Here is a 51,894-nt window from a genome sequence, read left to right as displayed (position 1 = left end):
GGACCGTCTACCTGCTGATCAGCAGCTTCAAAGCCCACCTGACCAACACGGCGCAAGATGCCGCCAGTTCGCATCGGATGCGATAGGCGTCGGTTACCCGATACACCAGAAACCCGCCACGGGATGATCTTGCTGGCTACTCGGTCTCCGAGGGCTGGAGGGCCTGGTCCTGGAGACGCTGGCGGAGGTCGGCTCCTTCCGGCGTGAGCGGATCGTCCGGGCGCCGGATGCGGGAGTGGCGGGGACGGGGAATGTCGTCGGCGGGCTGTCAGTTCCGCGGCATCGCGCCCCAGCCTCTTCATCTCGTTCACCGTGAGGATCAGCCGGCAGTGCGGGGCATGGGCCTTGATCTCCCTCGCGGCGGCGAGCGCGGCCTCGAACTGCGGGCGGACCCGCACTCGGGTGCTGATCTTCTCGGCGAAGATTCTGTCTCGGGGGATGCCGTGTCCTGCGAGCGCATCGAGCTGCGACTGGAGTTCCTGGGTGAGGCTGGAGCATCTCGCGTACCCGATGCGGATGTCGGCGCTCGGGGTGTCTGGGTCGACGGGCGCAGGGATGGCGCTCGACATCATCGGCTTCGGACGTGAGGGCGGTCTGAGGGTCCGTCATGGCCCGGGATGCTGTCACAAACCATTCCCAGAACACCGTTTCCGGGAAGGGCCGACTCAGATCGTTCCGCGGGTTTCACGGTCAACTACCGGGCTCGGGTCGCCTGTCTGGCGAACGCGTGAGGCCGCCCGAGATGCCGTCGCATCAGGCCGGGGTGAAAATCGAGGAGGAGAGATGACGCAGACTGGGGCTGCGAGCCGGCTGCAGGACGGACTCCAGGTATGGAGGCCCATCCCCCTGACGGCTACAGAGCGCTGAGCGACATACACGACAGCCGACGACGATCCGAACGCGCACAGCACCGTCGCCCCGAATTCCGGGTGCATCCGTGACGACATGGTGGACGGGTTCCGCTATGTCCACAGGCGTATGGCCGGACGATTTCTTCGCCCGCTTCGGGACCCGCCCCCGAACACTCCCGCCCCTCGGAGGAACCAGAGGAGACATCATGCGCGTTTCCACCGTTCTGACCACGCTTGGCCTGGCGGCCGCCAGCCTCCTGACCGCCGCCCCCACCGCTACAGCCGCCCCACACCCCGACGGCCCCGCCCTCATGCTGATCTCCCAGACCACCGCGAAATGCGTCGGTCTTCCCGACAGCACCGCGCTGAACCGGGGCGTGCCCGGCCTGGCCCTGGTCCGCCTCAACCAGATCCCCGTGCCCGCCTCCCGGGACGCTGTCGGCGACTGCCTCGACAAGGCCGCCAAAGACCCCAACAACCCCGTCAAGGACCTGGCCGACAAGTTCGGAGCCCTCCTGGAACTTACGCCCCAGCTTCCCAAGCCCGAACTCCCCAAGAACCCCTTCGCAGGCTTCCGCGCCGCCGCACCCGGCGACGACGGCCCTCCGCTCGCCCTCCTCGACACCCAGCTCAACAAGCAATGCATCGGCATCCCGATCACGAACGTGCAGAACATCGTCGCGCTGGTCAACATCGGGGTGCAGGACATCCTCAGCTCGGACCAGAACCAGCAGTGTGCCGAGAACAGAACCGAAACCGAGGGGGACCAGCCGCTGTCTCACATCATCGACAAGCTGCCCCTCCTCTCGGATAACGGCGTCAACAACACCTGACCACCCAGCAGCAGCCGCTGGACGGCGCGCTGATGCGTCGCCCTGAAGCAGGGCGGCTGCTACCGAAATCCGCTGTATCGCTGACCCGATCACCCGGGAGCAGATCATGCGAACGGGGCAGGCGTCCCCAGCCGCGCCGTTAGGCTGCCCGTCCAAAGGCCTCGCCGGCCTGGTCTCCGTCGCGGAGCAGGCTGAAGTCGACATCCACGTGCCGGTCGTACGCCTCGGGGTGGATGCCGAGTTCGTGGGTGGAGTACTCGCCGAAGCGGCGGACGTGCTCGGTCAGGTACGCCGAGATGTGGGCCAAGTCCTCTGGGTCGATCTCCCTTGCTCGATGGGGTCGTTGTCAGTGATGACGCCGCCCTGGCCGAAGCCGATCCACTGGAGCGGTCCTTGAGCAGGTGCCCATACAGCAGCACCTCCCAGTAGTTGCCGTGATGGGCGGCGACCTTCTCGATCTGCTCGTACTGCCCCTCGAACCCGCCGAAGCCGTCCACCGCCGCCGCGGGCACCTCCAGGGCGCCGGCCTGCACGCGCAGGGCCTTCGCCATGGTGTGCGGAGCGGGCCCGAGCTCGTCGCCGAGCCGGGCCGTGACGGCGTCAGGCACGGCATCCTGGTCGAGTTCCCCGACTGCCGTCAGGGATCTCGGCGGTCAGCACGGCCGCCTTCTCCCGCGCGGCCTGGACGGGCCCGTCGGCGTCGCGATGTGCTGGAGCACCGTGCGGTAGTTCCCGATCAGCGCCTCGACGATGGCCTGCTGTTGCTCCCGGATGCTCTCCAGCTCCGTCTTGGCCCGCTTGACCTGCAACGCGATCCGCTTGGTGAACATCGTGGTCAGGTCGTCCCGGGCCCGCATCCGCGCCTTGTGCACCAGGCACACCAGCAGCGCGAGCCGCTTCACCAGGTTGTAGTCCCGCGGCCCCGGCGCGTCCGCGGCGTCCGCCTCCTCGGCGAAGTCCGTGATCTTCCCCGAGGCGACGCCAGTCAGTCACACTCCGGCCTCGCCCAGCTCGTCCACCCACCCCAGGTGCTCGGCCTGCAGCTCAAGACCGGCCTCGACCACCTTCTCCAGCGCGATGTTGACCAGGTCCGCCGGACGGTTCTTCGAGACGGCCTCGCACCGCATCACCGCCTCGGCGATCTTCCGGGCCTTCGCCTTGTCATAGATCAGGCCCGTGCGCCGGCGTACGGCGGCCCGCTGCCGCTCCGCCGTACGGTTCGCGGCCTTGGCACCGTGCCCTCCGGCAGGTCCACCGCGCGGCGCACGAAGTCGACCACGATCTCCGGGATCTCTTCCAGCTTCGGGAAGCACCCCATGCGCTGGTACGACTTCAGCGCGAGCAGCTGGGACAGGAGGTGCTCATCGCAGTCGGCACGTGCGGCAGCCCACTCGACCTCGTCACGGCTCGGCGCGAAGAACAGATGCAGCTCATGCGCGGTGATCAGCCGCTTGAACCGCGGATACGCGGCCCTCTCGATCGAGGTCACAACCCACCCCGCCCCGGACGAAACCCGACGTCACCGCCAACGACACTGGGCCGTACGGGTGACGGGCAAGGCCCCAGCCAACCAAGATCATCCCGTGGCGGGTTTCTGGCGTATCTGGATCATGCCCCATGAGGCCTCGCTCCGTGATTCCGCCGGACTCCGCCGCGGCAGTACGCGCATCGCGTACAAGCCGTGTCCGGCCGGGTGAACTCCGTTCACCGCATCCGGCGGACCCGGCACCGGCCCGTCGGCACCGGCCCGCCGTCATGGGTGTTCGAACTGCTCAACAACGCACCCACGGGCCCCTGAGAAGCAGGCCCGACGAGCACGAACCGCCGCTGTACCGGTCGATCCGGAGATCTACTTCTGCCGCGTTCCCCGCCTCTGAGACACGGGCCCGCTGTACGACCCGACCGCCGAGGACGAGACCAGGACCGTCGTCGCGGACACCGAAGGCGCGGGCCGGATACGGCCACTACCTGCCCGCGGCCCGCGATGCGCATCGACGCGGTGGAAGCGCCGGAGGCCCCGGCCGAGCCGGCGCCCGCCGGGGAGATCCGGCGTCGACTGCTGCGCCGCCGCAGCCGCGCCGAGCACCGGCTGCGGACCCTCCCCGACGCCGGCATCGCGTAACTGTCGAAGGTCGTGGCCGACCACGGGTTGCCGTGGCGCACCGTCGTCGGTGCCGCGGCAGCCGCCGACCATGGCAAAGGCAAGGCGCCGCACGGCGCGTTCGCGGTCCGCGGCGCCGCGACCCCGCGCGCGTGGAGAAGCACTCCACCGACGCCCTGGGCCGCGGCCAGGCTCAGCGGCACCACCTCCTCCTTCGGCTACTCCGCCACCCCCGAAACTCGGCGAGGAACTCCCGCGCTGCGTCGGTACGGCAAAGAAGGCGAACGGCACGCAGGCCGCCGCTGGAGCCCCGCGGAGTCGGGCCGCGACTTTCCGCAGTCGGGTCACGAGTGGGATGTGGGGCCCATGTGCCTGGGCGAACGGAGATGAAACGTTTCTTCTGAGGGCGCGCCGCGCTCTTCCGGGGAAACCCCGTTCGCCCACAGGAGGACCCACCATGAGGAACAAGATCATCGCCTCGGCCGTCGCATGCGCCGCAGTCGCCACCGCGGTCGTGGCCAGGCAGGGAAAGCCCCAGGCGGCCCGCGCGTCCGGCACCCCGCAGCCGAGCGGCAAGGGCCGGGCCTGCCCCAGCTGCTGCAAGCCGGGAGCATGCCACAAGGCGGCACCCTGACCGCCCCGCGAGCTGTCGCCCGCTGCCGCGTCCCGCGCGGCAGCGGGCGCTGTCACGTTCGCGCCGTACCGTACGTCGCTCCGATGGACCGGGGCAGAACGGCGCACACCCGGGTGCCGCGCCGCATGCGGTCGATCGTGCAGTGGCCGCCGATCTCCGCGGCCCGCTCGATCATGGAGGGCAGTCCCATGCCACGGTGACGCGGGCCGGCATCGACGCCGATTCCGTCGTCCTGGACGACGAGGGTGAGCCGGTCGTCGTCGACCAGGACCCGCAACTGCGCGCGTGCGGCCCGGGCATGGCGTACGACGTTGTTGAGCGCCTCGGCGGCGATCCGGTAGGCCGCGACCTCGACGGCCGCCGGGAGAGGTGGCAGGGGGGAGGGAGTCAGGTCCATGTCGATCCGGGTCCGGTTCGCGCCGAAGGCGCAGGCCAGCTGGCCCAGGGCGCCGGTGAGTCCCAGTTCGGCCAGCGGCGCGGGGCCGAGGCGTTCGGTGATCCGCCTGACCTCCCTGATCGCCATGCCGAGGTCGTCGCGGACGGCGTGCAACGCCGCCCGGACCGGGTCCTCGGCGGTCAGCCGCGTGGTCGTGTTCTCGACGCGCAGCCGGAGCCCGGCCAGGGTCGGGCCGAGCCCGTCGTGGATGTCGCGCCGCAGATGCCGCCGCTCCTCCTCCCGCGCCGTGAGGATCTGCTCCCTGCTGGTACGCAGCTCCTCCTGCAGACGCAGGGAGGCGAGCGCCGGGGCCGCCTGGTTGGCCAGTGACGAGAGGACGCCGGTGTCCCGGGCATCGAGTGTCGTCTCCCCTTCCCGTACACCGACCGAGATCCGGCCGATGGCGACGCCCTGGTGCAGCAGGTCGAAGTGGCGGGGTTCGGGTCCCAGCCGGCCCTCCCGGGCGAGCAGGTGCGGACCCGCTTGCGTGTGGACGACCAGGGCCGCGCCCGGAAGACGCAGGCTCTCCACGATGGTGGCGCACAGGGTGGCCGGGATCTCCTCGGGAGTGACCGCGCGGCTGATGCGGGTGGCGAGGGTGTGCAGGACTTGGTAGGGGTGCGCCCGGTCGCCGTAGAAGAGGCGGTCCACCAGGCCGGTCGCCCAGGCCATGGTGCGGCGTAGTCCGGCGCCGAGCAGGAAGGCCACGGCCACCAGGACCAAGGCGTCGACGGTCTCGCCGAACGCCAGTCCGGTGACCAGCACGGCGGTCGCGGCGACAAAGCCGGCCGTGAGCAGCGTTCCGACCATGAGCCCGGCGAGCATCCGCCGTGCCGAGCGGCTGATGCGCCAGGAGCCGGTGCGCATCACGAAATGGGCGAAGGACGCCGTCCACAGGGCCGAGCCGAGGACGTACAGGCCGAAGGCGGGCCAGTAGTGGCCGCCATGCAGATAGCGGAAGGCCGACTGGCCGGCCGCCATCACGACGTAACCCGCGGCCAGCAGGAGGATCGGGCGCCGCCGACGCGGCTCGCCGGAGCGCAGGCGTGCCAGCAGCACGGCGACGCCCACGCCGATGAGCAGGTAGTAGGTCACCTCCCAGGCAGTCGCCAGGGAGGCGTCCAGCAGGGCCGCCGTCTCCCCCCACCAGCCGCCGCTGAGGGGATTGGGCAGGCCGAACCGTCCGGGGGCCGCCGCGACGACGAACACCTGCGGCACCATCCACAGGGCGACGGCGGCCACGTAGAGCCGCCACCACCGGCTGGTCAGCCGGCCGTCGGGGAACCACAGCGTCAGCGTGTACCAGACCGTCCCGTAGACCAGATTGCCCAGCATTTCCACCACGGTGACCAGGACGCGCACCGCGGGTCCCGGCTGCTCCACCAGGACGGGGGCGGCCGCCGCGCTCGGCAGGATCGCGCAGACACCGAAGGCCAGCAGCATCCATCCCGCCGGGCTGCCCGGCCGGTGCGCGTGCAGCAGGACGCCTCCGGCGGCGGCCGCCAGCCCGTAGGGGAGGACCGACAGCCCCGGTGCGCTCAGCGCCACCCCGGGAGCGCCCAGGCGCGCCAGGAGGTAGCAGATCCACAGAGCGGTGATGGCGACGGTGCCCGCGGCGCACAGTGTCGCGGCGGCCAACTGCCGCTCCGCAGGCGTTCGCCGCACGGCGCCGACCACCACATAGTCGCTGCCTGAAGTCATGTGATCACCTATAGTAATCGCCGTGGCAGAGGAGAGCGCTCTTGGCGCCGACGCGGACACGATCACCGTCCTGCTGGTCGACGACCACCCGATGTTCCTGGAGGGGCTGCGCGGCGTCTTTCTGCCCCAGGACGGTTTCCGGGTCGTCGGGGTGGCGGGCGGCGCCGACGAGGCCGTCGCGCTGAGCGTCAGCGCCGCTCCCCAGGTGGTCGTCCTCGACCTGGGGCTGCCCGACGGGTCCGGCATCGAGGTCACCAGGCGCCTGCTCGTCGACCGTCCCGACGTCAAGGTGCTGGTGCTGAGCATGTCGGACGACGACGACAACGTCCTGGCGGCGATGCGGGCCGGCGCCCACGGCTATCTGGTCAAGGGCGCGGACCGCGAGGAGATCCTGACGGCGATGCGCACCGTCGCGCGCGGCGGTGCGGTCTTCGGCCCCCGGGTCGCCCTGCGGTTGCGTACGTACTTCGACTCGCTCGCGGCCGCGCCGGGAAGGTCCGCGTTCCCGGAACTGACTCCGCGGGAGCTGGAGATCCTCGATCTGCTGGCCGGCGGGCTGAACTACCGTCAGATCGCCCGCCGGCTGACCATCTCCGACAAGACGGTCCGCAACCACGTCGCGAACATCTTCGCCAAGCTGCAGGTCAACGACCGGGCACAGGCCATCGTCCGCGCCCGCAACGCGGGGCTGGGCGCGGACGCCCCGCCGTCGCCCAGCGGCCAGGACTGAGCACCTACACCCTCGATACGCTCGGTACGCCGATCGCGGTCGGCACACTCTTCTCACGGCGACCTCCTCATGGGACGTCCCCCGCAGGCCAGTCTCGCGCGCCCACGCGCCCGGCCGCGTGGGCCACACAGCTGATCCGCGTCCCGCTCCCGCGCAGAGCCGCGTGCCCCATCCGCCGCCCGGCCCCGTCCCGGCTCCGGTGCGTACGGGAAGAGGCAGCACGGCTCAGGCGCCCGGGACGGCCGGGCCGCCACGGTGGTGACATGCCGATCGCCCTGGCGACGGCGTAACAGTCACAGCGTCACCACGCACAGGAGGTATCACCGTGACCGCCCACACAGTTCACCCACAGCGCCGCCCCACACTGCTCCAGACGGCACCGGCTCCCGACGGCGGCACGCAGTGGCTCGACCGGGTCGACGCGATCGCACCCGTGGTGCGCGAGCACCGGGAGCAGGCCGAACGGGACCGCGTCACCCCGACGCCCGTCATCGACGCACTGCGGGCCAACGGCCTGCACCGCATGTGGGTCGGCCGCCGCTTCGGCGGCGGAAACGTCAGCCTGACCACCGGCTCCGCCGTCCTGCGGCGGCTCGCCCGGCTGGACGCCTCCGTGGCCTGGCAGATGGGCGTACAGGGGGCCATCGGCCGACTGTCCGACTACCTCTCCGAAGCGGCGGCCCACACCGTCTTCGCCGAACACAGCGGACTGGTCGTGGGCAGCGTCCGCCCCGCGGGCCGGGCCCGCCAAGTGCCGGGCGGCTACCGGCTGACCGGCACCTGGCCGTTCGCCAGCGGCTCCGCGCACGCCGACTGGCTGGTGTGCGCCGCACAGGTGCCGGACGGGGCGCCGCGCATGCTCTTCGTGCCCCGGTCGGCGGTCCGCCCGCAGGACACCTGGCACTCGCTGGGCCTGCGCGGCACCGGCAGCAACCACTTCGACGTCGACGACGCCTTCGTACCGGAGGAGTTCACCGTCGACGGAGCGGCGATGCTGCGCCCGCCGCCGAGCCGCGCCTCACGGGCGTACGCCATCGGCTACTACGACTTCGGGCCCTTCACGTCCGCCTCCACGGTCCTGGGCATCGCACAGGACGCGGTGGAGACGTTCCGCGAGCTGCTGTCGGACTCCGCCACCGCTCCCACCGGGACTGTCCACGCCGGCTACGCGCGAGCCCAGATGCGGGTGCGCCGCACGGCTCTGCTGCTCGCCGACGCGGCCCGACGCGTATCGGCCCATGGTCAGGACGGCGGTGAACCGCTCAGCGCCCTGGTCAAGTTGACCGCGGCGACCGTCGCCGAGGACGCCACCGCCGCCGTGGACACCCTCTACGACCTCGCCGGCGCACGCGCCGTGTACACCAGCGGCCGGCTCGAACGGTGCTTCCGCGACATCCACACGGCTGTCAAGCACATCACCTTGTCGTCGGCGCACTTCGAGACCGTGGGCCAGTACCTGCTCGGTGACGGCCCGGTTCTGCACCACTGAAATCCCACCGACACCACTGAAATCCCACTGAACGGAAGAGGCATCACCATGCCGAACATGAAAGCGCTCCAACTCATCGCCCCCCGCAAGACCGTCCTCGCCGAGGTACCCGTCCCCGCGACGCCGCCCGACGGCCTGCTGCTGAAGACACGGTGCGTGTCCATCTGCTCCACGGACATCTCCTTCTTCGAGGGGCACCTCTATCCCTCGGAGTATCCGATCATCCTGGGCCACGAGTACCTCGGAGAAGTCGTCGACATCGGGCCGGAGTTCCGCAGCGCCGTGGACATCTCCATCGGTGACCGGATCGTCTACTGGGGCCAGACCGACTTCGGCGGGTTCGCCGAGTACCGGTCCCTGCGGCCCGTGTTCTCCGGTGAGGACAAAGAGGACCTCTTCTGGGCCGACCGGGACTTCTTCGACGACCGCCGCGCGGCCGCCGTGAAGGTCCCGGACTCCCTCGGCGACCTGGAGGCGTCGTTCATCGAGCCCACCACGGGCGCGCTGCGCTCCATGCTGACCCATCCGCCGAAGGTCGGCGACCGGGTGCTCATCCTCGGCACCGGGCCCATCGGCATCATCGCCGGCAGCGTCATCAAGCGCCTGTTCGCGCCGCACAGCGTGGTGTCGGTCGACGCCAACCAGCGGCGCAACGCGCAGGCCGAGGCGCACTTCTCCGAACGCGCCCATCTCCCCGAGGAGCTGAGCCGCGTACCGGACAACTCCTTCGACTACGTCTTCGACGCCCTGCCCACGGTCAAGGCGACGGACCGCGAGAAGGACCCGCGCAGGCTGGCGATGCGGAAGCTCAAGCCACAGGGGCGGTACGTCCTGTACGGGGCGTCGCAGGAGATGCAGCAGTTCGACACCTGGCTGATGCTGGCCAAGGGCCTCAACATCAGCTCGGCCCCGTTCGACGTCAGCAGCTTCCCCATGCACCGCACGGCCAACGTGATCGTCGCCGCAGCCCACATGCTGGCGACCGGCATCGTGGACGGCAAGGGGCTCCTGTCCACGGTGTGCCCCTTCGACGACTACGACCAACTCGTCGACATCCTGGCCAACTACCGGGCCACGACCGATCTGAAGACCATCGTGGACTTCCGGCCGCCTCTCCTGCTGGAGGCGGGCCCCGGCCGGTCCGGGGAGGACATCCGCGCACAGGAGGACGGCCGATGACCGGCGACCTGGACCGCACGGCCTTCACCCACGCCATGGCACGGGTCCCCGCCCCCGTCACGGTCACCACGACCGTCGACGGGGCGGGGCGGCCATGGGGCTTCACGGCGAGTTCCTTCTCGTCGCTGTCCCTGGAACCGCCCCTCGTCCTGGTCTGCGTCGGCCGTACGGCCAGTGTGTACGGCGCCTTCGCCTCGGCACGCCACTTCCTCGTCAACGTGCTGGCCGCGGACCAGGCCGAGGTGGCCGCCCGGTTCGCCGCGCGGGGCACCGACCGCTTCGCGGCAGGGGACATGGAACCCTGCGAGAGGGGACTGCCGGGGCTGCCCGACGCGGCGGTCCGGGTGGCATGCCGGCTCCACGAGATCGTCGACGGAGGCGACCACGGCATCCTGATCGGCCGGGTCGAGGCCACGTACGTCGGACCGCGACCGCCCCTGCTGTACTGCGACCGCTCCTTCTGCCGCCCGGCGCCCCTGCGTGGCCGTCAGATGGCCATTCCGTAGACGATGGTGAAGAGCGTCCCCAGGGACCCGATGATGAAGACGCCCGTCAGACCGGCGACGATCAGCCCCTTGCCCTGTTCCGCGCTGAACGTGTCGCGGAGCGCCGTGGCACCGATCCGTTGCTTGGCCGCGCCCCAGATGGCGATGGCCAGGCAGAGCAACAGGGCCAGGGCCATGACGACCTGCACCATGGTCTTGGCCTCGGTGCCCAGCGCGCCAAAGGGGCCCCAGTCGGGGGCGACGCCCCCGATGATGGTGGTGATGTCGCCCTTCTCCGCTGCGAGTTGCATGCTGCGCCTCCCGGTTCAGTCCTGGTGTGAACACCGTAGCGAGACGGCCACGGTCTGTACGAAGGAGCGGACCAACGGGTTCGTGTCACCCGCGCTCCCGCGGGACATGATCGCCGGCGGCCGACTTCGCCCCGCGCCCGGAAAGTGAGCATGATGATGGTTGATGCTCAGAGGGATGGAAGGGCGTATGGATCTGACAGCGGTGCGCCATGTGGTGGATGGGCGCGGTCGGCTGCCCTGGCTGCCGGGGGACGCGTGGCTGGCGGGCGGTACGGCACTGTTCGGTGAGCCTCAGCCCACCGTGCGGCGACTGCGGGATCTGGCGCCGTGCGGATGGCGGCCGATCACCGTGACCGGGACCGGCGTCGAGGTGGCGGCCACCTGCACCATCGCCGAGCTGCTGTCGTTCGCCGAGGCGCGGGGCGGGCCCTGGCCGACGGGCCGGGCACTCATCGCCGACTGCTGCCGGGCGTTCTCGTCGTCCTTCAAGGTGTGGAACACCGCCACGGTCGGCGGCAACCTCTGTACCGCCTTGCCTGTCGGCCCCATGATCTCCCTGGCTGTGGCGCTGCGCGGGGAGTGCCGGATCGTGGACCTCGACGGATGTGCGCGGACCGTGGCCGCCGAGCGGTTCGTCACCGGGCCCGGGAGCACGGTGCTGCTGCCCGGCGAGGTGCTGCGCTCCATCATGCTGCCCGCCACCGCACTGGCCCAACGCTGCACGGCGCGCAGGGTGAGCACCCATACGTGGGGCAGGTCGGCCGCCCTGGTGATCGGCACCGACGAACGGCAGACCGGGCGGTGGGCCGTCACCGTCACCGCCGCCACGACACGGCCTGTCCCCCTCTCCTTCGCCCGCAGGCCGTCCGCCCACGCACTGCGGCACACCCTGCGGGAGGCGCTCACCGCAGACCTCCTGCTCGAAGATGTGCACGGACCGGCGGACTGGCGCCGGCACCTGGTCGAACTCCTGGCGGAAGAGGTCAGGTGCGAGCCGGGGGAGGGGCGGTAGGCGGTATGGCGTTCTCGGTACGGATCAACGACAGCGAAAGCCAGGAGCCGCCACGGCCGGGGCAGTGCCTGCGCACCTACCTGCGGGAGCGCGGCTGGACGGGGGTGAAGAAGGGCTGCGACACGGGCGACTGCGGAGCGTGCACCGTTCACGTGGACGGGCTGGCTGTGCACAGCTGCCTGTATCCGGCGCACCGCGCCGACGGACGCACCGTCACGACCGTGGAGGGCCTGGGCGCCGACGGGCGACCGCATCCCGTACAGGAGGCATTCGCCCGGTCGCGGGCCTTCCAGTGCGGCTTCTGCACCGCGGGGTTCGTCATGACCGCGGGCGCCTTGACCTCCCAGCAGCTCGCCGACCTGCCGCAGTCCCTGAAGGGCAATCTGTGCCGGTGCACCGGGTACCGGCCCATCGGCGAGGCGGTTGAGGCGGCGCGGCATGCAAACGGTGAGGGATGCGAGTCGTCCGGCGTCCCGGATCAAGGGGACACGGTCGCCCACGGCATCGTCACCGGCACCGCACGCTTCACTCTCGACCACCCCGAGCCGGCCGGCCTGCTGCACATCGCCCTGGTGCGGTCCCCCCATCGGCACGCCCGTGTCCTGGGCGTCGATGCCACCGCCGCTCGCGCCGCGCCGGGCGTGCACGCCGTCCTCACCCACCACGACGCTCCGCAGGGTCGCTTCTCCACGGCCCTGCACGAAGACACCGGCGACGACCCCGCCGACACGCGCGTCCTGGACGACGTCGTACGGCACGTCGGGCAGCGCGTCGCCGTCGTCGTCGCCGACAGCCCCGGCGCCGCCGCCCGCGCCCGCGACCTCGTCCGCGTCACCTACCAGGTCCTGCCCGCTGTGACCGACCCCGATCAGGCACTGGCCCCTCAAGCGGTACGCGTGTGCGAGGACGGCAACATCGCCGGGGAGTTCCACCACACCACCGGAGACACCGAGCGGGGCCTGGCCGAGGCGGACATCGTCCACGAGGGCACCTTCCGCACGCAGCGGGTCCAGCACACCGCCATGGAGTGCCACGCCAGCCGGGTGTGGGCCGAAGCCGACGGCCGCCTGCACCTGCACTGCGCCACCCAGGCCCCGCATCTGGTCCGCCGCAGGCTGTGCCAGGTGTTCGGACTCGACCCGGACCGCCTGCGCGTCACCGCCGGCCGTCTGGGCGGTTCCTTCGGCCGGAGTCAGGATCTGCAGACCGAGGACGTCGCCCTGCTCGCCGCCCTGCACACCGGGCGGCCCGTACAACTGGAGAACACCCGCACCGACGAGCTGACCGCCACCACCACCCGCCACCCCTTTCAGGTCCGCGTCACCCTCGGCGCACGCCGCGACGGCACCCTCACCGCTGTGAAACTGCGCGCCGTCGCCGACACCGGCGCCTACGGAAACCACGGCCCCTCCGTCCTCAACGTCGCCTGCACGGAGACTCTGGCCCTCTACCGCTGCCCGAACCTGACCGTCGAGGGCTACTGCGTGCGCACCCACAACGTCCCCGCGGGCGCCTTCCGCGGATACGGCGGCGGCCAGCTCGCCTTCGCCCTGGAATCCGCCCTCGACGACCTCGCCCGCCGCCTTGGCCTCGACCCCCTCACCCTCCGTGAACGCGCCTACCGCCGCCCCGGCCAACAGGCCCCGTTTCCAGGCGCCGGCGGGCACCGCCCCGTCATGGACGAGGGCCTCGGCCGCTGCCTGGACCTGATCGGCCGAGCCCGTGCCCAGCGCCTGCGCACGCACCCCGTACGCGGCGGACAGCGCCACCTCGTGGGCGAAGGCCTGGCCGTGGCCACCCTCTACACCGTCCCCGCCGACCAGCACATCGCCCAGGCGACTGTCACCCTGCGCCCGGACGGCCACTACGACGTGGCCACCGCCGTCCCCGACTTCGGCAGCGGCACCAGCACCGTGCTGCGCCGCATCGCCGCCCGCGCCCTCTCCACCAGCTGCGACCACGTGCGTCTCAGCGAGGCCGACACAGATCGGACCGGCCACCACAGCGGCGGCTTCGGTTCCACCGGCCTCACCCTCACGGGCCGCGCCGTCGCCCGCGCCTGCCACACCCTCGCCGCACTCCGCACCGACGCCCGGACGGCCGACACCCCGCTCCGCGCCTCCGCCACCTGTCTCGCGGAGGACATCGTCCCGTCGCTGGCGTTCAGCGCCCAGTGGTTCCGCGTAGAGGTCGACACCGCGACCGGACTGGTGCGCGTCCTCGACAGCGTGCACGCGGCGGACGCCGGTACGGTGATGGACGCCGCGCAGTGCCGCGGCCAGGTCGAGGGAGCCGTCGTCCAAGGCGTGGGCACCACACTGCGAGAAGACCTGCCCACCGACTCCGCAGGCCATGTCACCACCCCTGGCCTGCGCGCCTACACCATCCCTCACTTCGGCGAAGTGCCGCCCACAGACGTCCACTTCGTCGAGTACGCGGACGGGGACGGCGCGGTGGACCCGAAACCGATGAGCGAGCTGCCCTTCAACGCTGTGGCCCCGGCGCTGGCCAACGCCGTACGCGATGCCACCGGCGTCCGCTTCGCCTCCTTGCCCCTGCGCCCGGACCGCGTCTGGAGAGGCTGCGGGTCCGGGCCCCCTACACGTTCCTGAGCGCGGAGCCGATCAGTGCCGTCACCGAATCCACATGCTCCGGAGCGGGCGGGCTGTCCGCCGCGAGGACAAGGGTGGCGTGCGGGGGGACAGGGATATGGAGGCGGGCGGGTGTGGGGGCTGGAGGGGTGAGGTGCAGGTGGGCTGTCGTACAGCCGAGGACGGGCGCCGCGTGTTCGGCGACCGACCGGACGACGGCTGCCGGTGTGGTGGCCGTGGCCAGCGCCACGACGAGCGTGTGCAGGCCGTCGAGCCTGGCGTGCGCCTCGGCGAGGGACGTGGTGAGCGCGATGCGGTCCTCGGTGGCACGGAAGCGGAGTGTGCGCTCGCGCTCCAGGGCGTTGACGCGTTCCTTCATAGTGAGGAAGCGGTCGCAGGGGTCGATGCGGGCCGCACGCAGATGGACGGTCGGGGTGGGCAGCCACTGGGCGCGGGCGCCGAAGCAGCGGCAGCGCACCCGTGTGCCGTCGAAGCCGTGCAGTGTGAGGCCCGCCGGCGTCGGATGGCTGGTGCGCAGCCACTGCCGGACGCGCAGGGCGACATCATCGGCGGACTCGGAGACATGGCCGCTCAGCGGCGTACCGTCCTCGACACCCGGCAGCAGCCGAACCGCCGCCGGGTTCGCGGCCAGCACCCGGGTGTCGGCGGCGACGAGCAGCACGGGCTCTGTGAGCAGACCGGTGATCTTCCGGAAGAGGGTCAGCGCCTCGACGCGGATCACAGCAGATCGCCGTAGTACTCACGCCCGGTTCCGCGTTCCGGTTCCGACGGCGGGCGCAGATGGACGACGACGCGACAGCCCACGTCCCAGCGGGCGATGGTCTTCTCCAGCTCCACGCGGGCATAGCCGAGGTTCTCGGCGGCGATGGTCCCGAAGATGTTCGACGTCATCATGCACATCGAGGGGCGGCCCACGACCTTCTCACCGAACGGGCACACCCGGTTGCCCAGAACGATGCGTTGTTCGTTCTCCTCGATGACGAAGAACTGACCGCCGAGCCGCGTCTTCAGGTCGACCATGGTCCGCGCCACCTGCGCACGGTCGAGACGGTCCACCGAAAGTGCTTTGGTGTACTGGCTGTTGATGTCACCGCCGATGGTCTGGCTGACGAGGCTGACGTACCCCGCCGCCTCCTCCAGGCCGACCACGTCCTCCAGGACACGCGCCAGTTCACGGATCAGACTGCGCATGAACACATCGCGGTCGAGGGCGATGGGTGCTTCGGATGGTTCCACTGGAAGGCCCCCTCGAGGCGCACCGCACGACATACGGCACTTGCCTTGCGTCACGACATGATTGCGTACCGTGACAGTCCCTGTCGACCGGTTTCGGCCAACATCCGCACCGCCCCGCTCGGCCCACGCGTCCTGCGCTTGAGGGACCCCCGTCCCGCGAGCACCGCCGCGCCCGTCCACAGCGCCGTCACGCCGAGTCCCGCCAGTCGGCGCTGTCCGCCTCGGAGTCGCCGTTGGCCGCGACGGCGAAGCCGGTGGTCAGGAGGAAGACCGCCGGTAGCGACCAGGCGGTGCCGCGCAGGGTCCTGATCTTGATCCGCTCGGAGCGGAGTACGGCTATCAGCGGGCCGATGGCGTCGATCTCGGCGCCGTCGATGAGGATGCGCCCGTCGTCCGAGTCGACCGGGGTGTGGCCGTGGTGCCGCAGAACCTCGCGCAGCCGTGCGGGCTCCGTCGTGCGGACGCGGACGCGGACCCGCGGCTTGACGCGGGCCGCGATGAAGTCCTTCGTGGGTGTGTCCGCCGGCAGCCTGCCCTTGCCCAGGACGGAGACCAGCACGGTGCGGTTCTCCCGCGCGAGGCGGCGCATCAGCTCACGGATCCAGATGATGCCCTCGGGGTCGAGGCCGTTCGACGGCTCGTCGAGCAGCAGCACCTGGGGATCGCCCAGCAGCGGCGGCGATGCCGAGGCGCTGGCGCATGCCGAGGGAAAGGACCTCGTCCACCCGCCCGTCGGGGACGCGGTTGCTCGCGGCGAGAGCCAGGAGGTGGCCGCGGGCGGTGCGGGAACCGTGCGGCGCCTGCGCGTCGAGGAGGGCGCCCACATGCCGCAGCGGCTCGTCGAGCCGTGCCCGCCCGAGTTCGGGCACGGCGTCGATCGGCGGCCGTCCGTTCGCATCCCGCCGGGGCCGCCCAGATGCTCGCGGCCCACGAGGACGTAGCCCTCGGGACACGACCAGGTGTGGTCCGACTCCTCCACCGGCCGTGACCACCGGGCGTCCACGACTACCGCCTGCGCCTGAGACGCGTTCGGCAGCGCCCTTCTCCTCAACTCTCTTCGCCCGGCACATGTAAGGGAGTTCACTCCGGTTGTCCGGATCCGGTGGCTGGACTCCGGAGGACCGGCTTGGACAATGACTCTCTGAGCGACGGTGGGCCGGGGGTGGGAGCTGTGCCACGGGGAGAGCGTCCGCTGGAGGACGACGGTGGCGAGCTGACCGCATTCGCGGCGGGTCTACGGCAGTTGCGGGAGAAGGCGGGCAGCCCGCCGTACCGCCAGCTGGCGCGTGACGCCCACTACTCGTCGACGACGCTGGCCGACGCGGCGGGCGGCCGCAGGCTGCCGAGTCTGCCGGTCACACTCGCCTATGTGCGGGCCTGCGGCGGGGACGTGGCCTCGTGGGAGGCGCGGTGGCACGCGCTCGGCGCCCGGCTCGCGGCCGCCGCCACGGCAACGGCCGACGAGGCGGCTCCCGGCGCCGGGAGCCGGGAGCCGCGTGGGCCCTACGTGGGGCTCGCCGCGTTCCAGCAGGAGGACGCCGCCTGGTTCTTCGGGCGGGAGCAGCTGACCGACGACCTGGTACGCCGGGTCCGCGACCGGCGCTTCCTCGCCGTGTTCGGCGCCTCGGGGGCGGGGAAGTCCTCGCTGCTGCGCGCCGGTCTGCTGCCGCGCGTCCACGACGGCTCCCACGCCGAGTGGGCCACCGTCCTGTTCGCGCCCGGGGCCCACCCCCTGGAGGAGTGCGCCGCACGGCTGGCCGCCGTCAGCGGCGGCTCCGCCACCGCCCTGCGCCGGGATCTCGCGACGGACCCGCGGGCCCTGCACCTGACCGTGCTCAAGGCCCTGGCGGACCGGCCGCCCGATGCGGAACTCCTGATCGTGGTGGACCAGTTCGAGGAGGTGTTCACCCTCTGCGCCGACGCCACGGAGCGCACCCTCTTCATCACCGCACTGCTCACCGCCGCCCAGGCCGCCAACAGCCGCACCCGCGTCGTGCTGGGCGTGCGGGCCGATTTCTACGCGCGCTGCGCGCAACACCCCGACCTCGTCGAGGCGCTGCGCGACGCCCAATTGCTCGTCGGGCCGATGACCACCGACGAGCTGCGCCGGGCGATCAGCCGGCCCGCCGCCCGCGCCGCCTGCACCGTCGAGGGAGCGCTCCTCGCCCGCGTGATCGCCGACGCCACCGGCAGGACCACCGTGCTGCCCCTGGTCTCCCACGCGCTGCGCGAGACCTGGTGCCGCCGCCGCGGCAGCACCCTCACCCTGTCCGGGTACGAGGCCGCGGGAGGCATCCGGCACGCCCTGGCCCAGACCGCCGAGGCGGTCCACGCCGGGCTCGCCGACGGGCAGCGGCACCTGGCCCGCGCCGTCCTGCTGCGCCTCGTCGCGATCGGCGAGGGCACGGACGCCACCAGACGCAGACTGGCCCGCGCCGACCTGGACTGGCTGAGTGAGGACCGGGCCGGCATCGAGACGGTCCTGGACGCGCTGGCCCGCGCCCGGCTGATCACCTTGGACACCGACACCGTCGAACTCACCCACGAGGCACTGCTGCACGCCTGGCCGCGGCTGCGCGACTGGATCGACGAGGACCGGGCGGGGCTGCTGCTGCACCAGCGGCTGAGCGAGGCGGCCACCGCCTGGGACCGTGAGGGCCGTGACCCCGGGGCGCTGTACCGCGGCACGCGGCTGGCGGCGGCCGAGGAGTCCTTCGCCGCTCCCGACAGCACGCTGACCGCGCTGGAACGTGACTTCCTGACAGCGAGCACCGCGGCCCGGGACCGTGAGCGACGCGCCGCGGTCCGCGCCACGCGGCGCCTGCGCCGGCTCACCATCACCTTGTCCGTGCTGCTCGTCATCGCCCTCGTGTCGGGTCTGATCGCCTGGGACCAGTACCGCACCAGCGAGAGCCATCGGCGCGAGGCCGTCGCCGAACAGCGCAGCACGCTGTCCCGGCAGCTCGCCGCCCAGGCGTCCATTCTCCTCGCCGACGAGTCCGACCTGGCCTCGCTCCTGGCCGTCTACGCCTACCGGATCCGCCCCACCGCCGAGGCCACCACCAGCCTCCTGGCCGCTGCCTCGCGCCCCCTCCAGCAGCGGCTCACCGGCCATGAGGGGGACGTGGAGTCGGTGGCCATCAGCCCGGACGGCCGCACGGTGGCGAGTGGCGGACACGACGGCACGGTACGGCTGTGGAACGCGGCGGCCGGCAAGGCACGCACCACACTCCACGGACACAAGGGCGCTGTGACCTCGGTGGCGCTGAGCCCTGATGGCAGTACGGTGGCGAGCGGCGGCCGCGACGGAACCGTACGCCTGTGGGACACGACCACCGGCAAGCAGCAGGACGTACTGACGAACCACCAAGGCGCCGTCGACGCCGTCGCGTACAGCCCGGACGGGCGCACAGTCGCCGGCGGCGGGGACGACGGCACGGTACGGCTGTGGAACGCGGCGACCGGCAAGCAACGGAACGCCCTGACGGCACAACAGGGCAACGTGCGCGCGGTGGCGTTCAGCCCGAACGGACGCACGGTGGCGAGTGGCGGACACGACGGCACGGTACGGCTGTGGAACGCGGCCACCGGCAGGGCGCTCACCACACTCGACGGACACGAGGGCGCCGTGAACGCGGTGGCGTTCGGTCCGGACGGGCGCACCGTCGCCAGCGGTGGACGCGACGGCACGGTGCGGCTGTGGACTCCGGCGACCGGCAAGGAGCGCATCGCGCTGACCGAGCACGGCCGCGACGCCGAGTCGGTGGGGTTCAGTCCGGACGGACGCACGGTGGTCAGCGGCGGCCGCGACGGCACGGTACGGCTGTGGGACGCGGCGAACGGGTCGCGGCGTGCCGTGCTGAGCGGGCAGGGCGGCGCCGTGTGGTCCGTGGCGTTCAGCCAGGACGGTGGCACGGTGGTCAGCGGCGGCCGCGACGGAGCCGTACGGCTGTGGGCCGTGGCCACCGGCAAGGCGCGCATCACGGCGACCGGGACCGGGGCTGCCGTGAATTCGGTGGGGTTCAGTCCGGACGGCCGCACGGTCGCCAGTGGTGGAGACGATGGGACGGTACGGCTGCGGGTCTCGGCGACCGGCAGGGTGCGCAGCACACTCGACGGGCACAAAGGGGCCGTGCGGTCGGTCGCGTTCAGTCCGGACGGTCGTACGGTCGTCAGTGGTGGCCGTGACGGAACCGTCCGGCTGTGGGACGCGACCAGCGGCGAGCAACGGGCCGTGCTGAGGGGCCATCAGGACAGGGTGGGCTCGGTGGCGTTCAGTCCGGACGGCCGTACGGTCGTCAGTGGCGGACGGGACGGAACCGTACGGCTGTGGGACCCGGCCAGCGGCAAGCAGCGGAATGTGCTGACGGGACATCGAGGTCCGGTGGGATCGGTCGCGTTCGGCCCGGACGGCCGTACGGTCGCCAGTGGTGGACGCGACGGCACTCTGCGCCTGTGGGACACGGCCACGGGCAAGGCCCGGAGCGTCCGCGGAGTCAAGTCGCCCATCCGGGCGGTGTCGTTCGCACCGGACGGGAACAGCGTCGCCGGTGGCAGCGACGACGGCACGGTGCGGCTGTGGGACACGGACACCGGGCGGTCCCGGGCCGGGCTGACCGGAGTCCGGGGCAGCGCACAGACAGTGGCCTTCAGCCCCGACGGCCGCACGGTGGTCAGCGGCGGCCGCGACGGGACGGTACGGCTGTGGGGTACGTCCACAGGCCTGCAGAAGGTCGTGTTGCCCGGACAGGCGGGACCGGTGCGGTCGGTGGCGTTCAGCCCTGACGGCCGCACCGTCGCCAGCGGCGGCGACGACGGCGCGCTGCGGCTGTGGAACGTGCTCCTCAGCGCCGACGAAGCGCTCAGCAGGATATGCCGCTCCCTGCGCAGGGACCTCAGCGCCCGCGAACGCGCCAGGTATCTGCACGATCCGTACCAGCAGTCGCCTCCCCGGGCCTGCGCGCGGTGAAGCCGCGGCTCGCGGATCGCTGTCCGGCGTCGCTGTCCGGAGCTTGTTGTCCGGAGCTTGTTGTCCGGCGCGGAGCCACCGGCGCCGGACAACCGCGCACGGGTAGAAGCGAGATGTCGGCCACTTGGCGGCCGTGTCCGGGAACAGCCGGGAACAAGGAGTCAGCTGCGATCATGACGTCTCTGACCAGCACGTCCAGCACGACCGCGTCCCCGGCGGTGGAAGCGCCCCGGCGTCGTGGGAAGTTCTGGCGCTCCCCGCCCGACCAGCCGCCCTGGGCCAGGCCCGGGCTCCTGGGCATCGCCGCCCTCGCCGCCCTGCTCTACGCCTGGAACATCACCAGCAGCGGGCTCGCCCCGTACTACTCCCTGGCCGCCCGCAGCATGTCCGAGAGCTGGAAGGCGTTCCTGTTCACCACCGTCGATCCGGCGGCGACCCTCACCATGGACAAGATCGGCGGCTTTCTGTGGCCGCAGGCCCTGTCGGCGCGGGTCTTCGGCTTCCACGACTGGGCGCTGACGCTGCCGCAGTGCATTATGGGCGTGATCTCCGTCCTGGTGATGTACCGGGTGGTGCGCCGCTGGCAGGGGCCCGCCGCCGGACTGCTCGCCGCGGGTCTCCTGACGGTCACGCCCGTCGCGGCCTCGATGTTCGGCCACGCGATGATGGACGGCTCGCTCACCATGTGCCTCGTGCTGGCCGCCGACCAGTACCAGAAGGCGGTCGGCACCGCGCGGCTGAGGCCGCTGCTGCTGAGCGCCCTCTGGATCGGCATCGGCTTCCAGATGAAGATGATGGAGGCCTGGATCGTCGTCCCCGCCTTCGTCGTCGGCTATCTCGTGGCGGCTCAGGTACCGCTGAGGCGGCGCCTCGGACAGCTGGCCGTGGCGGGCGTGGTGCTCTTGTCGGTGTCGCTGTCGTGGGTGGCCCTGCTGACCTTCACTCCGGCGGACGACCGCCCCTATGTGGACGGTTCGACCAACAACAGCGCCGCCGCCATGGTCTTCGGCTACAACGGCTTCAACCGCCTGCACGCCGGACTGATCGACGGCGGAGCGTCCGCGTCCGACGACGGAGGCGGTAACAAGGACGGTGCACGGAGCGCGCCGACGGCCCCGCCCGCGAGCAGCGGGCCGGGGCAGCCCGGGAGCGGCAAGGAGAAGGGGGGCGCCGAGAAGAAGGATGGCGCCGGACGGCAGCCTTCGACGGCCCAACCGTCCGGCGCGCCTCCCGGTGGAACCGACGGCGCACCGTCCGAAGACCGGCAGGAGGGCCGGAAGGGACAGGACAGCGGTACGCCCGGCGGCACCTGGGCGCCCCCGAAGCCCCCTTCCGAGGCCTCTCTGTGGCTCAAGCTCCTGCGCGACCCTCTCGCACCACAGATCGGCTGGCTGTATCCCCTCGCCGTGATCGCCCTGGCCATGGGGCTGTCGACGCACCGCAGGGCCGCCCGCACCCATCCGACCCGCGCGGGCTTTCTGATGTGGGGCACCTGGCTGATCACGTCGGCCTGTGTGCTGAGCGCCATCGGCAACCTCTTCCACACCGCCTACCTGTCCGTACTCGCGCCCCCGCTCGCCGCGCTGTCCGCCGCCGGGACCGTCGCCCTGTGGCGCGCGCACCGAGCCGCGCCCGGTGGCCGACGGGCCTGGGTGCTGCCCGCCGTCATCGCCGCGGAAGTCGGCTGGACGGTCCACCTGGCCTCCGACTACACGGACTTCGCACCCTGGCTCATCCCCGTGGTCGTCGTGGCCACGCTCGTCGCCGTCCTAGCCCTCGGTGGCCTCCTGCGCGGCAGCGGCGCCCGCCGGGCCGGGCTCGCCGGACTGCTCGCCGGATGCGTGGCCATGTTCGCCGCGCCGACGGCGTGGTCCTTGTCCGTGCTGAACGAGCGTTACGCGGGATCGGCGTTCGACGCGTCGGCCGGCCCGCGCCCCGAGGGCGCCGGGACGGGGGCAGGGACGGGCAGGGTCATCGGCGGTGGGAGCGGCACGGGCGGCGGAGAGGGCGGCGGGGCGGGCACGGTCAACGTGACCCAGGACCCACGCACCTCACTGACGCCCACGGAGAGCAAGCTCCTCGCCTACGTCCAGAAGCACAACGGCGCCGCGAAATACACCATGTCCACCGAGACGACCATGGCCGCGGCCCCGTACATCTACGCCGAAGTCGTGCCCCTCCTCCCCGTCGCCAGCATGCATGGCGACGCCCTCACCCTCACCGAGTACCAGGAACTCGTCGCCAAGGAAGACGTCAGCTTCGCGCTGGTCACCGAGGAGGGCGCGAAGAAGTCGAAGATCAGCGCCTGGGTGAGGTCGGCCTGCGCCGAAGTCGGCCCCGGAACGTACGGGGCTGCTGCCGGTGCCGACAGCGACCGCGGTGGCGGCGACTCACCGACGCTCTACCACTGCGCCGCGGCCGACGCGGCCAAGACCTGACAGCTTCGCCCTCCCGACGCGGGCGAGACCCGCGTGCGGGCGCGGGACTGAAGCATCGTTATTCGGCGGCGCGCCGCGAAGAATTGTTTCCTCAAGCGCGTCGCCGTACTGCGCCATTCGATCGGCTGCGGTGTGGATTCGGAAGAGCGTACGAGAGGTAATTGGCATGTGCGATATCGCGGCACGGTAGGCGGATGGCGCAAACCACGTGGTTTCGCCGTTCACTTCGCCCGGGTCCCCATCACCCAGGGCCGCTTATTGAATAGAGCGCGGGCCCAGTGGGAAATGTCTCCCTCTCGTTCGATAATCAGTATGTCCAGGGGGACGTGATGTCTGTAAAGACTGTTACGTGGTTGTCCAGTGAGCTGTCGTTCCACATTCTCGGGCCGCTGGGGGTGCGGTCGACGGACGGTCCGCTGCCGCTGGGGCCGGCACGGCAACGGGCGGTGCTCTGCGCTCTGTTGCTGGCGCCAGGGCAGGTGGTGAACGCGGAGCGGCTCGCCGAGGCCGTCTGGCCCACGGGGCCGCCGGGCAACGTCCTCGCCAGCCTGCACAGCTATGTATCGCGGCTGCGCCGCCAACTGGAACCGGACTGCCCGCCACGGGGACGCGACCGGATCCTGCGTAGAGAACCGCACGGATACCTTCTCGACGTCGCACGGCAACGGGTCGACATCTGCCGCTTCGAAAACCTGCTGCGCGACGGGCGCCAGCATCTGCGCGAGGGTCGCTTCGCGGAGGCCAGCAGGTTGCTGGAGGACTCCCTGGAACTGTGGCGCGGCGCGCCCTACGCGGAACTGGGTGACTACGAACCGGCCGTGCGCGAGGCGGCGCGCCTTGAGGAACTGCGCCTCATGACATGGGAGGCCCTGTGGGAGGCCGAGCTGTCCTGGGGCCGGGACGACGGCACCGCCGTGGCCGAACTGGCGGCGCTGAGCGCGAAGTACCCCAACCGGGAGCGCCTGGGCTGGCTGCTGATGGTCGCCCTGTGCGAGGTGGGCCGGCAGGCGGAGGCGGTGCGCGTCTACCACCGCATCCGCAGGGCGCTGGCCCAGGAACTGGGCGTGGACCCGGGCCGGGAACTCCGGGTGTTGTTCACCCGGATCCTCCGTGACGAGTACGTCGGGCGGATGTGCCTGCGGCGCTGACCGCCGCCCGGCGGGCGGCAGGACGGGCCGGCGTCAGTTGATGCGCCGGTCCTGGCCGACCCAGTACGGCTCCCGCAACTGACCCTTCTGAACCTTGCCGTTGCCGGTCCGGGGCAGCGCGTCCGGGAACTCCACGGACGTGGGCGCCTTGTACCGGGCCAGCCGCTGCTTGCAGTACGAGATCAGCTCGTCGCCCGTGACCGGGACCCCCTTGACGGGCACGACCAGCGCCTTGACGGTCTCGCCCCACCGCTCGTCCGGCACGCCGATGACGGCCGCCTCGGCGACCGACGGATGGCTCAGGAGGCAGGCCTCGACCTCCACCGAGGACACGCTCTCACCGCCGCTGACGATGACGTCCTTCAACCGGTCGAACAGGACGAGATGCCCCTCGTCGTCGAACGAGCCCACATCGCCGGTGTGGAACCAGCCCTCGCCGAGGGCCGAAGCGTCGGCCTCCGCGTCCTGCCAGTAGCCGTCGAGCACCATGTTCGAACGGGCGAGGACCTCCCCCCGCGCCCCGGTGCGCAACCGTACGCCCAGCGCGGGCGCCCCCGCCCTCGTCAGACCGCCGCTCCCCGAGGCGCCCGGCGGGCGCTGGTTGAAGGTGAGGAGTGTCGTCTCCGTCAGGCCGTACACCTGGTGGAACGTCCAGCCCAGCTCGTTCTCCACCTGGCAGACGAGGCGCTCGCTGACGGGTGCGCCCGCGCACACCACGCGCACGCTGCCCCGGCCGGGAATCTCGCCCGGCCAGCGCCGTGCCGCTCGGAGCACGGCATCCCACACGGCCGGAGCGCCGAACGCGAGGGTCACACCGTGCTCCTGGACCCGCCGCAGGATCTCGGTGCCGTCGATCCGGCGCAGCAGCACCTGCTTGGCGCCGAGCCCGGCGAGGAGGAACGGCACCCCCCAGCCGTTGCAGTGGAACGTGGGCAGCGTATGCAGATAGACGTCCTGCTCCCAGATCCGCGCGTGCACGCCGAACGTCATCGCGTTGAGCCACACATTGCGGTGGGTCAGGGCGACGCCCTTCGGGCGGGCGGACGTTCCCGACGTGTAATTGAGTGTCGCGACGGCATTCTCGTCGGGCCGTGACCAGGGACGAGGCGAGACGTCGTACCGCATCACCCGGGTGTCGGTCTCCTCGCCGAGCACGAACCGCTTGGGCCCCTCGACCGAGCCGAGCGCGGCCTCCACATCGGGATCGACGAACACGACCGAGGCATCGCACTGCCGCAGGATGTACCCCGTCTCCTCAGGGGTGAGCCGGTGGTTCACGGGAACGCAGATCCGGCCGCTCGCCGGTATCGCGTAGAGCAACTCCAGGAGGCGGGCCGAGTTGGGGCTGACGACGGCGACCCGCTCGCCCGCGCCGATGCCCAGCGCGTCCAGGCCGGCCTGCCAGGCCCGTATGCGCCGCAGCAGCCCGCCATAGGTGGTCGTCGCCACCGGGCCGGACGGCTGGTCCGGCTCGTCGACGAGCGCCGTGCGACCGGCGGCGGCCGTCCCGGCGCGGTCGAGGAAGTCGGCCATGGTGAGCGGTACGAGCATGATGCGTCCTTAGCAAGGGAGTCTCAGGGGAGTCTCACGGCGGACCGCCCGGGACGGGACGGGGCGCGGCGGCTCCATCGTGGCAGCCCTCCCCCGCGACCAGAAGGCTTCCTCAGCCGCGCCCAAGCCACGTACAAGAAGCCGCCAAGAGCAGCCGGTGACGATGCAACGGCACTGCGGACCACGAGGCCGGGAGGGCTGATGCGCGAGGAACCGGGCGTGGTGACCACCTGGGCGGCCAGGGGGTGGACCGAGGAGGACGGCATCGGCACCGCCACGCTGCGCCGCCTCGTGGCGGCCTGGCCCCGGCGGGCCGCGGTGACGACGAGCCCCGACGCTCTCGACGAGTCCGGCACGTACGACCCCCGACTGCCGGACTACCCACTCCAGATCGTGCCGTTCGCGACGCACCCCCGCTTCCTCGCGGCAACCCCGGAGCAGCGCGGACAGGTTCTGACGGGTCTGTGGATCGGCTACAACGAACGCGTCATCGCCACCGAACACCTCATCGCCGAGCCCGCCTTCGACCTCGTCATGCGCGGCGTCTTCCCCGGCAGCGACCACCCGTTGGTGCGGCAGGCAGTACAGCAGTCCATCGTGGACGAGAGCTTCCACACGTACATGCACATGCTCGCCCTCTCCCGCACCCGGCAACTGCGCGGTGTGCGCAACCGCCCCGAGCAGCCCCCGCTCATCACCTACCGGCGGCTGCGCGAGGTGCTCGCCGAAATACCGGAGGAGTGGGAGCGCGACGTCGCCGTCCTGGTGTGGGGGGCCGTGGCCGAGACCTGCATCAACTCCCTGCTGGCCCTGCTGGCCGGGGACGACTCGATCCAGCCCCTGCACTCGCTGATCACCACGCTGCATCTGCGGGACGAGACGGCGCACGGCTCGATCGTCATCGAGGTCGTCCGGGAGCTCTACGCCAGGATGGACGCCGGACAGCGCCGCGCCCTGGTGCGCTGCCTCCCCCTCGCCCTGGAGGCGTTCGCCGAGCAGGACCTCTCCACGCTGCGCCTCGAACTGGACACCGCGGGCGTCACGGGCGCCGCCGAGATCGTGGACGACCTGCGGGCGAGCGCCTCCGGCCGGCGGCTCGTCCGGGACTTCTCCGGCGCCCAGCGGATGGTCGAGCAGCTGGAACTGGCCGACGCCATCGACTTTGAGTTCCCCGAGCGGCCGGCTTGGTCGGCCAGCGTGGGACGGCGTCGATGAGGCCGCCGCCCGTCGTACTCGACGTTCGCGGCCGCCGCACCTCTCCAGGAAGGAAGCAAGGATGGAGTCGAACGAGGGACGCGACCGACCCCTGCGGCAGCGCCTCGCCGCCGCGCGGGCGGCGGAACGGCGCCGTCTGCTCCTCGACCTGATCCGGACGCAGGCCGCCGCCGTCCTGGACCGCGACGGGCAGGTGCCGCTCGACCCCGGCCGGGCGTTCGGCGCCCAAGGGATCCGGGGACGGGCCGCGGCACGGCTGCGGGAGCGGCTGAGCGAGGCGACGGGCAGCGACCTGTCCACCACCGTCCTCTTCGACCACCCGACCCCCAGTGCCCTCACCGACCACCTGTGCTCCCTGCTGCCCGGCGAGCACACAACCCACGCATCCGAGGCGCGGGCCGGCGCGCCCGCCGGGCGGCGGGCCGCGGCGGACGAGCCGATCGCGATCGTCGGCATGGGCTGCCGACTGCCCGGCGAGGTGTCCTCACCGGAGGACCTGTGGCGCCTGGTCCGCTCGGAGACGGACGCGATCTCCGAGTTCCCGGCCGACCGCGGTTGGAGCGTCGAGTACGACCCCGACCCCGACCACGTGGGCACGACCTGCACCCGGCACGCCGGATTCCTCTACGACGCGCCCGACTTCGACGCCGGGTTCTTCGCGATCAGCCCGGGCGAGGCCGTCACCATCGACCCGCAGCACCGACTGCTCCTGGAGACGTCGTGGGAGGCCGTCGAACGCGCCCGGATCGACCCGACCTCGCTGCGCTCCACCCGCACCGGCGTCTTCGTCGGCATCATGTACAGCGAGTACGGTGCCCGCATCCGGCACGTCCCGCCGAGCGCCGAGGGCTATCGCGTCGTGGGCAGCATGCCCAGCGTGGCCTCCGGACGCCTCGCCTACACCCTCGGCCTTGAGGGACCGGCGGTCACCGTGGACACCGCCTGCTCCTCCTCCCTCGTGGCCGTGCACCTCGCCGCCCAGTCGCTGCGCCAGGGGGAGTGCACGCTCGCCCTGGCCGGCGGTGTCACCGTGATGGCCACGCCCTGGGGCTACATCGAATTCAGCCGCCAGCGCGGGCTCGCACCCGACGGGCGGTGCCGGTCGTTCTCGGCCGACGCGGCCGGCAGCAGCTGGTCCGAGGGCGCGGGCGTACTGCTCCTCGAACGGCTGTCCGACGCGCGGCGCAACGGCCACCGCGTGCTGGCAGTGATACGGGGATCGGCGGTCAACCAGGACGGCGCGTCGAACGGCCTGACGGCGCCGAACGGCCCGGCCCAGCAGCGGGTGATCCGCCAGTCACTCGCCCACGCGGGCCTGTCCCCGGCGGACGTGGACTGTGTGGACGCCCACGGCGCCGGAACGCAGCTGGGCGACCCGATCGAGGCACAGGCGCTCCTCGCCACCTATGGACAGGACCGGCCGGCCGACCGGCCGCTGTGGCTCGGCTCGTTGAAGTCCAACATCGGGCACACCCAGGCCGCGGCCGGAGTGGCGGGCCTGATCAAGATGGTGATGGCCATGCGCCACGCCGAGCTGCCGCGAAGCCTGCACATCGCCGAGCCGACGCCGCACGTCGACTGGTCCTCCGGTGCGGTGCGGCTCCTGACGGAGGCCAGGCCCTGGCCGCCCGTCGACCGTCCGCGCCGGACGGCGGTCTCCTCCTTCGGCGTCGGAGGCACGAACGCCCACATCATCCTGGAGCAGGCGCCCCAGGAACCCGAAAGGCAGCGGGAGGCCCCGGCAGCACCCGAGGGAGCCGTCGACATGGAGGGCCGCGGAGACCACCCCCTGCCCTGGCTGGTCTCGGGCGCCGGAGAAGCGGGCCTGCGGGCCCAGGCTCGGCGGGTGGCGGACTTCCTGAAGTCGCCACCGCGAGCGCCGGACGTGGACGTGGCGTACTCCCTGGCGCGTTCACGGGCGGCCCTCACGGACCGCGCCGTCGTGGTGGCCGCGGACCGGACCGCGGCCATGGAGCGCCTCGCCGCGCTCGCGGACGGCGACCACGGTCCGCACGTGGCCCTGGGGTCGGCCACGGCACGGGACCGCGTCACGTTCGTGTTCCCCGGCCAGGGATCCCAGTGGCCGGGCATGGCGGCCGAACTGATGCGCACCTCGCCGGTGTTCAGGGAGTCGATCGAGGCCTGCGCCGACCACCTCGCCCCGCACGTCGACTGGTCCCTCACCAAGGTGCTGCGGGGCGAGTCCGGCACGCCGGCCCTGGACCGCGTCGACGTCGTGCAACCGGCGCTGTTCGCGGTGCTGGTCTCCCTCGCGGCACTGTGGCGGTCCTTCGGCGTGGAGCCGGCCGCGGTCGTCGGTCACTCGCAGGGCGAGATAGCGGCGGCCCACGTCGCGGGCGCGCTCTCCCTGGACGACGCGGCCCGCATCGTGGCCCTGCGCAGCCGGGCCCTGCGGGTCCTGGCCGGGCGGGGCGGGATGGTGTCGGTCGCCGCCCCCGTGGAGCAGGCGCGCCGGGGCCTCGCGCCGTGGGGCGGTGCCGTGTCCGTCGCCGCGGTCAACGGACCGCGCTCCGTGGTGATCTCCGGGGAACCGGCGGCCCTGGACGAGGCACTGGCGGCCTTCGAGGCGGACGGCGTGCGCGCTCGGCGGATCCCGGTGGACTACGCGTCGCACTCCGCGCAGATCGAGGAGATCCGCGAGACCCTGCTGACGGTGCTGTCCGGCGTCCGCCCGCGCGCCGCGGCCGTGCCCTTCTACTCGACGGTGTCCGGCGAGCCGATCGACACGGCGGCCCTGGACGGCGCGTACTGGGTGCGCAACCTCCGTGAGACCGTCCAGTTCCACCGCACGGTGGAGAAACTGCTCGCCGACGGCCACACCACGTACATCGAGATGAGCCCGCACCCCATGCTCACCCTCGCCATCCAGGAGACCGCCGACGCCACGGGCACCGCCAACACCGCGCATGCCGCCCACGCCGCGGGCGCCGAACGAGCCGGTGACGTCCTGACCGTCGATTCCCTGCGGCGCAACGAAGGCGACCTGGCGCGGTTCCTGACCGCGGTCGCCGAGGCGTACGTCCATGGCGTCGCCGTCCACTGGCCCGCGGCGTTCAGCCACGCCGCCACCTGTCTGACGGACATCCCGACCTACGCATTCCAGCGGACCCGCCACTGGCTGGAGGACGCGGCGCCGCCGGAGGCGGACGTGACCACGGCCGGCCTGGACGGCGTCGACCACCCTCTGCTGGGCGCAGCCGTCCCCCTCGCGGACGGCACCGGGGGCATGCTCTTCACCGGAACCCTGTCCGCCCGGACCCACCCCTGGCTCGCCGATCACGCCGTCGCGGACATCCTGGTCGTACCGGGTACGGCGCTGGTGGAAATGGCGCTGGAGGCGGGTGCGCGGGCGGGCTGCGACGGTCTCGAAGAGCTGGTCCTCCAAGCCCCGCTGATCCTGCCCGAGGAGGGCACCGTCCGCCTCCAGCTCGCCGTCGGCGGACCGGACGACGCCGGGCGGCGGAGCGTCACCCTGCACTCCCGGGCGGGCGACGCCGCCGCCGACGCCGCCTGGACCCGGCACGCGCAAGGCGCCCTGGCACGCGGCGACCATCAGCCGCCAGAACCCCCGCGGCAGTGGCCTCCGCACGACGCGGCGGAGACCAACCTCGACAACTGCTACCGGGAGCTGGCAAGGGCCGGACTCCACTACGGTGCCGCGTTCCAAGGGCTGAAGCGCTGCTGGCACCGTGGAGACGACCTCTACGCCGAGGTCGAACTCCCCGAGGGCGCAGGTGGCGCCGACCGCTACGGGCTGCACCCCGCCCTGTTCGACGCCGCCCTGCACGCCGCGGCACTCGCGCCCACGCCTGGTGCCTCGCCTGGCGAGGCCGTGCCCCGGCTGCCGTTCTCCTGGAGCGGTGTGGCCGTACACGCCACGGGCGCCACCCGGCTGCGGGCCCACATCCGGATCACCGGGCCCGGAGCGCTGTCGGTCACCGCCACGGACCCCGCGGGACGGCCGGTGGTGACGGTCGAGAACCTCGGGCTGCGCCCGATGAACACGGAGTCCCTGCGCCGGACCGCCGCCATGGCCGACGCCTCACTGCTCCATCTGGAGTGGCAGCCCGCGCAACCCGCACCGTTGCCGCACGACCCGGTGCCGACGCGCTGGGCCTGGATCGGGTCCGGGACCGCCGAGGCGGACGGCGCACTGAAGGCGCGAGGCATCGAGTGCGCACACCACTCCGACCCGGCGGCGCTGCGGGCGTACTTGGACACGGGGGGCGGCGCGCCCGAGGCCGTCGTACTTGCCCTGCTGTCGGGGCCATCGGAACTGTCGGGGTACTCGGGCCACTCCCCGGCCCCGGAACCCCGTGCCACCGAGCCGGGCACCGGCACTGCCCCGACCGCCCCCCTCGACCCGGCCACCGTCGCGCACCAGGCCACCCACACTGTCCTGGCCGCCCTCCAGGACTGGCTGGTCGACGAGCGCCTGGCGGGCTCGCGTCTTGTCGTCCTCACTCGGGATGCCGTCGCGGCGGGCCCCGGTTCGCGGCCTGATCCCGCCCTCGCCGCGGTCTGGGGCCTCGTCGCCTCGGCGCAGTCGGAGTACCCGGGCCGCATCCGCCTCGTGGACATCGACGGCCTCGCCTCGTCCCGCTCCGCGCTCGCCGACGCGGTGGCCGGTGAAGCGGCCCGGGTCGCGGTGCGTGACGGGGCTCTTCTGGTCCCGCGGATGACGCGGATGACGCGGGTGGCGACGTCGGCGCCGAGCGGTGGTGCGGGCTGGCGGCCGGACGGCACGGTCCTGGTGACCGGTGGGCTCGGCACCCTCGGGCGGTTGGTGGTACGGCACGTCGTGGAGTCGTACGGGATCCGGCACGTCGTCGTCGTGGCGCGCACGGGCGACTCGGGAGCGGACGCGGCCGAGTTCGTGAAGGAACTGCGCGCCGACGGCGCCGACATCCACGTCGTGGCGGGCGACGCGGGGGACCGGGGCGTACTGGCGGACGCGCTGGAGTCGGTTCCGGCCGAGCACCCCCTCACTGCCGTGGTGCACATGGCCGGCGTACTGGACGACGGCGTCCTGGCGGCACAGACCCCGGAACGTCTCGACCAGGTGCTGCACCCCAAGGCGGACGCGGCATGGCATCTGCACGAGTTGACGGCCGGCTCGGACGTGGCGTTCGTCGCGTTCTCGTCGGTGTCGAGCGTCCTCGGCCCCGCCGGACAGGCCGGTTACGCGGCGGCCAACGCCTTCGTGGACGCCCTGATGGCCTGGCGCCGGGCCGCTGGCCTGCCGGGAGTGTCGCTGGGCTGGGGGCTGTGGGGCGCCCGGTCCGGCCTGACGGAGAGGCTGGCGGCGGCGGACGTGCGACGGATGGCCCGCTCGGGAGTCAAGGCGCTCTCAAGCGATCAGGGGCTCGCCCTGTTCGACGTCGCCTGTGCCACCGATGAACCGGTCGTCTTCCCCCTGCGCCTGGACACCGGCGCCCTGGGCGACGGCGCCGACGTGCCGTACCTCCTGCGCGGACTCACCCGCACCCCGGTCCGCCGGTCCGCCGTCGCCACCGCCGACACCGGCGACGGACAGGACGGCGAGAGCCTGGCCACCCGCCTCGCGCCTCTCCCGGAGAGCGAACGGGACGACATCCTGCTGACCTTCGTACGTACGCACGTCGCGGCCGTCCTCGGCCACGACGACCCGCGGACCGTCCACGAGCGGCGGCCCTTCGCCGACATCGGGTTCGACTCGCTGCGCGCCCTGCAACTGCGCAACCGCCTCGGTGACGCCACCGGCCTGCGCCTGTCGCCCACGCTGGTCTTCGACTACCCCACACCCGTCGCGCTCGGCCGGCACCTGCGGACCCTGCTGCTTCCGGACGCGCCGCCCCCGAAGGCGGGAACGACGGCAGCCGGGCAGGCCGCCGAGGACGCCTCGGGGGGCTCACCGCCGCCCGGTCCGCACCAGGGCCACCAAGGCCACCGGGGCCATCAGGACGACGCGGCCACGGAGCAGCTGCGCCCGGCCTCCCGGGAGGAGGTCTTCGAGTACATCGACAACCTGCTCGGCGAGTAGGCAAGGCGGGCCCGACCTGCGACGACCACCCTCGGAGCCGCTCGATGCGTGCGCTGCTGATGGACAACTACGACTCCTACACCTACAACCTGTACCAGCTCCTCGCCAGGGTGTACGGCAAGGAGCCGACCGTCCTGCTCAACGACGACCCGGCATGGACGGAGCAGGACCCGGCGGCGTTCGACTGCGTGGTCATCTCGCCTGGCCCGGGACGCCCCCAGCGCCCGGCCGACCTCGGCTTCTGCCCGGGCATCCTGGACCGCTGGCAGGACGTGCCGGTCCTCGGAGTGTGCCTCGGCCACCAGGCGATCGCCCACCACTACGGCGGGCAGGTGGCGGCCGGAGTGCCCCGGCACGGCCACCTCACGCGGGTCCGGCACGGCGGCGAGGACCTGTTCGACGGCCTGCCCCAGAACTTCACCGCGGTGCGCTACCACTCGCTGCGGGTCACCGAACCCCTGCCGCGGGCCCTGCCCGCCACCGCCTGGGCGGAGGACGGGACCGTCATGGCGCTGCGGCACGACGCCCTGCCCCGGTGGGGCCTGCAGTTCCACCCGGAGTCCGTCGCGAGCGAGCGGGGAGCCCAACTGCTGCGCAACTTCGCCGAGTTGGTGGGCGGCCACTACGCCTCTCCGCCACCGGAGTACGCGCGCTGGGCCCGGCCGCCCGAGGGCGCCCCCGTGCCACGACTGAGCCTGGCCGTCGAGATCATCGACCGGGCGGTGGACACCCCGGCCCTCTTCACCACGCTGTTCTCGAAGAGCGAGCACGCCTTCTGGCTCGACAGCAGCGCCCCGGGCGTCGGCGGGGCCCGGTTCTCCTTCCTCGGCGACGACTCCGGCCCCCTCGCCGAGACCCTGACGTACCGGACCGGGGAGAGCACGGTGACGGTCCGCGACGCCACCGGCGAACGGACCGAGGACGGCAGCGTCTTCCAGGTGCTCCAGGACCGGCTCCGCACCCGCGCCGTCCCGGCCGGGGACCTTCCCTTCGACTTGAACGGCGGATACGTCGGCTACTTCGGGTACGAGCTCAAGGCCGAGTGCGGGAGCGCGAACGTCCACCGGGCCGAGACACCGGACGCCGTATGGATGTTCGCCGATCGGCTCATCGCGGTGGACCACCAGGAGGAGCGGACCTATGTCCTGGCGCTGAGCGGCCCCGGGGCGGAAGAGACCGCGGACGCCCGCGCCTGGGTGGCACGGACTGCGCTGCGCGCCCACTCCCTGCCGCCCCTCGCGCCCGAACGCGCCGCAGGCCCGGAAGCAGCGGCCCCGGTGGACGGGCCGGTACTGGCCCGCGCCCGCGCCGAGTACGCCGACGACATCGAGGAATGCCTCGAACAGCTGCGCAGCGGGGAGAGCTACGAGATCTGCCTGACCAACCGCATACGACTTCCGGCCATGGCCGACCCCCTCGGCTACCACCTGGTGCTCCGGCACCTCAACCCCGCCCCGTACGGCGCCTTCCTGCGGCTCGGCCCGGTCGCCGTCATCTGCTCGTCCCCCGAGCGGTTCCTGCGCATCGACCGCGACGGGACCGTCGAGAGCAAACCGATCAAGGGAACGGCACCACGCGGGGTCGACCCGGCCCACGACGAGGAACTCCGCCGGTCCCTCACCGCGTCGGCCAAGACCCGCGCCGAGAACCTCATGATCGTCGACCTGCTCCGCAACGACCTGGGCCGCGTGTGCGAGGTGGGATCCGTCGACGTACCCGCGTACATGGTGACCGAGTCGTACGCGACGGTGCACCAGCTCGTCACGACGGTCCGCGGCCGACTGCGACGCGAGGTGGACCCGGTCTCCTGCGTACGAGCGTGCTTTCCCGGCGGCTCGATGACGGGCGCGCCGAAGCTGCGGACGATGGCCATCATCGACCGCCTGGAGCGGGAGGCCAGGGGCATCTACTCGGGCGCCATCGGCTACTTCGGACTCTGCGGCGGCGCCGACCTCAACATCGTGATCCGCACGGCGGTGACCTCGGGCACGGGCACAGTGATCGGTGCCGGCGGCGCGATCGTCCTCGCATCGGACCCCGCCGACGAGTTCGACGAAGTACTCCTCAAGGGACGCGCGCTCATGCGGGCCCACGCCCTGCACACCGCGGAGCAAGAGCGGAGCGAGAGGTGACCGTCCGGATCCGGCATGGCCACGGTCCAAGGCCGTTCCAAGAAGGCGCCAAGACCCGCTGAGCACAATGCCGTAGGGCAGGCAGCGCACCAGCCTTTTCCGAGGGAAGGACCGAGTATGTCGACCGTCGCAGAGTCCGGGACGTCGTGGCAGGACCTGCCGTTCCTGGACATCACCGTGCCGGACTTCGCATGGGACTCTCCCGAGGTGGCCGAGGCCAGAGAGCGCTCCTGGGCCGCCGGCACCCCTCTGGGACTCCTGGTGCTGCGCTACGCCGAGGCACACAGCCTCTCCCGCGACGCACGCCTCGTCTCGGGCTTCCGCGAGGTCGTCGACATGGTCGGGCCCACCGACGGACCGGTGCGCGACTTCATGCGCGACTTCATGCAGAGCCTGGAGGGCCCCGACCACCGCCGCCTGCGCGGCCTGGTGACCCACGCCTTCACGGCGCGCCGCATCGCCGAGCTGCGTCCGTTCATCCGCGCCACCGCGGAGCGCCTCGCCGACGAGCTGGCGGCCGGAGGGGAGCGCGACTTCGTGGAGGCGTTCGCCGACCCGCTGCCCGCGGCCGTGGTCTGCGAACTGCTCGGCTTTCCCCCGGCGGACCACGCCCTCATCGGCCGCTGGTGCAAGAACACCAACCTGGTCCTCGCCCTCGGCCCCGACCAGAGCAGGGTCCGGGAGGTCGAGGAAGGCCTGACAGGGATGTTCGGCTACTTCGAGACGGCGATCCAGGAGCGCAAGGCGCACCCCGGCGACGACCTGTTCTCCGACATCCTGCGCGCCCAGCAGAAGGACGGCGCCCTGGACGACCGCGAGCTGCGCACTCTGATCGCGACCCTGCTGGTGGCCGGATACCAGACCACGAGCCACCAACTCGGCCACGGCATGGTCGCCTTCGCCACGCACCCCGAGCAGTGGCCGCTGCTGAGGGAGCGGCAGGAACTGGTCGCCCGGGCGGTGGAGGAGGTGCTGCGCTGGTGCCCCACGACGACGGTGGTGGCCACCAAGTCGGCGGCCGAGGACTTCACCGTCAACGGCCTCCCCATCCTGGCCGGGACCCCCGTGTGGCTCTGCGCGCACACGGCGCAGCGCGACCCCCTAGTGTTCAAGGGGGGCGAGGTGTTCGACATCACCGTACGGCGGGAGGCCTCGCCGCTGGCCTTCGGCGGCGGTGCCCACTACTGCCTGGGCGCGGCGCTGGCCCGCGTCGAACTCGCCGAGGCCTTCGACGTGCTCGCCGCCCGCCTCGGCCCGCCCGAGATCGCGGGACCGATCACCTGGCGGCCCTCGACCGGCGTCTCCGGACCGGACGCCCTGCCGCTGCGGTTCGGCGCCCTTCCCGGCACATGACCCCGCCCGGCCTACTCGCCGTCATCGGCAGGCTCCACGAAGTCCCACACCTTCGGGGGAAGGACGGCACGTTCGACATGACCCACGACACCCACGACACGCAGGACAGCCAAGGCACCCACGGCACTCGCGCCACCCACGACGACAAGACGCTGGACTACCTCAAGCGCCTCGCCGCCGAGCTGGGCAGGACCCGCGAGCGCCTCCGGCTCGCCGAGGCGGCGAGCCGGGAGCCCGTCGCACTGGTGTCGATGGCCTGCCGCTTCCCCGGAGGCGTCACTTCGCCCGAGGAACTGTGGCGCCTCGTCGCCTCGGGGGAGGACGGGGTCCGCGGGCTCCCCGAGGACCGGGGCTGGGACGTCGAGGGCCTCTACCACCCGGATCCCGACCAGGTGGGCGGCTGCTACGCGCGGGCGGGCGGATTCCTCCCCGACATCATGTCGTTCGACGCGGCGCTGTTCGGGATCAGTCCGCGTGAGGCCCTGGTGATGGACCCGCAGCAGCGACTGCTCCTGGAGGTGTCCTGGGAGACGTTCGAGCGGGCGGGCCTCGCACCCGCCGCGGTGCGCGGCAGCCGGACCGGCGTCTTCACCGGGATGATGGGACAGGACTACACGGCGCGGCTGCCCGGCACGCTGCCGGAGTACGAGGGCCGGTTGGAGACCGGACGCGCGGCGAGCGTCGCGTCCGGACGCGTGGCCTACACCTTCGGTCTCGAAGGCCCCGCGGTCACGCTCGACACGGCCTGTTCCTCGTCCCTGGTGGCACTCCACCTCGCCGTGCAGGCCCTGCGGAACCGCGAGTGCGACCTCGCCCTGGCCGGCGGGGCCACCCTCATGTCAAGCCCGGCGACGCTCCTGGAGTTCAGCAGGCAGCGCGTGCTCTCGCCCGACGGCCGGTGCAAGGCGTTCGCGGGACGGGCCGACGGCACGGGGCTCGCCGAGGGCGTGGGAGTCGTCCTGCTGGAGCGCCTCTCGGACGCGCGGCGGCACGGCCACCCCGTACTGGCCCTCGTCAGCGGCAGCGCGGTCAACCAGGACGGCGCGTCGAACGGTCTGACCGCACCCAACGGCCCCTCGCAGCAGCGCGTCATCCGCGCGGCCCTCGCCGACGCCGGACTCACGGGAGCCGACGTCGACGCGGTCGAGGCGCACGGTACGGGGACGCGCCTCGGCGACCCCATCGAGGCACAGGCGCTCCTCGCGACGTACGGACAGGAACGCGGCACGAACCGGCCGCTGTGGCTGGGGTCGTTGAAGTCGAACATCGGCCATACGCAGGCCGCCGCAGGGATCGCCGGCGTCATGAAGACGGTCATGGCACTGCGGCACGGGCTGCTGCCACAGACCTTGCACGTCGACACCCCCACACCGCACGTCGACTGGTCCGCGGACACCGTGAAACTCCTGACCACGTCCCGGCCCTGGCCGGACACGGGGCGCCCGCGGCGGGCGGGCGTGTCCTCGTTCGGCATCAGCGGTACGAACGCGCACATCATCCTCGAAGCCGTCGACGAGCTCCCCGACACCGATGAGGAAGCCCTGCCGGAAGCATCCTCGGCCGGCGGCGCGGCGGACCCCGCGCCCGACCCGGTCCCGTGGGTGCTGTCCGCAGGGAGCCCCGAGGCGCTGCGCGCGCAGGCGGCCCGGCTGCGGGAGCACGTGGCGGCCAGGCCCGGCCTGCGCGCGGCCGACGTCGCCCACGCGCTGGCGACCACGCGCGCGCCGCTGACGCACCGGGCCGTCGCGGTGGGCCGTCACTCCGAAGAACTGCTGCGCGCGGTCACGGCGTTGGCCGAGGGCCGGCCGAGCGCGGGCCTCGTCGAGGGCGTGGCGCGCGACCCGGGAAGGACGGTCTTCGTCTTCCCCGGCCAGGGCTCCCAGTGGGCCGGAATGGCCGTGGGACTCTGGAACTCGTCGACCGTCTTCCGCGAGCGGATGCAGGACTGCGCGGCGGCCCTGGACCCGTACGTCGACTGGTCGCTGCGCGACGTGGCGCTCGGCCTCGCCGACGACTTCGATGCCGACGCCGACGCCGACAAGGACCGTGCCGACCGGGTCGATGTCGTCCAGCCGGTGCTGTGGGCCGTGCTGGTGTCGCTTGCGGAACTGTGGCGTTCGTACGGAATCGAACCCGCCGCCGTGGTCGGGCACTCGCAGGGTGAGATCGCCGCGGCCTGCGTCGCGGGCGCCCTGTCCCTCGACGACGGCGCCCGCGTCGTGGCGCTGCGGTCCCGGCTGATCGCCGAGCACTTGGCCGGGGCGGGCGGCATGGTCTCCGTGACGGCCCCGGTGGCCGAGGCCCGCGCCCGCCTGGAGGACTTCGCCGGGCGGCTCTCGCTGGCCGCCGTGAACGGTCCCTCCTCCGTCGTCCTCTCGGGGGACCCGCAGGCGCTCGACGAGCTGATGAGCGTGTGCGAGCGCGAGGGGGTACGCACCAGGCGCGTCGCGGTGGACTACGCATCCCACTCACCGCAGGTGGAACCGTTGCGCACGGAACTGCTCGCCCAACTGACGGGAATCAGCCCCCGCGCGGGCACGCTGCCGCTGTACTCGACGGTCACGGGCAACGTCGTGGCGGGCGAGGAACTGACCGCCGAGTACTGGTACCGCAACCTGCGGCGAACGGTCCGGCTCTCGGACGCCGTGGAGCGTCTCGCCGGCGCCGGACACGGCACGTTCGTGGAGTGCGGCCCGCGCCCCGTGCTCTCCCTCGGCCTGACGGAGACACTCGGCCGCCTGGGCGGGGACGCGCTGGTGACGGGCACGCTGCACCGGGACGACGGCGGCCTCGACCGGTTCCTCCTCTCCCTGGGCGAGGTGCACGCGGGCGGCCGGTCCCCCGACTGGAACAGAGTCTTCGCCGCAACCGACATCCGCCGCCCCGTGGCGCTGCCCACGTACGCGTTCGACCGGCAGCGTTACTGGCTCGACGCCACCCCGCCGGCCGGTGACGTCGGTTCGGTCGGGCTGAGCCCGCTCGACCACCCCTGGTGGGGCGCGGTCACCGACCTCCCCGACTCCGGCGGCGTCCTCCTCACCGGGCGGCTGTCCCGCGACACCCACCCCTGGCTCGGCGACCACGCGGTCGACGACGTGGTCCTGCTGCCGGGAACGGCCTTCCTGGAACTGGCCGTCCGCGCCGCCGAGCAGGTGGGCTGCGACGGGGTGGCGGAGCTGACCCTGGAGGCGCCCCTGATCCTGCCCTCGCGCGGCGGCGTCCAGCTGCGCGCAGTAGTCGACACCGCCGACGCGGTGGGGGACCGCCCGATCACGTTCCACGCGCGCTCCGAGGACACGCCGGACGTGCCGGACACGGCGGACGCGTCGGACCCGCCGTGGACCAGGCTGGCCTGCGGATCACTCACCGGTACCGCCGCCCGGCACGGCGACGCCGCGCTGGGCACATGGCCCCCGCCCGAAGCCGAACCCCTGCCTCTGGAGGGGCTGTACGAGGACCTGGCGACGCTGTCCCTGCGGTACGGCCCCGCTTTCCGGGGCCTGCGGGCCGCCTGGCGGCAGGGGGACGACATCTTCGCCGAGGTCGCGCTCCCGGGAGGCGGCGACACCGACGGCTTCGCGCTCCACCCGGTCCTGCTGGACGCCGCGATGCACGCGGCGGCCGTCGGCCACGTCGCGGTACGCGCGGAGGGGGACACGGCCCCGGGCCCTCGCCTCCCCTTTTCGTGGACCGGTGTGCGGTTGCACGCGGTCGGCGCGACGAGGCTGAGGGTGCGGATCAGTCCGGTGGGCCCCAACGCTGTTTCCTTGGAGGCAGCGGACCCGACCGGCGCGCCCGTCGTATCCGTGGAGTCGCTCGCCCTGCGGCCCCCGGCAGCCGACGGCCTTGCGCCCACCCGTCCGGAGCCGATGGACTCCCTGTACGTTGTCGACTGGACGCCGACGCCCTGCAGGGCATTCCGCAAGCCGGAATGGTGGGCGGTCCTCGACGGCGCGGAGTCGATAGCTCCGGCGCTCGAAGCCACCGGCGCCCAGGTGCGTCGGGCAGCGGATCCGGCGGCGGTGACCGCATCGCAGGATGTACCGGACGCGGTCCTCGTGGCACTCCCGACGCCTGCATCCGGCACGGACGAGCTACCCGCGGCCACCCGGGACGCAGTCGCCGCGGCACTGGCGCTGATCCAGGATTGGCTCGGCGACGAACGGACCATGCCCGCCCGCCTCGTGGTGGTGACCGAGGGCGCCGTGGCGGTGCGCGACGACGAGACGGCGAATCCGGCCCTGGCCGCGGTGTGGGGCCTACTGCGCTCGGCACAGACGGAGAACCCGGACCGGCTCGTCCTGGTGGACTGGGACGGCAGGAAATCGTCGGCCGAAGCGCTGGCAACCGCCGTCGCCGGCGACGAGCCACAGGTGGCGCTACGGGCCGGAGAGATCCTGGTCCCTCGGCTCCAGCGGGTGTTGGCCGGTGGTGGGCGTCATGCTGCGGAGGCTGCGGAGGGCCCGGGTGACTCGGCTGTCTTCGGCTCCGGCGACCCCCTTGGCTCCGCCGACCCGGCCGACCCCGCCGACCCCGACCGCTTCCCCGGCGACGGTACGGTCCTGGTATCCGGCGCGTCGGGCGTACTCGGCCGAGCCGTGACTCGTCACCTCGTCGAGGCGTACGGAGCACGGCACCTGCTGCTGGTGAGCCGTCGCGGGGCGGACGCCCCGGTGGCCGTCGGACTCGCCGCGGAGCTGGCGGACCTGGGCGCGTCGGTGCGCTGGGCGGCCTGTGACGTGGGGGACCGCGCGGCCCTGGCCGAGGTCATCGCGCAGATCCCGGCGGAGCACGCGCTGCGCGCCGTCGTGCACGCGGGCGGCGTGCTGGACGACGGCATCGTCCCGTCGCTGTCACCGGAGCGGATCGACACGGTGTTCCGGCCGAAGGCCGACGCCGTGGTCAACCTGCATGCGCTCACCCGGGACATGGACCTCTCCGCGTTCATCGTGTTCTCCTCGGGAGCGGGCACGTTCGGCACCGCGGGCCAGGGCGGCTACGCCGCGGCGAACGCGTTCCTCGACGCGTTCGTCGGCGTCCGGCGCTCACTGGGACTGCCCGCGCTCTCCCTGGCCTGGGGACTGTGGGCCGAGGCCAGCGCGATGACCGGCCGGATGTCCGACACGGACCGCGACCGGATGAGTCGCACCGGAGTGACGGGGCTGACCGCGCGGCAGGGCCTCGCCCTGTTCGACGCGGCTCTCACCTCGGAGCTGCCCGTCGTCGTCCCCGCCCGCCTGGACCTCGCCGCCGTACGAGCGAGGGCCGCCGCCGACGGCGTACCGGCGCTGCTGCGCGCACTGGTGCGACCACCGGCGCGGCGCGCGGCCCAAGGCGCCGACGGGGACACCACCCTGGCACGCCAGCTCGCCGACATCGCCCCGAAGGACCGGACCGCGCGCGTCCTCGACGAGGTGCGGGCCCAGGCCGCGGCCGTCCTCGGCCATGCCGGTGCGACGGCGGTCGAAGCCGGGCGCGCGTTCAAGGAGCTGGGGTTCGACTCGCTCACCGCGGTCGAGTTGCGCAACCGCCTGACGCGGGTGACCGGCCTCCGGCTGACCGCCACCCTCGTCTTCGACCATCCGACGCCGAAGGAACTCGCCGAGTACATCCACGCCCGTCTGACCGGCCGGGACCGGCGCAAGCCGCCGCCGGCACCCCGTACGGCCAGGGCCGACGAGCCGATCGCCGTCGTCGGCATGGCCTGCCGTTTCCCGGGCGGCGTCGGCTCGCCGGAGGACTTGTGGGGCCTGGTCGACCGGGGCGCAGACGCCATCTCCGCCTTCCCCACCGACCGCGGCTGGTCCCTCGGCCCCGGCGCCTTCGCGGCGGAAGGCGAAGGCGGATTCCTGCACGACGCCGCGCGGTTCGACCCCGAGTTCTTCGGCATCAGCCCGCGCGAGGCAGTGGCGATGGACCCCCAGCAGCGGCTCCTCCTGGAGGTCTCCTGGGAGGCACTGGAGCGCGCCGGCCTCGACCCGGCGGCCCTGAGGGGCAGCCGCACCGGCGTGTTCGCCGGGCTGATGTACCACGACTACACCACCCGGCTCGGGACCATCACGGACGACGCCGCCGGGTACCTCGGCACGGGCGGCTCCGGCAGCGTCGCCACCGGTCGCATCGCCTACACCTTCGGATTCGAGGGCCCGGCCGTCACGGTGGACACCGCCTGTTCGTCATCCCTGGTGGCCCTGCATCTGGCCGCACAGGCGCTGCGCGGCGGGGACTGCGACCTCGCGCTCGCGGGCGGGGTCACCGTGATGTGCTCGCCGAACGCCTTCACCGAGTTCCGCAGGCAGGGCGCGCTGGCCGCCGACGCCCGCTGCAAGCCGTTCGCGGCCGCCGCGGACGGCACGGTGTGGGGCGAGGGCGCCGGTGTGCTCCTCGTCGAGCGCCTGTCGGACGCCGTACGCGAGGGGCACCGCGTCCTCGCCGTCGTACGGGGCTCCGCGGTCAACCAGGACGGGGCGAGCAACGGCCTGACCGCCCCGAACGGACCCTCCCAGGAACGTGTGATCACCCAGGCGCTGGCCGGGGCCCGGCTCACGCCGTCCGACGTGGACGCCGTCGAGGCACACGGCACGGGCACCACCCTCGGAGACCCGATCGAGGCGCAGGCACTCCTCGCGACCTACGGCAGCCGGCGCCCGGCGGACCGGCCGCTGTGGCTGGGCTCCGTCAAGTCGAACCTGGGTCACCCGCAGGCGGCGGCGGGCGTCGCGGGCGTCATCAAGATGGTCATGGCGCTGCGCCGGGGCGTCCTGCCGCGAACGCTGCACGTGGACGCGCCGTCGCCGCACATCGACTGGTCGTCCGGCGCGGTGGAGCTGCTGACCGAGGCACGCCCGTGGCCCGACACGGGGCGGCCCCGGCGGGCCGCGGTCTCGTCGTTCGGCATCAGCGGCACCAACGCGCACGTCATCCTGGAACAGGCCCCCGCCGCGCCGGACACCGATGATCCGACGGTGTCCGGAACACCGGAACCCGCACCCCACGGAGCCGAGGCCCAAGCAACGAACACACCAGTGCCGTTCGTGCTCTCGGCCAGGAGCGAGCCCGCGCTACGGGCCCGCGCGGCGGAGCTACGGCAGCACCTCGCCGCCGACCCGGCACTTGACACCGTCGACGTCGCCCACTCGCTGCTGACGACCCGGGCCGAGCTGGAGCACCGGGCCGTGGTCCTGGGCGCCGGCCGCGACCAACTGCTGTCCGCGCTGGCCGCCGTGGCAGAGGGGCGTCAGAGCCCCGCCGCCGTCGGGGGAGTGGCGGCCGGTGATCCGGGCAAGACGGTCTTCGTGTTCCCCGGCCAGGGGGCCCAGTGGCCGGGAATGGCCGCCCAGTTGTGGGACGCGGCACCCGTGTTCCGGGCCCGCCTGACCGAGTGCGCCGACGCGCTCGCGCCGTACACCGACTGGTCCGTGGTGGACGTCATCCGGGACAGGACCACAGGAGCAGCAGCAGAGAAACGGGTAAAGGCAGGAGCAGGCGTCGACCCGGACCGGGTGGACGTGGTGCAGCCCGCGCTGTGGGCGATGATGGTGGCGCTGGCCGAGCTATGGCGCTCGTACGGCGTCGAACCCGCCGCCGTGGTGGGGCACTCGCAGGGCGAGATCGCCGCGGCCTGTGTCGCGGGCGGTCTCTCCCTGGACGACGGCGCGCGCGTGGTCGCGCTGCGCAGCCGGGCCCTGACGGCGATCGCGGGACACGGCGGAATGGTCTCGCTGGCGACGACGCAGGCCAAGGCCGAGGAACTGGTGGCGGCCTGGGACGGGCGGATCTCCCTCGCGGCGGTCAACGCGCCCGCGTCGGTGGTGGTGTCGGGCGACACGGCCGCGCTGGACGGACTGCTCGCCCACTGCGAGCGCACCGGACTCCGGGCACGCCGGATCCCGGTCGACTACGCCTCGCACTCACCCCACGTGGAAGCGGTACGTGCACGGATCGCCCACGACCTCACCGACATCCGCCCGAGGCAGGGCCTCATCCCCTTCATGTCGACGCTGACGGGCGCCTTCCAGGACACCGCCGGGCTCGACGCCGACTACTGGTACCGCAACCTCCGGGAACCCGTCCGGTTCGAGCCGGCCGTACGGGAACTGATCGCCCAGGGTTTCGGCGCCTTCGTCGAGACCAGCCCCCACCCCATGCTCACCATGGGCCTGCGGGAAGTCCTGGAGGAGCACCCCGCGAGGCCGGGTGTGGCCGTGGCGTCCCTGCGCCGCGACCGGGGCGGACCGGAACGCTTCCTGACCTCGGTCACCGAGGCGTACGTCCATGGAGTCGCCGTCGACTGGTCCAAGGCCTGGACGGGCCGTGCGCCACGCGTCGTGGACCTGCCGACCTACCCCTTCCAGCGGCGCAGGTTCTGGCTCGACACACCCGCCGGCGGTGGCGCCGGTGATGTGACCGCCGCGGGCCTCGGCCGCCCGGACCACCCGCTCCTCGGCGCCCGCGTCGAACTCGCCGACTCCACGGAGACCCTCCTCACCGCACGCTGGTCCCTGGACACCCACCCGTGGCTCGCCGACCACGCCGTGGGGGACACCGTGGTGGTCCCGGGCACCGCGTTCCTGGAACTGGCGGCCCTGGCAGGCGCCGAGACCGGCTGCCCGCACGTGCGCGAGCTGATCCAGGACATGCCCCTGATCCTCGCCGGAGGCGGCGCGCTGCGGCTCCAGGTCCGGATCGCACCCGCCGACGAGGAAGGCACCCGGTCCCTCGGCGTATACGCACGCTCCGAGGACGCGCCCCCGCAGGCCTCTTGGTCGTGCCACGCCCGCGGCGTGCTCACCGAGGCACAGCCCTCGGCACCACCCGCCCTCGACGGCGCCTGGCCACCTCCGGGATCCGTACCCCTCGACCTGACCGACTTCTACGGACGACTCGACGAGAACGGCCTCTCCTACGGCCCCGCGTTCGAGGGCCTGCACACCGCGTGGCGCCTGGAGGACGACATCCTCGCCGAGGCGGCGCTGCCGGACGAGATGGAGGCCGAGGCGGGCCGCTACCTGGCCCATCCCGCGCTTCTCGACGCGGCGCTCCACGCCTGTCTGCTCCGCGCCCGCAACGACGGCCCCGACCACCACCAGGCCGCCATGCCGTTCGCCTGGAACGACGTCGCCTTCCACGGGCCGTGCGGCCCGGCGGTGCGCGTCCGGGTCTCCGCGGGGACGTCGCAGGACGTGTCGGTGGTGGTGGCGGACGTCGACGGCGCTCCCACGGTGTCCGTACGTTCGCTCGTGGCACGCCCGGTCTCCCCCCGGCAACTGCGGGCCGCCGGTGACCACCGGGACTCGCTGTTCCGGCTCACATGGACGGCCGCGCCCGCCGTGTCCGCCGTGTCCGCCGCGCCCGTTGAGCGGCCGGGTGCGTGGGCGGTGCTTGGGGCCTACGACCTGGGCCTGCCCCCGGACGTGCGGCGCTTCCCCGACCTGTCCGCGTTCCGCGCGGCGATCGCTTCCGGTACGCCGGAACCCGACGCCGTCCTCGTGGCACTCGGCACGGATCCGTACGACGGCCACACGGCCCCGTACGACGGCCGCGACGAGGCCGCGCGCGCCCGGGAGGTGACCTGCTGTGCCCTTGGCCTGCTGCAAGGCTGGCTCGCCGAGGAACGGGGCGGCGCGGCGCGGCTCGTCGTCGTGACGCGCGGCGCCCTCGCCACGTCGGACGACGAACCGCCCGGCGACCCATCTGCCGCGGCGGTCTGGGGCCTGGTGCGTTCGGCCCAGGCGGAGAACCCGGGCCGGTTCGTGCTGGCCGACCTCGACGGTCACCCCGACTCCGTCGCCGCGCTCGCCGACGCCCTGGCCGCCGACGAGCCCCAACTGGCGGTGCGCGAGGGCCGGATCATGCTGCCTCGCCTGGAACGCGCGCCCGTGACCCCGGCGGTCCCCTACGACAACGACACCAACGACACCAACAACACCGCCCCGGCATGGGAGCCCGACGGCACCGTGCTGGTGACCGGTGCCTCCGGAACCCTGGGGCGTGCCGTCGCCCGGCACCTGGTCACCGCGCACGATGTACGCCGTCTGCTGCTCGTGGGCCGGAGCGGCGGCGAGAGCGGCGAAGCGTCGCTCCTCACCGCCGAACTGACCGCGCACGGCGCCGACGTGACATGGGCGGCATGCGACGTCGGCGACCGCGACGCGGTGGCCGCGCTGCTGAAGTCGGTGCCCGCCGCACACCCCCTCACCGCCGTGGTGCACGCGGCCGGTGTCCTGGACGACGGCCTGGTCCCCGCGCTGTCACCGCAGCAAGTCGACCGGGTGTTCAGGCCCAAGGTGGACGGAGCGTGCCACCTGGACGAGTTGACCCGGACCGCGCCTCTGGCGTCGTTCGTGGTGTTCTCCTCGGCGGCGGCCACCCTGGGCAGCGCCGGGCAGGGCAACTACGCGGCGGCCAACGCGTTCCTGGACACGCTGGTACGGCGGCGGCGCCGGGCCGGGCTGCCCGCACTGTCGCTGGCCTGGGGGCTGTGGACGGAGATCAGCGACATGACGGCCGCACTCGACCGGGCCGGCCAGCTCGGCCGGGCCCGGATGGCACGCGCCGGCATCCAGGGCCTGTCGACCGAGGACGGCCTGGCCCTCTTCGACGCCGCCCGCACCGTGGCCGAGCCGCTGGTGCTGCCGATGCGGCTCGACCTGTCCGCGCTCCGCACGCGGCCGGACACGCTGCCCTCAGTGCTGCGCGGCCTGGTGCGCGCCCCGGCGCGACGGAGCGGCTTCACGGACACGGGGGCGGAGGCGCTGCGCCGACGCCTGGCCGCCCTGCCTCCCGCCGAGCGGAACCGGCAACTGCTGGACCTGCTCCACACGGAGACCGCCTCCGTCCTCGGCTACGCGAGCGCGGAGGCGGCTGGACGGGACATAGGACGGGACCGGCCGTTCAAGGACCTCGGCTTCGACTCGCTGACGGCCGTGGAACTCCGCAACCGGCTCACCGGCGCCACCGGCCTCCGGCTGCCCCCCACGCTCGTCTTCGACCACCCCACCCCCACGGCCCTCGCCGGACACCTGTCCGCACAGCTCACGCCCCGGGACGAGCGGACGGACGCACAGCGCGACGCAGGGCGCGATACGGAGCGCAGGGTGCGCGACGCCCTGGCCGCCATCCCGCTGCCCCGGCTGCGCGACGCCGGTCTGCTCGACACCCTCCTGGACCTCGCGGGCGGCCCCACCGGGACCGTGCCACCACCGGACGAGGACGGCTCCGGACCGGCGCTCGCCCCGATCGACCGGATGGACGCCGAGGGGCTTCTCGCCATGGCGCTGAACGGCAGCTCACCCGATGCCGGTCCGCCCGGCGGCAGAGGCCAGGAGGACCCGGACAGCACAGCGCACGCGACGACGGAGGACCACGATGCCGGCAGGTGACGAGAGGTTCGTCGAGGCACTGCGGGCCTCGCTGAAGGAGGTCGAGTCGCTGCGCGCCCGGACGCGCGAGCTGACGGCCGCGGCCCACGAGCCCGTGGCGATCGTGGCGATGGGCTGCCGCTTCCCCGGAGGCGTCCACTCCGCGGAGGACCTGTGGGAACTGGTGGCCGCCGGAACCGACGCGGTCTCGGCTTTCCCGACCGACCGCGGCTGGGACACCGAAACACTCTTCGACCCGGACCCCGACCGGCCGGGCCACACCTACGCCGTCGAAGGGGCCTTCCTCGACGACGCCGCCGAGTTCGACGCGGACCTGTTCGGGATCAGCCCGCGCGAGGCGGCTGCGATGGACCCTCAGCAGCGGCTGCTCCTGGAGACCGCGTGGGAGACGTTCGAACGTGCCGGGGTCGATCCCGGCAGCCTGGAGGGCCAACCCGTCGGGGCGTTCGTCGGATCGGTCCTGATGACCAGCGGCGGCGGGGGCGGGACCAGCGAGGGCACCGAGGGGCACCACCTCACCGGGGGCGCCGCCAGTGTGCTGTCGGGCCGTCTCGCCTATACGTTCGGTCTGGAAGGCCCGGCGATGACCGTCGACACGGCGTGCTCGGCGTCCCTGACGGCGGTGCACCTGGCCGTGCAGGCGCTGCGCCGGCGCGAGTGCACCATGGCACTCGCCGGTGGCGCCGCGGTGATGACGACCCCGGGCATGTTCGTGGAGTTCAGCCGTCAGCGCGGGCTCGCGGCGGACGGGCGGTGCAAGGCGTTCGCGGCCGCGGCGGACGGTACGGGGTGGGGGGAGGGTGTGGGGCTCGTACTGTTGGAGTGTTTGTCGCAGGCGCGACGCAACGGGCATCCGGTGCTTGCCGTGGTGCGTGGTTCGGCGGTGAATCAGGATGGTGCGTCGAATGGTCTGACGGCTCCGAATGGTCCGTCGCAGCAGCGGGTGATCCGGCAGGCACTGGCGTCGGCCCGGCTGTCGGCGGACCTGGTGGACGCGGTGGAGGCGCACGGGACCGGCACGACGCTCGGAGACCCCATCGAGGCGCAGGCACTGCTCGCGACGTACGGCCAACAGCGCCCGGCCGACCGCCCGTTGTGGCTGGGCTCGATCAAAACGAACCTGGGACACACCCAGGGCGCGGCGGGCATCGCCGGTCTGATCAAGACGGTCATGGCGATGCGTCACGGCGTACTCCCGAGAACCCTGCACGTCGACGAGCCCACGCCGCACGTGGACTGGTCCTCCGGAGCGGTCCGCCTGCTGACCGAGGGCCGCGACTGGCCGCGCACCGGCCGCCCGCGCCGCGCCGGGATCTCCTCCTTCGGCATCAGCGGCACCAACGCCCATGTGATCCTGGAACAGGCCCCCCACCACGATGGCGCGTCGCACGCCGCACCGCCCGACGACGACGCCGAGCAGGATCCGCCTGGGACAGACAACCCGCGCGCACCCCTACCCCTACCCCTGCCTCTGGTGGTCTCAGGGCGGGGCGAGCAGGCCCTTCGGGATCAGGCGCAGCGTCTGGCCGACCGTGTCCGCTCCCGACCCGACGCACGTTTGGCGGACATCGGCTGGTCCCTGGCCACCTCCCGGGCGACCCTCGACACGCGCGCCGTGGTGTGGGCCCGTGACCGGGACGACATGCTGGCGGGCCTGACGGCCCTGGCCGGGAACCGCCCCACCCCGGGCCTGACGCGAGGGGCCACCGCCGAGGGCGGACAGGCGTTCCTCTTCTCCGGCCAGGGGAGCCAGCGCGCGGGCATGGGACGCGAGCTGGCCGCCGCCTTCCCGGTGTACGCCGAGGCGCTCGATGCGGTCGCGGCCCGCCTGGACCCGCATCTCGACCGGCCCCTGCGGGACATCCTGTACGCCGCCGAGGCCACGCCCACGGCCGCACTCCTGGAGCAGACCTCGTACACCCAGACGGCACTGTTCGCGTACGAGGTCGCGCTGTTCCGGCTGCTCACGCACTGGGGGCTCACCCCCGACCTGCTGCTCGGCCACTCCGTCGGCGAACTGGCGGCCGCGCACGTCTCCGGAGTCCTGTCCCTGGAGGACGCCTGCACGCTCGTCGCCGCGCGCGGCCGCCTCATGCAGGGCGTGTCCGGCAGCGGCGCCATGGTCGCGGTGCAGGCGACGGAGGCGGAGATCCTGCCCGAGGTGACGGCACGCGCCGACCAGATGGCCGTCGCCGCCGTCAACGGCCCCTCCTCGGTCGTCGTGTCCGGCGCCGAGAGCGCGGTGCTCGATCTCGCCGAACGCTGGCGCGGCAAGGGACGCAAGACGCGACGGCTCCGCGTGAGCCACGCCTTCCACTCCCCGCAGATGGCCGGAATCCTCGACGCGTTCAGCCAGATCGCGGGGAAGCTCGCCTTCCACCCGCCGAACATCCCGATCGTCTCGGACGTCACCGGGGACATCGCCACCGCCGACGACCTGTGTTCACCGGAGTACTGGGTGCGGCACGCCCACGCGACCGTGCGCTTCCGCGACGGCATGCGCCGGCTCGTCGCCGCGGGGGTGCGTACGTTCGTGGAGGTCGGGCCGTCCGGGACGCTGACGGCGATGGCACAGGACTGCCTCGCCGAGGCTCCGCCGAACACGCGCGCGAAGCTGATCCCGGCGGGCCGCGCAGGACGCCCCGAGGCCGACACCGTGCGTACGGCGGTCTCCGAGGCATTCGCCCATGGGGCCCGGGTCGACTGGCCCCGCTTCTTCACCGCCACGGGCGCCCGCAGGGTGGACCTGCCCACCTACGCCTTCCAGCGCCGCCGTTACCCCTGGAGCTCGGCGCGCCCCGACGCCGACGTGACCGCCGTCGGCCTTGCCGAGCTCGAACATCCCCTGCTCGGCGCGTCCCTGGACCTGGCGGACTCCCAGGGCGTCGCACTGACCGGAGTGCTGTCCCGGCGTACCGAGGCCTGGCTCGCGGACCACGTCATGCTCGGCGCCGTACTCGTACCCGGCAGCGCCGTCGTGGAGATGGCGCTCCGCGCCGGAGCCGAGGTCGGGTGCCGCCGCCTGGTGGAACTGACGCACGAGGCGCCACTGGTCCTGCCCGATCGCGGCGCCGTCCAGCTACAGGTGCGGGTGGGACCGGCTGGGGATGACGGTCACCGCCCGCTGGGTGTGTACTCCCGGGACGAGAACAGCCGCACGGGCACAGCGGAGGGACCTGATGAGGGATGGGTGTGCCACGCCGGCGGCGTGCTCGCCCCGGAGGCCGCCACCGCGCCGCCCCGCCCCGGTGAGGCATGGCCGCCTGCCGACGCCGAGCCCGTACCGCTCGAAGGTTTCTACGAGCGCATGGCCGTGGCGGGCTTCGCGTACGGCCCCGCCTTCCGCGGGCTCTCCCGGGCCTGGCGGCTCGGCGACGCGGTGTTCGCCGAGATCGTGCTCCCCGACGCGGCACGCTCCGGCACCCACGGATACGGCCTCCACCCGGCGCAGCTCGACGCCGCGCTGCACGCGGGCCTCCTCGCGGGGGAGGGGCCGACGGCGAGCGAAGCGGGTACACAGACGCAGACGCAGGTCCGGGTGCCGTTCGCGTGGCGTGACGTGTCCTTCCACGGCGCGGGCACACCGGTCCTGCGCGCACGACTGACCCCGGCGGGAACGGACGCGGTGTCCCTCGCCCTGTGGGACGGACACGGTGCCCCGGTCGCCTCGGCGGGGTCACTCGTCACCCGCCCCGTCTCCGATCACCATCTGCGTGCCACCCGCACCCGCGACACCCTGTTCTACGTCGACTGGGTGGATACGACACTCACCCCGCCGACACCGCACGCAAGCCGCCCCGAGCTTGCCGTGCTCGGGGGCGACATCGCCCTGGCGGACCGCCTGGCGGCCACAGCTCACCCCGGTCTCGGCGCGCTCGTATCGGCGATCGCGTCCGGTGAGCCCGCGCCGGATCTGGTGTTTCTGCCGTGCCACGGCGAAGAGGGTGCCGGATCTCAAGCCGGAGTGGGAGCCGGAACCAGGAGCACGGGCCCGGCCGGAACTGGAACCACCGGCGTCGCCGATCAGGCGGGTGCCGCCAAGTCCCTGACCGCG

27 protein-coding genes and 2 pseudogenes (1 of these 29 running past the window's edge) are annotated in these 51,894 nt (G+C 72.7%); 18 read left to right on the top strand and 11 right to left on the bottom strand.

Going from position 1 to position 51,894, the window contains the following annotated elements; translation table 11 throughout:
• Window positions 1–569: recombinase family protein (locus ACWDZ7_RS26610; RefSeq protein WP_451800369.1), on the bottom strand; the 569-nt coding region annotated here is incomplete at its 3' end.
• A gap of 488 nt (window positions 570–1,057) precedes the next feature.
• Here ACWDZ7_RS26610 and ACWDZ7_RS26605 point away from each other — a divergent pair.
• Window positions 1,058–1,684 carry a rodlin gene (locus tag ACWDZ7_RS26605; protein ID WP_451800367.1) on the top strand — a complete coding sequence of 209 codons (627 nt, stop codon included), beginning with the start codon at window positions 1,058–1,060 and terminating at the stop codon, window positions 1,682–1,684.
• A 139-nt stretch (window positions 1,685–1,823) separates the two neighbouring features.
• On the opposite strand, the gene ACWDZ7_RS26600 is transcribed toward ACWDZ7_RS26605, so the two are convergent.
• From ACWDZ7_RS26600 to ACWDZ7_RS26585, 4 genes are all read right to left on the bottom strand, one after another.
• Complete coding sequence (locus tag ACWDZ7_RS26600; RefSeq protein ID WP_451800366.1) at window positions 1,824–1,991, bottom strand: hypothetical protein; 168 nt, start codon at window positions 1,989–1,991, stop codon at window positions 1,824–1,826.
• Window positions 1,992–2,337: 346 nt separating this feature from the next.
• The gene (locus ACWDZ7_RS26595; protein ID WP_451800364.1) at window positions 2,338–2,586 is read right to left on the bottom strand and encodes a hypothetical protein; all 249 of its coding nucleotides are present in this window, start codon (window positions 2,584–2,586) and stop codon (window positions 2,338–2,340) included.
• A gap of 87 nt (window positions 2,587–2,673) precedes the next feature.
• Entirely contained in the window at window positions 2,674–2,814 is a 141-nt protein-coding gene (locus tag ACWDZ7_RS26590; RefSeq protein WP_451800363.1) for a hypothetical protein, read from the bottom strand.
• A gap of 38 nt (window positions 2,815–2,852) precedes the next feature.
• The gene (locus ACWDZ7_RS26585) at window positions 2,853–3,173 is read right to left on the bottom strand and encodes a DUF4158 domain-containing protein (protein ID WP_451800361.1); all 321 of its coding nucleotides are present in this window, start codon (window positions 3,171–3,173) and stop codon (window positions 2,853–2,855) included.
• 495 nt (window positions 3,174–3,668) lie between these two features.
• Here ACWDZ7_RS26585 and ACWDZ7_RS26580 point away from each other — a divergent pair, with 495 nt between their 5' ends.
• Both ACWDZ7_RS26580 and ACWDZ7_RS26575 read left to right on the top strand, forming a co-directional pair.
• A complete protein-coding gene (locus ACWDZ7_RS26580) occupies window positions 3,669–3,806 on the top strand; it encodes a hypothetical protein (RefSeq protein ID WP_451800359.1) in 138 nt (45 codons plus the stop codon).
• Window positions 3,807–4,242: 436 nt separating this feature from the next.
• A complete protein-coding gene (locus ACWDZ7_RS26575) occupies window positions 4,243–4,419 on the top strand; it encodes a hypothetical protein (protein WP_451800358.1) in 177 nt (58 codons plus the stop codon).
• 52 nt (window positions 4,420–4,471) lie between these two features.
• Here ACWDZ7_RS26575 and ACWDZ7_RS26570 read toward each other — a convergent pair whose 3' ends face one another.
• Window positions 4,472–6,556 carry a sensor histidine kinase gene (locus ACWDZ7_RS26570; protein WP_451800357.1) on the bottom strand — a complete coding sequence of 695 codons (2,085 nt, stop codon included), beginning with the start codon at window positions 6,554–6,556 and terminating at the stop codon, window positions 4,472–4,474.
• Window positions 6,557–6,578: 22 nt separating this feature from the next.
• On the opposite strand from ACWDZ7_RS26570, the gene ACWDZ7_RS26565 reads away from it, so the two are divergent.
• The 4 genes from ACWDZ7_RS26565 to ACWDZ7_RS26550 all read left to right on the top strand — a co-directional run bounded on the left by ACWDZ7_RS26565 (window position 6,579) and on the right by ACWDZ7_RS26550 (window position 10,460).
• The gene (locus ACWDZ7_RS26565) at window positions 6,579–7,286 is read left to right on the top strand and encodes a response regulator (RefSeq protein ID WP_451800355.1); all 708 of its coding nucleotides are present in this window, start codon (window positions 6,579–6,581) and stop codon (window positions 7,284–7,286) included.
• A gap of 325 nt (window positions 7,287–7,611) precedes the next feature.
• The gene (locus ACWDZ7_RS26560; protein ID WP_451800353.1) at window positions 7,612–8,775 is read left to right on the top strand and encodes an acyl-CoA dehydrogenase family protein; all 1,164 of its coding nucleotides are present in this window, start codon (window positions 7,612–7,614) and stop codon (window positions 8,773–8,775) included.
• Window positions 8,776–8,823: 48 nt separating this feature from the next.
• On the top strand, window positions 8,824–9,954 hold the full coding sequence (locus ACWDZ7_RS26555) for a zinc-dependent alcohol dehydrogenase (protein ID WP_451800352.1): 1,131 nt from the start codon (window positions 8,824–8,826) through the stop codon (window positions 9,952–9,954).
• Entirely contained in the window at window positions 9,951–10,460 is a 510-nt protein-coding gene (locus ACWDZ7_RS26550) for a flavin reductase family protein (protein ID WP_451800351.1), read from the top strand. Before ACWDZ7_RS26555 ends, ACWDZ7_RS26550 begins: the two co-directional genes overlap by 4 nt.
• Here the strand turns inward: ACWDZ7_RS26550 and ACWDZ7_RS26545 are convergent.
• The gene (locus ACWDZ7_RS26545; RefSeq protein WP_451513869.1) at window positions 10,442–10,750 is read right to left on the bottom strand and encodes a hypothetical protein; all 309 of its coding nucleotides are present in this window, start codon (window positions 10,748–10,750) and stop codon (window positions 10,442–10,444) included. The two genes, ACWDZ7_RS26550 and ACWDZ7_RS26545, sit on opposite strands and share 19 nt — an antisense overlap.
• 187 nt (window positions 10,751–10,937) lie before the next feature.
• On the opposite strand from ACWDZ7_RS26545, the gene ACWDZ7_RS26540 reads away from it, so the two are divergent.
• Together ACWDZ7_RS26540 and ACWDZ7_RS26535 are read left to right on the top strand one after the other, a co-directional pair.
• Window positions 10,938–11,762, top strand: coding sequence for an FAD binding domain-containing protein (locus ACWDZ7_RS26540; RefSeq protein ID WP_451800349.1), 825 nt, complete (start codon window positions 10,938–10,940; stop codon window positions 11,760–11,762).
• 5 nt (window positions 11,763–11,767) lie between these two features.
• Window positions 11,768–14,374: a molybdopterin-dependent oxidoreductase gene (locus tag ACWDZ7_RS26535; RefSeq protein ID WP_451800347.1), complete on the top strand. Its 2,607-nt coding sequence runs from the start codon at window positions 11,768–11,770 to the stop codon at window positions 14,372–14,374.
• On the opposite strand, the gene ACWDZ7_RS26530 is transcribed toward ACWDZ7_RS26535, so the two are convergent.
• From ACWDZ7_RS26530 to ACWDZ7_RS26520, 3 genes and pseudogenes are all read right to left on the bottom strand, one after another.
• Window positions 14,361–15,095, bottom strand: coding sequence for a hypothetical protein (locus ACWDZ7_RS26530; RefSeq protein ID WP_451800345.1), 735 nt, complete (start codon window positions 15,093–15,095; stop codon window positions 14,361–14,363). The genes ACWDZ7_RS26535 and ACWDZ7_RS26530 overlap by 14 nt on opposite strands.
• The gene (locus tag ACWDZ7_RS26525) at window positions 15,092–15,610 is read right to left on the bottom strand and encodes a methanogen output domain 1-containing protein (RefSeq protein ID WP_451800344.1); all 519 of its coding nucleotides are present in this window, start codon (window positions 15,608–15,610) and stop codon (window positions 15,092–15,094) included. The genes ACWDZ7_RS26530 and ACWDZ7_RS26525 overlap by 4 nt, the downstream gene beginning before the upstream one ends.
• Before the next feature lie 187 nt (window positions 15,611–15,797).
• Window positions 15,798–16,680: pseudogene (locus tag ACWDZ7_RS26520) on the bottom strand (ATP-binding cassette domain-containing protein).
• 101 nt (window positions 16,681–16,781) lie between these two features.
• Here ACWDZ7_RS26520 and ACWDZ7_RS26515 point away from each other — a divergent pair.
• From ACWDZ7_RS26515 to ACWDZ7_RS26505, 3 genes are all read left to right on the top strand, one after another.
• Entirely contained in the window at window positions 16,782–20,579 is a 3,798-nt protein-coding gene (locus tag ACWDZ7_RS26515; RefSeq protein WP_451800343.1) for an nSTAND1 domain-containing NTPase, read from the top strand.
• 173 nt (window positions 20,580–20,752) lie between these two features.
• Complete coding sequence (locus ACWDZ7_RS26510) at window positions 20,753–23,017, top strand: glycosyltransferase family 39 protein (RefSeq protein ID WP_451800341.1); 2,265 nt, start codon at window positions 20,753–20,755, stop codon at window positions 23,015–23,017.
• Window positions 23,018–23,370: 353 nt separating this feature from the next.
• Window positions 23,371–24,165: an AfsR/SARP family transcriptional regulator gene (locus ACWDZ7_RS26505; RefSeq protein WP_451800339.1), complete on the top strand. Its 795-nt coding sequence runs from the start codon at window positions 23,371–23,373 to the stop codon at window positions 24,163–24,165.
• Between the two features lie 33 nt (window positions 24,166–24,198).
• On the opposite strand, the gene ACWDZ7_RS26500 is transcribed toward ACWDZ7_RS26505, so the two are convergent.
• Window positions 24,199–25,716, bottom strand: a complete 1,518-nt coding sequence (locus ACWDZ7_RS26500; RefSeq protein ID WP_451800338.1) for an AMP-binding protein — start codon at window positions 25,714–25,716, stop codon at window positions 24,199–24,201.
• Between the two features lie 201 nt (window positions 25,717–25,917).
• Here ACWDZ7_RS26500 and ACWDZ7_RS26495 point away from each other — a divergent pair, with 201 nt between their 5' ends.
• The 6 genes and pseudogenes from ACWDZ7_RS26495 to ACWDZ7_RS26470 form a co-directional block, all read left to right on the top strand.
• Window positions 25,918–26,931: a 4-aminobenzoate N-oxygenase gene (locus ACWDZ7_RS26495; RefSeq protein WP_451800337.1), complete on the top strand. Its 1,014-nt coding sequence runs from the start codon at window positions 25,918–25,920 to the stop codon at window positions 26,929–26,931.
• A gap of 421 nt (window positions 26,932–27,352) precedes the next feature.
• Window positions 27,353–32,974 (top strand): annotated as a pseudogene (locus tag ACWDZ7_RS26490) (type I polyketide synthase); the annotation flags it as partial.
• Window positions 32,975–33,018: 44 nt separating this feature from the next.
• Window positions 33,019–35,106, top strand: a complete 2,088-nt coding sequence (gene pabB, locus ACWDZ7_RS26485; protein WP_451800335.1) for an aminodeoxychorismate synthase component I — start codon at window positions 33,019–33,021, stop codon at window positions 35,104–35,106.
• A gap of 117 nt (window positions 35,107–35,223) precedes the next feature.
• The gene (locus tag ACWDZ7_RS26480; protein WP_451800334.1) at window positions 35,224–36,459 is read left to right on the top strand and encodes a cytochrome P450; all 1,236 of its coding nucleotides are present in this window, start codon (window positions 35,224–35,226) and stop codon (window positions 36,457–36,459) included.
• Window positions 36,460–36,536: 77 nt separating this feature from the next.
• Entirely contained in the window at window positions 36,537–47,840 is an 11,304-nt protein-coding gene (locus ACWDZ7_RS26475) for a type I polyketide synthase (RefSeq protein ID WP_451800333.1), read from the top strand.
• Window positions 47,755–51,894, top strand: partial view of an SDR family NAD(P)-dependent oxidoreductase gene (locus ACWDZ7_RS26470; protein WP_451800331.1) — the 5' portion only. Its footprint extends 2,751 nt past the window's final position; only the first 4,140 of its 6,891 coding nucleotides appear in the window; it begins with the start codon at window positions 47,755–47,757; the stop codon falls past the right edge of the window. The genes ACWDZ7_RS26475 and ACWDZ7_RS26470 overlap by 86 nt, the downstream gene beginning before the upstream one ends.

It is taken from the genome of Streptomyces sp. NPDC003032, assembly GCF_053591415.1.
Note: the sequence above shows the minus strand (reverse complement) of the source record. Positions and strands in the feature narration are given on the sequence as shown.

Coding starts and splice junctions, on each gene's coding strand:
- ACWDZ7_RS26535 (WP_451800347.1), top strand. CDS start 11,768: ATGGCGTTCTCGGTACGGATCAACGACAGCGAAAGCCAGGAGCCGCCA.
- ACWDZ7_RS26605 (WP_451800367.1), top strand. CDS start 1,058: ATGCGCGTTTCCACCGTTCTGACCACGCTTGGCCTGGCGGCCGCCAGC.
- ACWDZ7_RS26510 (WP_451800341.1), top strand. CDS start 20,753: ATGACGTCTCTGACCAGCACGTCCAGCACGACCGCGTCCCCGGCGGTG.
- ACWDZ7_RS26555 (WP_451800352.1), top strand. CDS start 8,824: ATGCCGAACATGAAAGCGCTCCAACTCATCGCCCCCCGCAAGACCGTC.
- ACWDZ7_RS26540 (WP_451800349.1), top strand. CDS start 10,938: ATGGATCTGACAGCGGTGCGCCATGTGGTGGATGGGCGCGGTCGGCTG.
- ACWDZ7_RS26500 (WP_451800338.1), bottom strand. CDS start 25,716: ATGCTCGTACCGCTCACCATGGCCGACTTCCTCGACCGCGCCGGGACG.
- ACWDZ7_RS26545 (WP_451513869.1), bottom strand. CDS start 10,750: ATGCAACTCGCAGCGGAGAAGGGCGACATCACCACCATCATCGGGGGC.
- ACWDZ7_RS26495 (WP_451800337.1), top strand. CDS start 25,918: ATGCGCGAGGAACCGGGCGTGGTGACCACCTGGGCGGCCAGGGGGTGG.
- ACWDZ7_RS26580 (WP_451800359.1), top strand. CDS start 3,669: ATGCGCATCGACGCGGTGGAAGCGCCGGAGGCCCCGGCCGAGCCGGCG.
- ACWDZ7_RS26570 (WP_451800357.1), bottom strand. CDS start 6,556: ATGACTTCAGGCAGCGACTATGTGGTGGTCGGCGCCGTGCGGCGAACG.
- pabB (WP_451800335.1), top strand. CDS start 33,019: ATGCGTGCGCTGCTGATGGACAACTACGACTCCTACACCTACAACCTG.
- ACWDZ7_RS26475 (WP_451800333.1), top strand. CDS start 36,537: ATGACCCACGACACCCACGACACGCAGGACAGCCAAGGCACCCACGGC.
- ACWDZ7_RS26480 (WP_451800334.1), top strand. CDS start 35,224: ATGTCGACCGTCGCAGAGTCCGGGACGTCGTGGCAGGACCTGCCGTTC.
- ACWDZ7_RS26550 (WP_451800351.1), top strand. CDS start 9,951: ATGACCGGCGACCTGGACCGCACGGCCTTCACCCACGCCATGGCACGG.
- ACWDZ7_RS26575 (WP_451800358.1), top strand. CDS start 4,243: ATGAGGAACAAGATCATCGCCTCGGCCGTCGCATGCGCCGCAGTCGCC.